The organism is Kribbella sandramycini (genome assembly GCF_013131805.1).
Classification (GTDB): Bacteria; Actinomycetota; Actinomycetes; order Propionibacteriales; family Kribbellaceae; genus Kribbella; species Kribbella sandramycini.
The window spans coordinates 57,672-113,911 of the sequence record NZ_JABJRC010000010.1; the positions used below are offsets into that span (position 1 = coordinate 57,672).

53 protein-coding genes, 1 tRNA gene and 1 other RNA gene (2 of these 55 cut by a window edge) are annotated in these 56,240 nt (G+C 68.8%); 36 read left to right on the forward strand and 19 right to left on the reverse strand.

Annotated features, from left to right (window positions below; translation table 11 throughout):
* The 3 genes from HPO96_RS32310 to HPO96_RS32320 form a co-directional block, all read left to right on the forward strand.
* Positions 1 to 103 carry the final stretch of a glycosyltransferase family 2 protein gene (locus HPO96_RS32310; protein WP_420371480.1) on the forward strand. It extends 635 nt beyond the left edge of the window, so the window shows 103 of its 738 coding nt (coding positions 636-738); its start codon lies beyond the left edge, outside the window; it ends in the stop codon at positions 101 to 103.
* A 3-nt stretch (positions 104 to 106) separates the two neighbouring features.
* Positions 107 to 589: a GNAT family N-acetyltransferase gene (locus tag HPO96_RS32315; RefSeq protein ID WP_171678206.1), complete on the forward strand. Its 483-nt coding sequence runs from the start codon at positions 107 to 109 to the stop codon at positions 587 to 589.
* 70 nt (positions 590 to 659) lie between these two features.
* Positions 660 to 1,394, forward strand: coding sequence for an SDR family oxidoreductase (locus HPO96_RS32320; RefSeq protein ID WP_171678207.1), 735 nt, complete (start codon positions 660 to 662; stop codon positions 1,392 to 1,394).
* Positions 1,395 to 2,523: 1,129 nt separating this feature from the next.
* Here the strand turns inward: HPO96_RS32320 and HPO96_RS32325 are convergent.
* Positions 2,524 to 2,709 (reverse strand): hypothetical protein, encoded by a 186-nt coding sequence (locus tag HPO96_RS32325; protein ID WP_171678208.1) that lies wholly within the window; start codon positions 2,707 to 2,709, stop codon positions 2,524 to 2,526.
* 89 nt (positions 2,710 to 2,798) lie between these two features.
* On the opposite strand from HPO96_RS32325, the gene HPO96_RS32330 reads away from it, so the two are divergent.
* Together HPO96_RS32330 and HPO96_RS32335 are read left to right on the forward strand one after the other, a co-directional pair.
* Positions 2,799 to 4,010 carry an AAA family ATPase gene (locus HPO96_RS32330; protein ID WP_202886689.1) on the forward strand — a complete coding sequence of 404 codons (1,212 nt, stop codon included), beginning with the start codon at positions 2,799 to 2,801 and terminating at the stop codon, positions 4,008 to 4,010.
* Positions 4,007 to 5,266 carry a vWA domain-containing protein gene (locus tag HPO96_RS32335; RefSeq protein ID WP_238355746.1) on the forward strand — a complete coding sequence of 420 codons (1,260 nt, stop codon included), beginning with the start codon at positions 4,007 to 4,009 and terminating at the stop codon, positions 5,264 to 5,266. Before HPO96_RS32330 ends, HPO96_RS32335 begins: the two co-directional genes overlap by 4 nt.
* Positions 5,267 to 5,318: 52 nt before the next feature.
* Here the strand turns inward: HPO96_RS32335 and HPO96_RS32340 are convergent, their stop codons facing one another.
* Genes HPO96_RS32340 through HPO96_RS32350 form a run of 3 tightly spaced genes read right to left on the reverse strand, consistent with a single transcriptional unit; the run spans position 5,319 to position 7,932 of the window.
* Positions 5,319 to 6,734 carry a hypothetical protein gene (locus tag HPO96_RS32340; protein WP_171678210.1) on the reverse strand — a complete coding sequence of 472 codons (1,416 nt, stop codon included), beginning with the start codon at positions 6,732 to 6,734 and terminating at the stop codon, positions 5,319 to 5,321.
* Positions 6,731 to 7,411 (reverse strand): DNA alkylation repair protein, encoded by a 681-nt coding sequence (locus HPO96_RS32345; protein WP_202886690.1) that lies wholly within the window; start codon positions 7,409 to 7,411, stop codon positions 6,731 to 6,733. The genes HPO96_RS32340 and HPO96_RS32345 overlap by 4 nt, the downstream gene beginning before the upstream one ends.
* Before the next feature lie 32 nt (positions 7,412 to 7,443).
* Positions 7,444 to 7,932: a DUF1579 family protein gene (locus HPO96_RS32350; protein WP_171678212.1), complete on the reverse strand. Its 489-nt coding sequence runs from the start codon at positions 7,930 to 7,932 to the stop codon at positions 7,444 to 7,446.
* Between HPO96_RS32350 and HPO96_RS38660 the strand changes: the two genes are divergently transcribed.
* The gene (locus HPO96_RS38660) at positions 7,931 to 10,702 is read left to right on the forward strand and encodes a helix-turn-helix transcriptional regulator (protein ID WP_171678213.1); all 2,772 of its coding nucleotides are present in this window, start codon (positions 7,931 to 7,933) and stop codon (positions 10,700 to 10,702) included. The two genes, HPO96_RS32350 and HPO96_RS38660, sit on opposite strands and share 2 nt — an antisense overlap.
* A 485-nt stretch (positions 10,703 to 11,187) precedes the next feature.
* On the opposite strand, the gene HPO96_RS32360 is transcribed toward HPO96_RS38660, so the two are convergent.
* Positions 11,188 to 11,275: transfer RNA gene (locus HPO96_RS32360), tRNA-Ser, on the reverse strand.
* Between the two features lie 96 nt (positions 11,276 to 11,371).
* Between HPO96_RS32360 and ffs the strand changes: the two genes are divergently transcribed.
* Positions 11,372 to 11,468: signal recognition particle sRNA small type (gene ffs, locus HPO96_RS32365), an RNA gene on the forward strand.
* 48 nt (positions 11,469 to 11,516) lie between these two features.
* Complete coding sequence (gene nadE / locus HPO96_RS32370) at positions 11,517 to 12,335, forward strand: ammonia-dependent NAD(+) synthetase (RefSeq protein ID WP_171678214.1); 819 nt, start codon at positions 11,517 to 11,519, stop codon at positions 12,333 to 12,335.
* On the opposite strand, the gene HPO96_RS32375 is transcribed toward nadE, so the two are convergent.
* Together HPO96_RS32375 and HPO96_RS32380 are read right to left on the reverse strand one after the other, a co-directional pair.
* Positions 12,332 to 12,730: an SRPBCC family protein gene (locus HPO96_RS32375; protein ID WP_171678215.1), complete on the reverse strand. Its 399-nt coding sequence runs from the start codon at positions 12,728 to 12,730 to the stop codon at positions 12,332 to 12,334. The two genes, nadE and HPO96_RS32375, sit on opposite strands and share 4 nt — an antisense overlap.
* Before the next feature lie 2 nt (positions 12,731 to 12,732).
* Positions 12,733 to 13,212, reverse strand: coding sequence for a MarR family winged helix-turn-helix transcriptional regulator (locus tag HPO96_RS32380; protein WP_171678216.1), 480 nt, complete (start codon positions 13,210 to 13,212; stop codon positions 12,733 to 12,735).
* 140 nt (positions 13,213 to 13,352) lie between these two features.
* Here HPO96_RS32380 and HPO96_RS32385 point away from each other — a divergent pair, with 140 nt between their 5' ends.
* The gene (locus HPO96_RS32385; RefSeq protein WP_171678217.1) at positions 13,353 to 14,978 is read left to right on the forward strand and encodes a long-chain fatty acid--CoA ligase; all 1,626 of its coding nucleotides are present in this window, start codon (positions 13,353 to 13,355) and stop codon (positions 14,976 to 14,978) included.
* Positions 14,979 to 15,271: 293 nt separating this feature from the next.
* Here the strand turns inward: HPO96_RS32385 and HPO96_RS32390 are convergent, their stop codons facing one another.
* Positions 15,272 to 16,498 carry a hypothetical protein gene (locus HPO96_RS32390; RefSeq protein ID WP_171678218.1) on the reverse strand — a complete coding sequence of 409 codons (1,227 nt, stop codon included), beginning with the start codon at positions 16,496 to 16,498 and terminating at the stop codon, positions 15,272 to 15,274.
* A gap of 92 nt (positions 16,499 to 16,590) precedes the next feature.
* The gene (locus HPO96_RS32395) at positions 16,591 to 17,406 is read right to left on the reverse strand and encodes an aminoglycoside 6-adenylyltransferase (protein ID WP_171678219.1); all 816 of its coding nucleotides are present in this window, start codon (positions 17,404 to 17,406) and stop codon (positions 16,591 to 16,593) included.
* A gap of 41 nt (positions 17,407 to 17,447) precedes the next feature.
* Here HPO96_RS32395 and HPO96_RS38665 point away from each other — a divergent pair, with 41 nt between their 5' ends.
* From HPO96_RS38665 to HPO96_RS32425, 6 genes are all read left to right on the forward strand, one after another.
* Positions 17,448 to 20,306, forward strand: a complete 2,859-nt coding sequence (locus HPO96_RS38665; protein WP_238355747.1) for a DNA polymerase III subunit gamma and tau — start codon at positions 17,448 to 17,450, stop codon at positions 20,304 to 20,306.
* Positions 20,307 to 20,421: 115 nt separating this feature from the next.
* Complete coding sequence (locus HPO96_RS32405; protein ID WP_171678220.1) at positions 20,422 to 21,048, forward strand: LysE family translocator; 627 nt, start codon at positions 20,422 to 20,424, stop codon at positions 21,046 to 21,048.
* A gap of 167 nt (positions 21,049 to 21,215) precedes the next feature.
* A complete protein-coding gene (locus HPO96_RS32410; RefSeq protein ID WP_337796902.1) occupies positions 21,216 to 21,674 on the forward strand; it encodes a YbaB/EbfC family nucleoid-associated protein in 459 nt (152 codons plus the stop codon).
* A gap of 2 nt (positions 21,675 to 21,676) precedes the next feature.
* On the forward strand, positions 21,677 to 22,276 hold the full coding sequence (gene recR / locus HPO96_RS32415) for a recombination mediator RecR (protein ID WP_171678221.1): 600 nt from the start codon (positions 21,677 to 21,679) through the stop codon (positions 22,274 to 22,276).
* Positions 22,269 to 22,901, forward strand: coding sequence for a DUF5063 domain-containing protein (locus HPO96_RS32420; RefSeq protein ID WP_171678222.1), 633 nt, complete (start codon positions 22,269 to 22,271; stop codon positions 22,899 to 22,901). Before recR ends, HPO96_RS32420 begins: the two co-directional genes overlap by 8 nt.
* A 1-nt stretch (position 22,902) precedes the next feature.
* Positions 22,903 to 23,559, forward strand: coding sequence for a hypothetical protein (locus HPO96_RS32425; protein WP_171678223.1), 657 nt, complete (start codon positions 22,903 to 22,905; stop codon positions 23,557 to 23,559).
* Here HPO96_RS32425 and dinB read toward each other — a convergent pair.
* Complete coding sequence (gene dinB / locus HPO96_RS32430) at positions 23,556 to 24,740, reverse strand: DNA polymerase IV (protein ID WP_420371479.1); 1,185 nt, start codon at positions 24,738 to 24,740, stop codon at positions 23,556 to 23,558. The two genes, HPO96_RS32425 and dinB, sit on opposite strands and share 4 nt — an antisense overlap.
* Before the next feature lie 86 nt (positions 24,741 to 24,826).
* Here dinB and HPO96_RS32435 point away from each other — a divergent pair, with 86 nt between their 5' ends.
* Positions 24,827 to 26,038 carry an MFS transporter gene (locus tag HPO96_RS32435; protein WP_202886691.1) on the forward strand — a complete coding sequence of 404 codons (1,212 nt, stop codon included), beginning with the start codon at positions 24,827 to 24,829 and terminating at the stop codon, positions 26,036 to 26,038.
* On the opposite strand, the gene HPO96_RS32440 is transcribed toward HPO96_RS32435, so the two are convergent.
* The gene (locus tag HPO96_RS32440; protein ID WP_171678225.1) at positions 25,924 to 26,544 is read right to left on the reverse strand and encodes a dihydrofolate reductase family protein; all 621 of its coding nucleotides are present in this window, start codon (positions 26,542 to 26,544) and stop codon (positions 25,924 to 25,926) included. The two genes, HPO96_RS32435 and HPO96_RS32440, sit on opposite strands and share 115 nt — an antisense overlap.
* 31 nt (positions 26,545 to 26,575) lie before the next feature.
* Entirely contained in the window at positions 26,576 to 26,911 is a 336-nt protein-coding gene (locus HPO96_RS32445; protein ID WP_202886692.1) for an ArsR/SmtB family transcription factor, read from the reverse strand.
* 136 nt (positions 26,912 to 27,047) lie between these two features.
* On the opposite strand from HPO96_RS32445, the gene HPO96_RS32450 reads away from it, so the two are divergent.
* The 3 genes from HPO96_RS32450 (at position 27,048) to HPO96_RS32460 (ending at position 29,983) form a co-directional block, all read left to right on the forward strand.
* Entirely contained in the window at positions 27,048 to 28,316 is a 1,269-nt protein-coding gene (locus HPO96_RS32450; protein WP_171678226.1) for an aspartate kinase, read from the forward strand.
* Entirely contained in the window at positions 28,313 to 29,395 is a 1,083-nt protein-coding gene (locus HPO96_RS32455; RefSeq protein ID WP_171678227.1) for an aspartate-semialdehyde dehydrogenase, read from the forward strand. The genes HPO96_RS32450 and HPO96_RS32455 overlap by 4 nt, the downstream gene beginning before the upstream one ends.
* A gap of 162 nt (positions 29,396 to 29,557) precedes the next feature.
* Complete coding sequence (locus HPO96_RS32460) at positions 29,558 to 29,983, forward strand: hypothetical protein (RefSeq protein WP_171678228.1); 426 nt, start codon at positions 29,558 to 29,560, stop codon at positions 29,981 to 29,983.
* A 55-nt stretch (positions 29,984 to 30,038) separates the two neighbouring features.
* On the opposite strand, the gene HPO96_RS32465 is transcribed toward HPO96_RS32460, so the two are convergent.
* Positions 30,039 to 31,031 (reverse strand): helix-turn-helix domain-containing protein, encoded by a 993-nt coding sequence (locus HPO96_RS32465; protein ID WP_171678229.1) that lies wholly within the window; start codon positions 31,029 to 31,031, stop codon positions 30,039 to 30,041.
* A gap of 1,165 nt (positions 31,032 to 32,196) precedes the next feature.
* Between HPO96_RS32465 and HPO96_RS32470 the strand changes: the two genes are divergently transcribed.
* Genes HPO96_RS32470 through HPO96_RS32535 form a run of 14 tightly spaced genes read left to right on the forward strand, consistent with a single transcriptional unit; the run spans position 32,197 to position 47,519 of the window.
* On the forward strand, positions 32,197 to 33,063 hold the full coding sequence (locus HPO96_RS32470; protein ID WP_171678230.1) for an ABC transporter permease: 867 nt from the start codon (positions 32,197 to 32,199) through the stop codon (positions 33,061 to 33,063).
* Between the two features lie 16 nt (positions 33,064 to 33,079).
* Complete coding sequence (locus tag HPO96_RS32475) at positions 33,080 to 33,868, forward strand: ABC transporter ATP-binding protein (RefSeq protein WP_171678231.1); 789 nt, start codon at positions 33,080 to 33,082, stop codon at positions 33,866 to 33,868.
* Between the two features lie 2 nt (positions 33,869 to 33,870).
* Positions 33,871 to 34,968, forward strand: a complete 1,098-nt coding sequence (locus HPO96_RS32480; protein WP_171678232.1) for a glycosyltransferase — start codon at positions 33,871 to 33,873, stop codon at positions 34,966 to 34,968.
* A complete protein-coding gene (locus tag HPO96_RS32485) occupies positions 34,968 to 36,299 on the forward strand; it encodes a glycosyltransferase (RefSeq protein ID WP_238355748.1) in 1,332 nt (443 codons plus the stop codon). The genes HPO96_RS32480 and HPO96_RS32485 overlap by 1 nt, the downstream gene beginning before the upstream one ends.
* Positions 36,296 to 37,063, forward strand: a complete 768-nt coding sequence (locus tag HPO96_RS32490) for a hypothetical protein (protein ID WP_171678233.1) — start codon at positions 36,296 to 36,298, stop codon at positions 37,061 to 37,063. Before HPO96_RS32485 ends, HPO96_RS32490 begins: the two co-directional genes overlap by 4 nt.
* A 10-nt stretch (positions 37,064 to 37,073) precedes the next feature.
* Positions 37,074 to 38,243 carry a hypothetical protein gene (locus HPO96_RS32495; protein WP_171678234.1) on the forward strand — a complete coding sequence of 390 codons (1,170 nt, stop codon included), beginning with the start codon at positions 37,074 to 37,076 and terminating at the stop codon, positions 38,241 to 38,243.
* Positions 38,240 to 38,851: an N-acetyltransferase gene (locus HPO96_RS32500; RefSeq protein ID WP_171678235.1), complete on the forward strand. Its 612-nt coding sequence runs from the start codon at positions 38,240 to 38,242 to the stop codon at positions 38,849 to 38,851. Before HPO96_RS32495 ends, HPO96_RS32500 begins: the two co-directional genes overlap by 4 nt.
* A complete protein-coding gene (locus HPO96_RS32505) occupies positions 38,848 to 39,939 on the forward strand; it encodes a DegT/DnrJ/EryC1/StrS family aminotransferase (protein ID WP_171678402.1) in 1,092 nt (363 codons plus the stop codon). Before HPO96_RS32500 ends, HPO96_RS32505 begins: the two co-directional genes overlap by 4 nt.
* A 1-nt stretch (position 39,940) precedes the next feature.
* Positions 39,941 to 40,936: a Gfo/Idh/MocA family protein gene (locus tag HPO96_RS32510; RefSeq protein WP_171678236.1), complete on the forward strand. Its 996-nt coding sequence runs from the start codon at positions 39,941 to 39,943 to the stop codon at positions 40,934 to 40,936.
* The gene (gene wecB, locus HPO96_RS32515; protein WP_171678237.1) at positions 40,933 to 41,985 is read left to right on the forward strand and encodes a non-hydrolyzing UDP-N-acetylglucosamine 2-epimerase; all 1,053 of its coding nucleotides are present in this window, start codon (positions 40,933 to 40,935) and stop codon (positions 41,983 to 41,985) included. Before HPO96_RS32510 ends, wecB begins: the two co-directional genes overlap by 4 nt.
* A 10-nt stretch (positions 41,986 to 41,995) precedes the next feature.
* Positions 41,996 to 43,150 carry an acyltransferase family protein gene (locus HPO96_RS32520; protein ID WP_171678238.1) on the forward strand — a complete coding sequence of 385 codons (1,155 nt, stop codon included), beginning with the start codon at positions 41,996 to 41,998 and terminating at the stop codon, positions 43,148 to 43,150.
* A gap of 10 nt (positions 43,151 to 43,160) precedes the next feature.
* Positions 43,161 to 44,462: a nucleotide sugar dehydrogenase gene (locus tag HPO96_RS32525; RefSeq protein ID WP_171678239.1), complete on the forward strand. Its 1,302-nt coding sequence runs from the start codon at positions 43,161 to 43,163 to the stop codon at positions 44,460 to 44,462.
* Positions 44,459 to 46,345, forward strand: a complete 1,887-nt coding sequence (locus HPO96_RS32530) for a glycosyltransferase family protein (protein WP_171678240.1) — start codon at positions 44,459 to 44,461, stop codon at positions 46,343 to 46,345. The genes HPO96_RS32525 and HPO96_RS32530 overlap by 4 nt, the downstream gene beginning before the upstream one ends.
* The gene (locus tag HPO96_RS32535) at positions 46,335 to 47,519 is read left to right on the forward strand and encodes a glycosyltransferase (RefSeq protein WP_171678241.1); all 1,185 of its coding nucleotides are present in this window, start codon (positions 46,335 to 46,337) and stop codon (positions 47,517 to 47,519) included. Before HPO96_RS32530 ends, HPO96_RS32535 begins: the two co-directional genes overlap by 11 nt.
* A gap of 96 nt (positions 47,520 to 47,615) precedes the next feature.
* Here the strand turns inward: HPO96_RS32535 and HPO96_RS32540 are convergent, their stop codons facing one another.
* From HPO96_RS32540 to HPO96_RS32550, 3 genes are all read right to left on the reverse strand, one after another.
* Positions 47,616 to 49,568: a CocE/NonD family hydrolase gene (locus HPO96_RS32540; RefSeq protein ID WP_171678242.1), complete on the reverse strand. Its 1,953-nt coding sequence runs from the start codon at positions 49,566 to 49,568 to the stop codon at positions 47,616 to 47,618.
* Positions 49,569 to 49,694: 126 nt separating this feature from the next.
* Positions 49,695 to 50,348 (reverse strand): NAD(+)/NADH kinase, encoded by a 654-nt coding sequence (locus HPO96_RS32545; protein WP_238355749.1) that lies wholly within the window; start codon positions 50,346 to 50,348, stop codon positions 49,695 to 49,697.
* A gap of 445 nt (positions 50,349 to 50,793) precedes the next feature.
* A complete protein-coding gene (locus HPO96_RS32550; RefSeq protein WP_171678244.1) occupies positions 50,794 to 51,789 on the reverse strand; it encodes an SPFH domain-containing protein in 996 nt (331 codons plus the stop codon).
* 76 nt (positions 51,790 to 51,865) lie between these two features.
* Between HPO96_RS32550 and HPO96_RS32555 the strand changes: the two genes are divergently transcribed.
* Both HPO96_RS32555 and HPO96_RS32560 read left to right on the forward strand, forming a co-directional pair.
* Positions 51,866 to 52,549: an NUDIX hydrolase gene (locus HPO96_RS32555; protein WP_171678245.1), complete on the forward strand. Its 684-nt coding sequence runs from the start codon at positions 51,866 to 51,868 to the stop codon at positions 52,547 to 52,549.
* Between the two features lie 42 nt (positions 52,550 to 52,591).
* On the forward strand, positions 52,592 to 53,272 hold the full coding sequence (locus HPO96_RS32560; protein ID WP_171678246.1) for an SDR family NAD(P)-dependent oxidoreductase: 681 nt from the start codon (positions 52,592 to 52,594) through the stop codon (positions 53,270 to 53,272).
* Here HPO96_RS32560 and HPO96_RS32565 read toward each other — a convergent pair.
* Positions 53,229 to 54,065, reverse strand: a complete 837-nt coding sequence (locus tag HPO96_RS32565; RefSeq protein ID WP_337796903.1) for a carbohydrate kinase family protein — start codon at positions 54,063 to 54,065, stop codon at positions 53,229 to 53,231. The genes HPO96_RS32560 and HPO96_RS32565 overlap by 44 nt on opposite strands.
* Before the next feature lie 135 nt (positions 54,066 to 54,200).
* On the opposite strand from HPO96_RS32565, the gene HPO96_RS32570 reads away from it, so the two are divergent.
* Positions 54,201 to 55,415, forward strand: coding sequence for an alpha/beta hydrolase family protein (locus HPO96_RS32570; protein ID WP_171678247.1), 1,215 nt, complete (start codon positions 54,201 to 54,203; stop codon positions 55,413 to 55,415).
* On the opposite strand, the gene HPO96_RS32575 is transcribed toward HPO96_RS32570, so the two are convergent.
* The gene (locus tag HPO96_RS32575; protein WP_171678248.1) at positions 55,405 to 56,034 is read right to left on the reverse strand and encodes a CoA transferase subunit B; all 630 of its coding nucleotides are present in this window, start codon (positions 56,032 to 56,034) and stop codon (positions 55,405 to 55,407) included. The two genes, HPO96_RS32570 and HPO96_RS32575, sit on opposite strands and share 11 nt — an antisense overlap.
* Before the next feature lie 2 nt (positions 56,035 to 56,036).
* A protein-coding gene (locus HPO96_RS32580) for a CoA transferase subunit A (RefSeq protein WP_171678249.1) crosses the window boundary here: on the reverse strand, positions 56,037 to 56,240 show its 3' end. Its footprint extends 558 nt past the window's final position; the window shows 204 of its 762 coding nt (coding positions 559-762); its start codon lies beyond the right edge, outside the window — the gene reads right to left on this strand; it ends in the stop codon at positions 56,037 to 56,039.

The following is a 56,240-nucleotide window of genomic DNA, read 5'->3' on the forward strand; positions in this document are numbered from 1 at the left end:
CGCCTCCCTTCCCCACCTAACCCGCACCCAAGGCCCCGCCCTAGCCCTAACCGCCCTCCTCTCCACCACCGCCCACCACCTCGGCCGAGCCTCTAAGCTCTGAGCCATGGAGTTGCGTCCGTACAGACCGGATGACCTCGACGAGCTCATCGCACTGACCATCGAGACCTTCGGGCCGTTCTACGAGCAGTCGTACCGCCCTGTGGTCGGTGAGCTCATCTTCACCAACACGCATGGTGAGTGGCGCGACGACTACCACCGACACGTCGCCACGTTGCACAACCCCGACGAGAACCGTTACGCCGCGGTGGCCGAGGACGGCGGCGCGCTGGTCGGCTATGTCGCCTGGGACTTCGATCCGGCCAAGCGGCACGGTGGGATCGACATCCTGGCCACAGCGTCCACACACCGGCGGCAAGGGCTCGCCAAGTCGCTCTGTGAGCACGCCTTCGCGCATCTGAAGGCGCAGGGCATCGAAACTGTCGAGATCGGCACTGGTGGCGATCCGTTCCACGAGCCCGCCAGAGCGCTCTACGAGTCGCTCGGCTGCACTCCGTTCCCGACAACCAGGTACTACCGGGAGCTCTGAGCCCCGCTGGTGTCACGTCCGGCGTACGACGCGTGTCTGCTGACTGAGGACCTGAACCAGAGGAGCAGTCATGAAGATCGCAGTTGCCGGCGGGACCGGCGTAGCCGGCCGACACGTAGTAGACGTACTTCGGGAGCGTGGGCACCTGCCCGTAGTCCTGTCCAGAAGCCGCGGGGTCGACCTGATGACAGGGGCCGGGCTAGAAGCCGCGCTGGCTGGCGCAGAGGTGGTCATCGACGTCAGCAACGTCACCACCAACCGCAAGTCGGTAGCGATCAACTTCTTCGAGAAGGCCGCCGGCAACCTCCTCCGAGCTGCCCAGTACGCCGGTGTCCGCCACCTCGTCGCCCCCTCCATCGTCGGCGTGGACAAAGTGCGTCACCCCTACTACGCCGGCAAACTCCGCCACGAAGAGCTCATCCGCGCCGGCTCCACCCCCTGGACCATCATGCGCGCCACCCAGTTCTACGAGTTCGTCGGCCAAGCCGTGAACAGCGTCCCCGGCCCCATCGCCCTCGTCCCCGCCATCCCCGTCCAGCCCATCGCCGTCCGCGAAGTAGCCGAGGCCCTGGCAACCCTCGCCCTACAACCCCCCTCCGGCATGGCCCCCGAACTAGCCGGCCCCGAAGTCCAGCCCCTAGTAACCCTCGCCCGAGCCCTCATGGCCGCCGGCGGCACCCGCCGCCGCCCCATCCTCCCCCTCCCGCTCCCCGGCCCCATGCGCCAAGGCGCCCTCCTCCCCACCACCCCAGGCCCCCGAGGCACCCGAACCTTCACCACCTGGCTCAAAACCCAGTACACCTGATTGCCGCGGCGTTTATGATTAAGGCGATGAAGAACAACTTCGAGCACGGATCGGGGGAATCGTTCGCGCAAGGTGAGTGCTGATGGCACCCCACCTCGCCCCCACGATTTCGCCCCGCCTGTTGATGTGGCAGCGCGTCCGCGAGTACGCCGTCCCACAGTCCATGATCGAGACCGCGACCGCGCGGCGTACTGCCGGTGACTGGGCAGGCGCATGCGCCGCCGCCCGTGTCGACACCGATCTCGATCTGCGTGCCGTGCGTGACCGCTACGGCTCAGAGCTCGTCACTCGCCTACGTGCGGATCTGCGCCGGTTGGCGCCAGACCTGCTCCGGTGGCACATGCCTCGGATCGCACCCGACGGCCGGCTCAGACCGGGGCTGTCTGTTGCGCTGAGCCGTTACCAGACTGGTGGCGCCACACCACTGCAATTGGTGGTGCGGACGCCGCCTGCCTGGGCGGACGGCGGGCAGCGGATGTCGTTGTCGCTTTGGGATAGCGCGCCAGCCCGTCCGCATCCGGACCGGCGCTTCCGGCTTGACCTGCACCGACACCTCTGGGACGCGACGCGCTGCGGCGAGCTGGCCCGGCGATGCGGGGCGTTCCTGGAACCAACGGAAGACCACGCTGCGGCACTGGGTCTGCCGACTACTAGCTCCTGGGCGCTGGCTCGCTGGCCAGCCGAGGCCGAACTGCTGCTGGGGACGGAGAGCCGTCGGCGCTTCGTCGTACGGCTCAGTCCACGGAGACGTGCGGTATTTGAGCTAGTGGCACCTGATGAGAGCCATCTCCCGATGCTGCGGCAACTGCAGGGTGTTCTGCCTTCGCAAGAGCTGCCTGTGCTGCCAGAAGCGGCCGCACGGCTCCTGCCAGATCTGGAGCTACTCCGAGCCGGGTTGCTGACCTCTGATCGACTCCACCCGCTTGTCGGTCCCGCGCTAGCAGCAGTCGTGCCCGCAACCGCTTCGGTGCAGAGCACCAGAGCCAGCGATCCACACGTGGTGGAGTGCCGCGGCGACGTCCACCGAATAGCGCTCCGGGACGGCGTACTAGCCGCAGTCGATCACGACGCGGAACAACTGCGCCGCGAGGGACTGTTGGTCGCGTTGGGTGGGCCCGCACTGCCCTGTCTACGAGCAATCGACGCCGTACAACGCGATCCGGACGAACTGCCCGCAGTTCAGGACCGCATCAGGCACGGCGACCTCAACGGCGCATTGGACGTGGTCGAAGCGCTTCTCGGGCCTAGAGCGATCTTGGACGCCGGTCCGCTCCGACAGGAGCTCCAGTTGGCGGCGGCCCGCCGCGTCGACCACGGGCTCTTCCGCACCGGCCTAGCCCTACGTTTCGCACATCTTCGGAACGAGCACCGCCTCGTTCCCTGAACACACCTCACGTGATGCATATGACTCTTAGCACCTGCACGCCCTCGCAGCTGTCGGTTGCCGATGACCTCTTGGCGCTGTTGCGGACAACCACGACCGAACCACGCTCTGACGAGCAACTCGAGGCTCTCACGCTGGCGGTGGCTGCCGACCTGCCAGTGCTGCTGTGGGGCGAGCCGGGCATCGGTAAAACCGCAGTTCTGGCCCAGCTCGCAGCATCCCTCGATCTGCCACTGACAACAGTGATCGCCAGCGTCCACGAGCCGACCGACTTTTCCGGCCTCCCGATCATCGGCGACGACCCTGCGGTGCAGGGCGTGCCGATGGCGCCACCGCAGTGGGCTGTGGATCTCGTGCGGGCAGGGCGCGGCCTCCTTTTTCTCGATGAGCTCTCTACTGCCGCACCGGCCGTTCAAGCCGCGCTGCTCCGGGTTGTCCTGGAGCGACGGGTCGGAGCTCTGCAACTGCCTCCCGGCATCCGAATCGTCGCCGCGGCCAACCCACGCGCGTCTGCGGCCGACGGCTGGGAGCTGAGCCCGCCGTTGGCGAACCGATTCGTCCATCTGTACTGGGTGCACGATCGCGAGGTAGTAGTCCGCGGGCTGGGAGGTACCTGGCCCCACGCTGTACTCCCAGCGCTGGCACCCGAGCGTCTGCCGGAGGCTGTCGCCTACGCCCGCCGGGCGGTCTGTGGATTTCTGGAGGCCCGACCCACCCTCATCCACCGACTGCCGAACACCGAAACGCGGCGCGGCGGCGCATGGCCTTCGCCGCGGAGCTGGGAGACCGCTCTGACTCTGCTGGCCTTCGGCACCGTCGCAGCTGCTTCCCGCGAGGTACTCGCTCTGTTGGTGCGAGGTGCGGTCGGCGACGGCCCTGGCCTCGAACTGCTCGCCCACCTCGACCGTATGGAGCTGCCGGATCCAGAATCGCTGCTGGCCAATCCGACCGCCGCTGAACTGCCCGCCCGGGGAGACCTGCGCCAGGCGGCACTTGAGGCCGTCGTAGCTGCAGTCGGCGCACAGCCGGAGCGCGAGCGTTGGGAGGCGGCCTGGGCGGTCCTGATCCGGGCGCTGGAGACCGGCGTACCGGATCTGCTGGTCACTCCGGCGATGGCACTGGCCGAACTGCGACGTGACGACTGGGAGGTGCCGGATGCTCTGGAGAGGTTCGCCGGCGTCGTCGACCTTGCCCGGCTGTCCGACCAGTCCGTCGCGGGAGTACGCCGATGACGCGGCGCGCGCTGGACGTCGAGAAGCTGTTGACCGCCCGGCTGCACGCAGCGAAGGTCCGCCCGTACCTGGCGGGCGCGTTGTTCGCGCTGCACGTGGTCGAAGACCGGTCGGTGCCAACAATGGCCGTCGACGCGTACTGGCGTTGCTACGTATCACCCGGCTTCGTGCTGCAAACCCCTGTTGACGAGTTGGCGGGTGTCTGGGTGCACGAGGTCTCGCACCTGCTCCGGGATCACCACGGGCGTGGCGAGCGGTTCGCGCGCGAGCAAGCGGCGTACGGGCCGGGGGACCGGCTTCGTTTCAACATCGCCGCCGATTTCGAGATCAACGACGACATCTATGGCGAGGGCCTCCCTTGGCCAGCAGGAGCGGCTATGCCCTCGATGTTGGGGCTACCTAATGACCTGCTGATGGAGGAGTACCTGCGGAGTGCTTCGCTGACCGGTCTGGCCGTGGAGTTGACGTGGTTGGACTGCGGCAGCGGCGCGGACGGCCGGGACAGGCCCTGGGAGCTAGGACCCGAGGGCGCAGACGGGCTTAGCAAGCAGCAGCGCGACGCAGTCCGGTTCCGGGTAGCTGAGGGGATCAAGCGTCGGCCTGGCAACGCGTCACGGTCTTGGCGGCGGTGGGCGGAAGAGGCGTTCCATCCACCGCAGCCATGGCGGCAGCTGCTGGGAGCTGCGGTCCGCTCGGCAGCCGGTGCACCGGGAGCGGGCGACGACCACAGCTACCGGCGCCCGTCCCGCCGGTCGGCCGCGGTGCCCGGCGTCCTACTGCCGAGCCTGCGCCGGAAGCCGCCCCGGGTCTGCGTAGTGATCGACACGTCCGGCTCGGTGAGCGATGCCGAACTCGGAAGCGCCCTGCTGGAGGTAGCCGCCATCTCGCGCGCCGTAGGCGGCCGACGAGACCTCGTCTCAGTCATCTCCTGCGACGCGGCGGCCGGCGTCGCCGTCCCGCTCTGCCGAGCTGAAGACCTCGAACTACTCGGCGGCGGCGGAACAGACCTACGCGCCGGGTTCACCCGAGCTCTCCAAACTCGCCCCGACGTAGTCGTCGCCCTCACCGACGGCCAAACCCCATGGCCCACCACCCAGCCCGCCTGCCGCACCGTCGTAGGCCTCTTCCCCCGCCCAACCCCCCCACAACGAAACCGACCCCGACTACACCCCAGACCCCCCACCTCCCTGGGCCCGAGTAGTAACCATCGCCTGACGGCGGGCGCCTGGCGACGAACGACCACACACTGTCCTTGACCAGCGGAAACACCGGTCGGGTAGTCACTCGGAGAGTGGCGGAGCGCGGGGTTCAGTGAGAGTTCGCGCCGGCCCGCGACGTCAGAAGGAGTACTGCTGGGGTGGCGTCGAATGGCGCTGCGAAGTCAATTGCGGCGGTTGCCGGCACCGTCAGTTCGTCCGCATGGACGGTTTCACGGGGGGTGACGCTGAACCATTCGACGTCGTAGGTTCCGGCCTCGAGAGCGAGGGTGAACGGCCCCTCGTCGGGCTGCAACGCGAGGTACTCCGTGCCGGGATTCGCTAACGCATAGCCGGTCGAGGACAGGTCGCCGCGGGGCGTCGACCGCAATAGGTCGATCCGTTCGGAGAAGCGCAATGTGTCGCCCATCGCGTACCGGCCGGCCTCGAACGTGTGGTAGCCGTCGCCGACAGGCTCGACTCCGTCGATGATCCCGAAATCCATCAGGATCGGGTGCTGCCCACGCACGAACGACTTCCATGCCCACAATGCGTCGCCCATCCCAGGCGCGAAGTGGTCGGTGTCGGCGATCACGACCTTGCGGACGTCGTCGGCGGGCGGATCGGTATACCACCGGCCGGTGAACTGCTGGTCGTCGAAACCGGGCGAGATCCAGTCGGCGGGGCTGTCGAACAGCACGTCGTTCACCTTGGTCTGGTCCGGGACGGGATATTGCATCGTCATCCCGATCGGGTGCGCGTCGTATCCCATCTCCTGCTCGTAGCGCTTCACCACGTCGATCACCCAGTACTGCCATTGGGTCGAGTCACCGATCGGGGTCTCGATGGTCGAACCGTCGGGAAACACCACCCGGTCGCCGTCGGCTCCGGAGGATTCGTTGGCGACCTCGTACAGCACGTTCGGCAGGTCGTGGACCGTATCGACAACTTGCCGAATATAGGCCTCTTGCAGTTCGCGCACGTGCGGGTCGAGCGGCAACACCTGGTAGTCGACGATGGACGAGATCCCGACCCCGTTGACGTTGCTGTCCGGATGGAACGGATGGCCCTCGACGTTGTCCGGCGAGGGGGTCAGGTGCAGCCCGAATCCCTCGAAAAGCATGACCGCGACGTAGATTCCTACGTCGCGGGCAGCGAGCACCCGGTCGCGCAGCCGGTCGAAGAAGACCGGATCGAACTGTTCCAGGTCGAACTTCGGCTTTCCGTCCTTCGCCAGCTCGGGTCCGGTCCGTGGCCACGGCTGTGGCGCCATGTTCAGGTGGTAATCACCACCTGCGGCCTGGGACTTGAACTGCTCCCAGCGCCAGAGCCGGATGAAGTTGTGGCCGTGCTCGGTCAGGAAGCCGAGGTAGCCGTCGTAGTCGAAGCGCTCCGGCTCGTCTGGTGCCGAACCCGGCCCCATGCCGTCGTGCAGGTTGTTCCAGATGTGCGAACCGGTCAAATAGACCGCGCGATCGCCGGCCGTGAAGTAACGCGGATTGATGTCTGAGACGACGAGCGGTTTCATGTACTTTCCTTTGTACGGTTGAGGTAGGTGCGGCGCAGGTCTGGGTCGAAATGCTCGATCGCGTGACGCAGCGCGACCCGCGGCATGTGTTCGGCATGGCGGTCGAGAAATCGCCGCAGCCGCGGCCGGTCGTGCTTGCCCGCCTCGCGCAGCAGGCCGCCGACCACCTTGTGAATCAGATCGTGCTCGTCGGCGACCAGGATCTCGGCGATCGCGAACGTGTCGTCGAGGTCGCCTGCTCGCACGAGTTGCAGTGTCGCGAACATGGCGATCCGCCGTTCCGGCCAGTTCGGCGAACCTGCCAGCCGGTAGAGGACATCGCGCGGCGAGTCGATCAGGTAGCCGCCAATCACCTGGTGGGCACTGATGTCGACCAGATCCCAGGTATCGACTCGGTCGATGCGGCGCAGGTAGAGCTCGTAGAGCGCGCGCCTGTGATCGTCAGAAGTCGTTTTGCGGACGGCTTGCTTGCCCATGATGCTCAACGCGCCGACCCGGACCTCATGCACAGTGCTGTCCAGCAGCCTGTCGAGTTCATCGAGGTTCATCTCGATGAACTCTTTGGCCAGGGCGAACACCTGTCCCATTCGCGCGCCGAGGAACTCGTCGTCGGTCCGGAAGAATCGGCGGGCCCATTCGACGTCGACGGGTGCGCGAAGCTCGGTGAGCCGTTCCACGAAACAGTCCGCTGATGCGGATGCGGCAACCGTCACGCCGCACCGACCCGCTCGCCGCCGATCTCGTAGGCAATGTTGACTGCCTCGTCGGCGCCGGGGTTCGGCCGCCATGCGCCGTGGAACCGATTGCCGTCGGCGCTGAACGACCCCTTGAAGGTCGCATCCATCGGGCCGTAGGTGACCGTGATCGTCACCTCGTCGCCATCGACCTGCCAGACATACGGCAGCGGCTGCGGGGACATGTTCGCATAGACGAGGGACGGGAACGTCCGGGTGGCCGGGTCGTATCCGATGATCTCGGTGCTGTCGATCTCCACCCAACCGGCGAAGTCGAACTGCACACGCTGCTCGAGGAAGAATCCGCCGGGCAGCCACCGGTAGGAGGTGGTGCCCAAGATGTTCTTCTCCGTCGAGCCGATCAGGTTGCCTTCCATCGTCCAGGAGCCGACGAAACGGTCCAGCAGTTTCAGGGCGGGGTCCGGGCTGATGGCGGGTACGGGGGTTTCGGGTGAGTTGCTCATGGCAGCGATCCTGCCGCCGCAACTGGGCAGGAAAATCGGCCAGCTGGCCGATATCCGGCGGCCGACCTGGTTGACTGTTCCGTTGATGCCTCCCATCCAGTTCCCACCGATCCCGATGACAAGCTTCGTCGGCCGTGACGACGAACTGATGTCGTTGTCGGCGGCGGTCACCGACGGGGCAAGCGCCGGCATGGGGAAGGAGGCAGCTGCGCGCCTGGTCACGATCGCCGGTCCGGGGGGCTGTGGAAAGACCCGGCTGGCTGCCCGGGTACTCGAGCTCACGGCGGATCGGTGGCCCGATGGACGCGGATGGGTGGATCTGACCGCGACCGACGACCCTGGCGCGGTCGGCGAGTTGGTCGCCAACTCGCTCGGCGTCCTGCTCGCCGCCGACGATGCGATCCATTCGCTCGCACGGCAACTGGCAACACGCCAGATGGTTATCTGCCTCGACAACTGCGAGCACGTCGTCGCCGTCGCAGCCGAGATCGCGGCCGAGATCCTGCGCTCGTGCCCAGATGTCACGATCGTGGCGACAAGCCGTGAACCGCTGAACCTCCCCGGGGAACTGGTCTGGCGGGTGCCGCCGATGAGTGACGACGACGCGATCTCCTTGTTTCGGGCGCGCGCCGGCGCGCAGGCCGCCACTGACGACGCTGCGGTACGGATCGCGTGTCATCGGCTGGAGGGAATGCCACTCGCGGTCGAACTGGCCGCCGCGTGGTCTGCCACGCTGTCCCCCCAGGAAATCGCCCGAGGTCTCGAAGATCGGCTCCGGCTACTGGTCAGGGGACCACGCGGCGTTGCGGCAAGACACCAGACGTTGGCGGCCTCGATCGCGTGGAGTCACGACCTGCTCGACGACGCCGACCGAACGCTGTTCCGCAGGCTCGGCGTATTCCGAAACTCATTCACCGCCGCTGCAGCCCAGTATGTCTGCGCCGGGGACGATGCCGCCGGGGCGGTGATCGACGGGTTGCGCAGGCTCATCGAGAAGTCGCTGCTCGTCGCCGACACAGGTCGCGAGGTAACCCGCTACCGAATGCAGGAGACAGTTCGGGAATATGCGGTGACCCGGCTGGTCGAATCGGGGGAGAACGACCGGATTCGTGATCGGCACCTCGACGCGTACCTCGAGTTGGCGCAGACGGCACGGCCGCTGCTCGACACCGACAAGGACGCGTGGCGCGAAGTAATCGGCGCCGACTACGAGAACCTTCGCGCCGCGATCGAAGGGGGCCTGGTCCACGCGCCGGATCGTGGCCGCCGCCTCGCCGCAGAGCTGCCCTGGTTCTGGCAACTCAGCCAGCGCGGCAACGAGGGGCTGGACCTGTTGCGAGCGGCCATCGACACGTGCTCGGGCCAGCGGTCGCAACTGCAAGCCCGGCTCCTCACCGGATTGGCGCTTGTCGCCGACACGACCGCACCGCTCGGCCTCGAGTACGACGTCGCCCAGGCCGCGACAGTCATCGCACGAGAGGTCGGCGACCGGCGTACCGAGGGCATGGCACTGGTGCTGAGCGGGGTAGGCAAGCTGTACGACGATTTCCAGGCAGCGTGGGACCTCGCTGCCGACGCGGACGCGATCGCCGTCGAGGTGAGCGACGGCTTCGTTCGCGACGGAGCGACCGCGCTGTGGGGCATCGTGTGTCACCTCCGCGACGAGCACGATCGAGCCGTGCCGCTACTGGAGTCGGCCGTCGACGGCCTGATTCCGCGTGGCGACCGCGGAGTGGCTGCGACGGCGGTCGGTTTCCAGTCGGTCAGCGCTGCCCTTACCGGTGATCTCGTTCGCGCGATCTCGTTCGCGCAGAAGGGTGTTCGTCTCGCCAGTCCGCTCGGCGACTACCACCGAGTCGGTTCCGCGCAGGGCGTGCTGGCCAATGTTCTCGGTCTCGCCGGGCAGTTCGACGAAGCATGGGCGGCCATCGAACCGTTCGTACGGGTCGTCGACGGTGTCGAGTCGCCGCCGTTCGTCCCGCAGTTCGCGCAACGTGTCGGCTATCTGCACCTGTGGAGTGGGGAATCCGAACACGCGGTGGGCTGGTTCCAGCGCGGCCTGTCGGTGCTGGGCGGCGACCACAACTACCTGGCGCCGGGTTGCCGGGTAGGCCTTGCCGCCGCTCTGCACCGGACAGGCGGCTCCGGCGCCGTCGAGCACGCGCAGGTCGCTCTTCGGGTCGCGAAACAACTCGGTATGCCTTCAACAACCGCCGATGCCCTGGAGGTCCTAGCTCTGCTCGCCGCCGATCGAGATCCCGAGCGGGCCGAGAATCTTCATCACGAAGCGCTGGCAATCCGAATGGACCATGGACTGCGGCTCGGTTGCGTCGACAGTCTCCAAGCGATCGCGGATCTCGCCACCCACGCGGGGTCACAGGTCGAGGCGGACCGGATCATCGGCGCGTGCCGCCGCGCCCGCCACGAACTCGGCTACCCCTCGCGCCATCCGTTCCCCACACCCGAACCGACGTCGGAGGCAACGGCATCGGAAGGCATCGCGATGACCCTCGACGAAGCCGTCCGATACGCCCGCCGGTCCCGCGGGAGCCGGACGCGCCCGGACACCGGCTGGGACAGCCTGACGCCGACCGAACATGCCGTTGTCCAACTCGCCGTCGAAGGACTCAGCAACCCCGCCATTGCCGAGCGGATGTTCATCAGCCGAGCCACCGTCAAGACGCACCTGTCGCACGTGTACGCGAAGCTCGGCGTAACCAACAGAACCGAACTCGCGACAGCCGCAAGGCGACCAACCGAGACATCATGAACGCGGGGGTATCCGTCGCCGGTGGGTGGCTTTGAACCACGCGGTTCGAACTTGCTCGGCGCGCAGCAAGGCGCCGTACGAGAAGACCTCCGTGGCGATGTCGCCTTTGATGTCCGTGGAGCCACGTCGCCTAGGCAGCCTAGCTGTCGGGCCTGCCCGAAGTGGGTGCCCAGCAGTTCGCGTCCCGGGTACATCCGCTGTCGTCAGTACGGATCCACAGCGTCGGGTCGAGGACAATCGCTGGCCATGGCGTGCGATCTGGTGTGGGCCACCGCTTGGATGGCTGGACGGAGTCGAGGCGGCCGGATGAGGGTGCCGGCCGGGTTCAGCGGACTGCCTGAGTGGCCTAATGAGACTGCAAATGAGACCAAGAACGCGAACGGCCCGGTCGCTGACGCGGCCGGGCCGTTGCTACTTCGGTCCCTCTCGGCGACCGGATGTTGCTCTGACCTGCGGAAACACAGGTCAATCGGTCACTCGGAGAGTGGCGGAGGATACGAGATTCGAACTCGTGAGGGGTTGCCCCCAACACGCTTTCCAAGCGTGCGCCCTAGGCCTCTAGGCGAATCCTCCAGGATGGTGAGGATACGTGAGGGGGGCTGGGTTGTGGAAATCGGGGGTGGTTGTGGGGTGGTTGCTGGTTGGGGGTGGGGGGCGGGTACACTCGTGGCTGGTTCCCCGCGTGGCGGTATCTCGCCCAACTCCCCCAGGGCCGGAAGGCAGCAAGGGTAAGTGAGCTCTTCCGGGTGCGCGGGGAATCCTTGTGTCCAGGACCATTTCGGGGTCCAGCCTTGGGCCCTTTCGGGGAGGCTCGATGAGCGCCGAGCGCCGCTATCTGCAGGAACTGATCATCGCTGAGCTGGGGGTGCCGGCGGGGTTCGATGCGGCGGTTGAGGCCGAGCGGCGGGTGGAGTTCCTCGCTGACAAGCTGCGGACGTCGGGGGCGACGTCGTACGTGCTCGGGATCAGTGGCGGGGTCGACTCTGCGACGGCTGGGCGGTTGTGTCAGCTCGCGGTGGAGCGGGTGCGTGGTGAGGGTGGCCAGGCGACGTTCGTGGCGATGCGGCTGCCGTACGGCGTCCAGGCGGATGAGGCGGATGCGCAGCGGTCGCTGGAGTTCATCAAGCCGGACGAGACGCTTGTGGTGGATGTGAAGCCGGCGACGGACGCGATGGTCGAGTCGGTGCGGCACGCTGGTCTGGGGGAGCGCGAGGACTTCCACGTCGGCAACATCAAGGCCCGCCAGCGGATGGTGGCTCAGTACGTCGTTGCGGGCGCACGTGGCGGTCTGGTGGTCGGGACGGACCATGCTGCCGAGGCTGTGATGGGCTTTTACACCAAGTACGGCGACGGGGCGTGCGATCTGACGCCGCTGTCGGGGCTGAGCAAGCGTCGGGTCCGTGAGGTCGGCGCACACCTCGGTGCGGCGCCGGAGATCACCGGAAAGGTGCCTACGGCCGATCTGGAGACCAACAACCCCGGTGTGCCCGATGAGGCCGTTCTGGGCGTTACGTACGACGAGATCGACGACTTCCTCGAGGGCCGCGAGGTGAGCGACGAGGCGGCGTCGAAGATCATCGCGACGCACCGGCGTACCGCTCACAAGCGCGTCATGCCGTACGCCGTCGACTAGGAGCTGTGGCTGAGCTGCCGGACGCGGTTCGCGAGGCGGGCCAGCCGGATGGTGGCGATGTTGCGGTAGGCGGGGCGGAGGACTGTCGCCAGCGGACCGGTCTGCTCGAAGGTGTGGGTGACCTGGCTCTCGGGCCCGATGCTCCAGACGCCGACCTCGCGGAAGCCGGGCACCTGCCAGGTGATCTCGATCCGGTCGGTTTCGACGGCGGTGTACTGCAGTTCGCCGGTCAGCCCCGGGCGGACGCGCAGCGCGTACCGACTGCCCTGCTCAGCGGCGGCCGGGCCGTCGATGGTGAGGAACGCCTCGTTCCACTCCGGCAGCGTGAGGGCGTCGAGCAGGATGTGCCTGATCGCGGATGGGCCGGTGGGGATGGTGTCGGTGGCTTGCTCCATGGCTATCTCTCCTGGGCGAGTTCGTGGGCGTGGCCGCGGCGGCGGGCCAGAGCCGCTCCGGCCGGGAAGCCGTCGGCGACGGCGCGGAGTGTCGCGATGGTTTCGCCGAGCGGGCGGTCGGCGACCAGGCCGTCGATCGCCCGGTGCAGCCGGTTCTCCGCGGTGACGACGCGCCGGTGCAGCGCGCGGCCGCGCGCGGTCAGGCTGAGCGCGAGGTAGCGCCGGTCGACCTTGTCGACGCTGCGCTGCACCAGACCCTGCGCGACGAGCCGGTCGACCAGGCGGCTCGGGCTGTTACCTGTCTCACAGACCAGCAGGCCGCCCAACGCGTTCAGCGTGAGCGGGCCGTGGTCTCGCAGTACGCGCAGAACTTCGGCCTGGGAGGGCGTGATGCCCAACGGGCGCAGCTCTGCGGCGAGCAGCCGGTTGCCTTCGCGCTGGATCGCCAGCACGAGATAACGCAGCTCCTCCAGCATCTGCATGGGTAATAGATTACACGACACGTATGTCATGTCATCTGTTTCGGAGCGTGCCGCGCGGTGCTGAAAGGTCCGAAAAAGTGCCGGAGAAAGTCCGGCTGAGGTCATGGTCAAGGCGACACCGCGACTGGCACAGTGTCTGCATGAAGGGTCTGATGCAGGACTACCAGCTGTCCCTGGACAACATCTTCCGCCGGGCCGAGCAGTTCTACCCGGACCGGACGGTCCACACCGGCGGGCCGGCGCCGATCACCATGACGTACGGCGAGTGGGCCGCGCGGACCAGACGTCTGGGCGGCGTCCTGGATACGCTCGGGATCACCTCCGACGGCCGCGTCGGCACCTTCGCGTGGAACTCGGGGCGCCACCTCGAGCTCTACTTCGCGGCGCCGTGCACCGGCCGCGTGCTGCACACGCTGAACATCAGACTTTTCCCCGACCAGATCGTCTACATCGCCAATCACGCCGAGGACGAGGTCGTCTTCGTCGACCGATCGTTGCTCGGGCTCTTCCTGCCGTTGCTCGATCGGCTCCCGGTGCTGAAACACGTCGTCGTGATGGACGACCTGCCGCCGGGCGCGCCGGGCGTCGAGGTGCCGAACGACCCGCGGTTCCACGACTACGAGGAGCTGCTGGCCGCCGCGGAGCCGGTCGAGTTCCACGTCGCGGACGAGAACCAGGCTGCCGCCATGTGTTACACGAGCGGTACGACGGGGAATCCGAAGGGCGTCGTGTATTCGCACCGCTCGACCTGGCTGCACTCGATCGGCGTCCTGACGAACTCCGCGATCGGGCTGGCCGAGACCGACACCGTGATGCCGGTGGTGCCGATGTTCCACGCGAATGCGTGGGGTCTGGCGCATGCCTCGCCGATGGCCGGCGCGAGCCTGGTCTTCCCGGGGCCTGACATGAGCCCGCAGGGGATCCTGAAACTGCTGCAGGAGCAGGAGGTCACGCTCACCGCGGGGGTGCCGACGATCTGGCAGGGGCTGCTCCCGCTGCTGGACGGGGTGGAGCTGCCCAAGCTACGGCGGATCCCCTGTGGTGGTTCGGCCGTGCCGGCGGCCCTCTCGGAGGCCTTCCGGGAGAAGCTCGGCAAGCCGATCCTGCAGGCGTGGGGGATGACCGAGACCAGCCCGGTCGCCACCGCCGCCCACGTCCCGCCGCGGCACGCGGATCTCCCTGAGGAGGAGAAGGCGAAGCTCCGCGCTCGGCAGGGTGTGCCGCTGCCCGGCGTCGAGGTTCGGATCGTCGAGCCGGGCTCGATCACCGAGCTCCCGTGGGACGACGAAGCCACCGGCGAGCTGCAGGTTCGCGGGCCGTGGATCGCCGCTGAGTACTACCGCCCGGACGAGGGTGTGCAGCTCAGCACCGAAGACGGCTGGATGAAGACCGGCGACGTCGCCGCGATCGATCAGTTCGGCTCGGTCCGCCTCGTCGACCGCACCAAGGATCTGGTCAAATCCGGCGGCGAATGGATCAGCTCGGTCGAGCTCGAGAACCTCCTGATGGCCCACCCTGACGTCAAGGAGGCCGCCGTCATCGGCGTCCCCCATCCCAAGTGGGACGAGCGGCCGCTCGCCTGCATCGTCGTCCAGGAAGGCTCCAGCGTCACCCCCGAGCAGATCCTCGCCTACCTCGAACCGCAGGTCGCCAAATGGTGGCTCCCTGACGCCGTCGAGTTCATCGACGAAGTCCCCAAAACCTCCGTCGGCAAGTTCTCCAAGAAAGACCTCCGAACCCGCTTCGCCAACTACCACCTGGAGTGAGCGCGCTCTCGGCCTCCGGGCCGAGGCCTGGCGCGCTGAACCGCTGCGCCAGGTCGTCGGCCCGGGGTAGCCGCAGTGTTGGCGGTCCGTGACGTCGGCTGTTGGTGGGTGATCGACGGTCGGCGTAGGTAGTTGCTGTAAGCAACCTGACGCATCAGCAAGCTGCTGACCTGAGGTTTGGTGCTGCTGGCAACTGTCCGGGTGCAAGGACTGCGCACTTTCGCCTCTGCTCACGTCTCGCGGCCGTCTCGCGCGGGGCTACGGCAACCCTTCTCCGCTGCCTGCTGGATCTGTCAGGCGGGAAGGAGTTGGGGTTGGTCGGTGGCGTCTCGGACGGAGTTGATGATGCGGGTTACCTGGTGTTCGTCTTCGCGGGTTCGGAGGCCCCAGAGGGTTCGGTAGGGGTGGGCTTGGGCGTAGGCGTGGAGTTGGGTGTGGATGGCGCGTTCGAGGTCGTCCAGGGCGGCGTCTCGCCACCGGAAGGGGAGGAGCGCGGTGGGGTGGATCGCGATGAGGGTGGTGAGGAGGGGTTCTTGGATGGCCAGGTTGGCGGCGAGTTCGGCGCGGGTGGTGCGGGCTTCGGATTGGGCCAGTTTGTCGGCGGCGGTGTGGGGTGTGGTTTGGCGGCCTTCGAGTTCGGCGAGGTAGACGGATTCGGCGGCGACGATGTTGCGGGCGCGGCCGAGGGTGTCAGTGGCGAGGGCGGCGCGGCGGTCTTCGTCGGCGATGTCGAGTCCGATCAGGGTGGCTCCGCCGACGAGGGAGACGACCAGGGCGGCCTGGGCTCCGGCGACGGCGATGGCTTCGGCCTTCAGGGTGGCGGCGTAGCGCTTCGCAAGGTATGTCACCGCGGTGCGCGGGTCGATGGAGATTTCTCCGGAGAACTCGGCGGTTCCCTTCATCGCGAAGTGGTCAGTGGCGAGTTCGAACTTGCGGGAGAGCACCCCGGTGATTGCCGGTGAGGAGACGGAGGGGCTGTTGGTTTTCATGTCGTAGCTGAACTTCCAGGGGGCGAACTCGAGTCGTAGCGAGTAGTCCTCCCAGAAGGAGTACGAGATCTCGGCTGTCGGGGTGACGCCGGCCGGGTTGGCGTCGAGGCTGCCCTTGACCTTCAGGTCTTCGCTGAGCTTGTGTTCGAGTTCGCCTTTGGCGAGGCTCAGGTTGAGCTTGTCCTTCTCGAACTTGAAACCGGTGCCTGTCCCGGTGGCGGTCGTGTCGCCGGAGCCGGATTTCGCGCTCACGTCGCCCTTGTAGGTGAGCTTCGGCTTGAACTTCACACCCGGCACGATCTCGATGTCCTTCGCCGGCGGCAGATTCCACTGCACCGTCACCGGCTTGTACTGCTCGGCGACGCCCTGGAAATGCGAGGCGAGTGCCTCGTTCCCAGCCGCCTCGCCGACCCGCGCGACCTGCTGGTGAGCCGAAGACATCGCGGCGTCCGGGGAAGGACCGCCCGCGCTGCGGGTGATCGGTTCGCTGCGGTTCGGGAGTGCCTTCGATTGCAGGCCCGGTTCGTCCACGCCGCCAGTCTGTGTCCGCGCGCGCCGTCGTCGCCATGGCAGAAGGGCCGTTGGGGACGACGAGCGCGCTTCCTGATCGGGCAGCCGGTCGTTCAGTCGAAGGGGACGCCGAAGTGGCGGTGCAGGTGGGCGAGGGTGGCATTGACGAAGTCGGTGGGCCAGGTGACACCGGTCTGTTTGGCGAGAGCCTGGCCGCGGCGGAGGACTTCGCGGGAGATGTATTGGTTTGCGGCAATCAGATCGGCGGGGTCCGTGCCGGCGGTCGGGATGTGCTCGAGGGCTGTTCGTTGTTCGGTACTCAGGAGCGCGTTGAGGTGTTTGGCGCCCGTCGTACGGCGGACTCCGCGCTCGGCGAGCATCAGCCGGATCAGCAGGTCACGGACGGCGCTGAGGCCCTGGTTGGCGACGATCCGCTCGTCGCGGCCTAGGGCTGTGACGAGGTTGCCGAGAAAGTAGAGGAAGAGGGGGACCACGCCGTCGGGCCAGTAGGGCGGTCCGGGTTGGCCGTGTTGGCGGGGCTGGTCGCCGTCGGGGAACAGAGCGCCGTCCCGGTCGTAGAGGACGCGGACGCCGTCGTACTGGAAGCGGTCGAAGGAGCTCAGTGCGTGGGCGATCAGGTCGATGTGCAACCAGTCGGCGGTGATGCCGAGGCCGCCCACGAGCCCGGGGAGGCGGTCGCTGAAGACGGTGGGGCCGGCGAGTTGCCGGAGTACGTCGCCCCAATGGGCCTCGAACCAGCCGATGCTCTCGTCGGTGACGACCAGATGCAGGTCGAGATCGCTGAAGCGATCGGCCTCGCCGGAGCCGTAGCTGCCGATCAGGTAGGCGGCGAGAATCCGGGGGTCGGCCGGGAGTTGATCGCGGGCGCGCTGGATCATCAAGTCGTACCGCGGGTCGCCGTTCCCCATTCGGTCAGCCTAAGGCGCGCGGCGGGGTGGGTCGGGCGGAGATGGTTTTGTCGGTTGGCGGCGCTAGGGTTGCGGGCGTGGAAGCACCCCTTGCGTTGTATCGCCGGTATCGCCCGGAGACGTTCGCCGAAGTTATCGGGCAGGATCACGTCACGGCGCCGCTGCGGAATGCGCTGAGCAACAATCGGGTGAACCACGCCTATTTGTTCTCTGGGCCGCGTGGCTGCGGTAAGACGACCAGCGCGCGGATCCTGGCGCGGGCGATCAACTGTGAGAAGGGTCCGATCGCCGAGCCGTGCGGGGTCTGCAAGTCATGTACTGATCTGGCTCGTGGCGGGCCGGGGAGTATCGACGTGATCGAGATCGACGCCGCGTCACACGGTGGTGTCGACGACGCGCGTGATCTGCGCGAGCGGGCGTTCTTCGCGCCGGTCGAGAGTCGCTACAAGATCTACATCATCGACGAGGCGCACATGGTGACCACGCAGGGCTTCAACGCCCTGCTGAAACTGGTCGAGGAGCCGCCGCCGCATCTGAAGTTCATCTTCGCGACGACCGAGCCCGACAAGGTGATCGGGACGATCCGCTCCCGGACGCATCACTATCCGTTCCGGTTGGTTCCGCCGAAGGCGCTCGGGGACTACATGGCGACGCTGTGTCAGGCGGAGGGCGTTGCGATCGAGTCGGCCGCGCTGCCGCTGGTCGTGCGCGCCGGCGCGGGGTCGGTGCGGGATTCGTTGAGCGTGCTGGATCAGCTGATCGGCGGTGCGGGGCCGGAGGGCGTCACGTACGAGTTGGCCGTCGCGCTGCTCGGGTTCACGCCGGATTCGCTGCTCGACGCGTGTGTCGACGGGTTCGCGGCGCATGACAGCCGGGCGGTGTTCGAGACGGTCGAGAAGGTCATCGAGACCGGGCAGGATCCGAAGCGGTTCGCTGAGGATCTGCTGCGGCGGTTGCGTGATCTGGTGATTCTGTCGGCGGTGCCGAATGCTGTTGCGTCCGGGTTGATCGAGGCCGCTGAGGACCAGGGGCAGCGGTTGCAGACGCAGGCGGCGGGGATCGGGGCCGCTGAGCTGACTCGGGCGGCGGACATTGTCGCTGCCGGGCTGTTGGAGATGCGGGGCGCGACTGCGCCTCGGCTGCAGCTGGAGCTGATCTGCGCGAAGGTGCTGCTGCCGGGGGCGGATGATTCGACGAACGGGATTCAGGCTCGCCTGGACCGGATGGAGCGTCGGCTCGCGATCGCCGGTGCGCCGGAGTCGGGGGCGGCGTACGCGCCGGTGCCGGGGGCTCCGGCGCCCGATGCGGCGTCGAGTCGCGCGGCCGCGCGGGCTGCCGCTGGGGCTGGGACGGCGGCAGGAGCTGGTACGGCGGCGCCCGATGGCGCGGCTGCCGCGGTGGCTGACGGTGGGGCTGCGGTGAGCGGTGGTGCGGTTGGCGATGGTTCTGGGGTGAATGCGGCCGGTGGGGCTGCGGACGTTGCTGGGCAGGGTCACGGCGGCGGTGCGGGTGCTGCCGAGGTGGCTGGTGGTCTGGCGGTTGCAGGTGAGTCTGACGGCGTGAGCGGTGCTGCAGCTGGCGGTACGGCGGGCGGTGGCGGGGCAGCTGGTGGTACGGCGAGCGGCGGCAGTGCGACCGGTGGCGGGGCGGCGAGCGGCGGTGTGGCGGCTGGCAGTGCGACGGCCGGTGGTACGGCGGGTGGCGGTGCGACCGGTGGTGGGGCGGCGACTGGTGGTGCGGCGGCTGGGGGGAGTCGGCAGGGGGCTTGGGGGGATGAGCCTGCGGGGGGTGGGGCTCCGGAACCTGCGGGTGGTGGGGTCGTTGCGGGTGGCGGCGGTTCGGGTGCGGGTGGGGTTAGTGCGCCGGTGGGGTCGCCTTCGGCGGGGGCGGTTGGGTTGGGGGATGTGCGGCGGTTGTGGCCGCAGGTTCTGGAGGCTGTGAAGACCAAGCGGCGGTTCGCTTGGATCATGTTGAGCCAGAACGCGCAGGTCATTGCTGTTGATGATCAGACGTTGACGTTGGGATTGGTGAACGCGGGGGCTCGGGAGAGCTTCGCGCGGTCCGGTAGTGATGAGATCTTGCGGCAGGCGATGATCGACACGATCGGGCTGAATCGGCGGATCGAGGCTGTGGTGGATCCGTCTGCGGATCCCGGGGCCGGCGGTGGCTCGGGTGGTGGGCCGGCGCGTGGCGGTGGCCCGCAGAGCGGTCCCGCAAGTGGCCCCCAGGGCGGTGGTCTGCACGGTGGTGGTTCCCAGGGCGGGCCGGTTGGTGGTGCTGAGAGTGGTGGGCCGCAGGGTGCAACGGTCGGTGGTGCCGAGAGTGGTGGTTCACCGGGTGGGGCGATTGGTGGTCCCGAGGGTGGGCTGCAGGGTGGCGGTATGCCGGGCGGTTCCCCGGGAGTGGGTGAGTCGACGGCGGCGAGTGGCGCGGTCGGCGGTGGGGGTGTGGCTGCGGCGGCCGTGAGTGCTGGGCCGAGCGGCGGTGGCCGGGGTGTGGCTGTTGGTGGGGGCGACGGCGCGCGGACGGGGTCTTGGGGGGATGAGGCGGGCGCGGTTGCGTTGCAGGAGCCGCCGGAGTCGGAGTACGACGTACCGCCGGAGCAGGATCCGTGGGAGGCAGGTGGGGCTGCGCGGGCTGCGGCTGTGCAGGAGGCGCCGGTGAAGGAGCCTGCTCAGCCGGCGGGGAGTAAGCGGCGGGCTGCTGAGGCGGCTGTTGCGGCCGAGCAGGCGGCGCGGACGGCGGCTGCCCCGGTGACGCCGGAGGTGCCGTTGACTCCGGAGCAGGAGGCGGACGCGATCGGCGAGGACGACATCGTGCTCGAAGAGGACTCGCGGTCGCATACCGATCTGCTGCGCGAGACGCTCGGGGCGCAGATCATCAACGAAGAACCCAACTGACCCACACCACCGAAACCTGCGGGCTGACAGCTCCGCAGGTGAGTTGTCGTGCGCGCGTGCAGTGCGAGTGGGTACAGGGCCTGCGGGTCTCGCTGGGTTCGGTGAGGAGTTGGGTATGCCTGTGGATGAGCAACTGTTCGTGGCGTTCTTGGTGACGACGTTGGTGGCGATGGTGGTGCCGGGGCCGGACATGTTGTTCGTGTTGGGGTGTGGGGTTCGGGGTGGGGCTCGGGCTGGGCTGTTGGCTACGGCGGGGGTGGCTACCAGCGAGGTTGTGCATGTGGTGTTGGCGGCGGCTGGGTTGGTGGCTTTGTTTGCGGCGGTGCCGGCGGCGTTTGCGGTGACACGGGTGGTGGGTGGTGCCTACCTGGTGTTTCTGGGGGTACAGATGATTCGGAAGCGCGGGCAGGGAATGGAGGTCGACGGCTCGGGTGGGGTCTCGGGGCGGCGGGCCTATTCGATGGGGCTGCTGACGAATCTGGTGAATCCGAAGATGGTGACGTTCACGTTGGCGTTCTTGCCGCAGTTCGTGGATCCGGCGCGGGGGCAGCTGTGGTTGCAGTTCGCGGTGCTGGGGGCTGCGCTGGTGGTGATCGAGTTCGTGGTGGACGGCTCGGTGGGGGTGGCGGCGGGGCGGATCGGGGGCTGGTTGCGGACTCGGGAGCGAGTGCGTCGGCGGCTCGATGTGACGACCGGCGGGCTGTTCATCGGGTTGGGTTCGCGGCTCGCGCTGGAGCGCTGATCCCCAGCGATCGAGTCGGGCTGTGGGTGAGTGGGGCGGGTTTCCACAGTTTCCACAGGCCTGTGGATGAAGTTCTGGACAGGGCTGTGGATAACTTGGGGAGACCGGGTGGTTTCTGGGTGTTACCGGGGCTGTCGGAGTGACCGGCTAGGGTTGGTGGCGTCCAGGTGTGGCGGCTCGATGAGGAGATCGCGGTGTTCGACGGTGGCGGGGCCGGCGGGTTCGATATGTCCAACCTGCTCGCGCAGGCGCAGGCGATGCAGGACCAGTTGATGCGCGCGCAGGCGGATCTGGAGAGCCAGGAGGTCTCCGGGTCGGCTGGTGGCGGGCTGGTGACGGCTGTGGTGTCGGGGACAGGTGAGCTGCTGCGGTTGGAGATCGGCAAGGATGTCGTCGATCCGGAGGACACCGAGACGCTGGCCGATCTGATCGTGGCTGCCGTTCGCGACGCCTCGGAGAACGCGAAGGCGGAGGCCGCCAAGGCGATGGGGCCGCTGGCCGGGGGGATTCCCGGGCTGGGGTCCGAGGGGCCGGGCGGGCTGCCGGGGCTGGGGAGTGGCGGGCCGGGGATCGGGTTCGCGAACCCGGGTAGCGCGACCGGCCAGCCCGGTCAGAACCCGGGTTAGACGTGTACGAAGGGGCCGTTCAGGACCTGATCGACGAGCTCGGCCGGTTGCCGGGCGTGGGCCCCAAATCCGCGCAACGGATCGCGTTCCACCTGCTCGCCGCCGACGAGACCGACGTCCGGCGGCTGGCGCATGTGCTGGTGCAGGTCAAGGAGAAGGTCAAGTTCTGCGAGATCTGCGGCAACGTCTCGGAGGAGACGCAGTGCCGGATCTGCCGCGACCCGCGCCGGGACCTGAGTTTGATCTGCGTGGTCGAAGAGGCCAAGGACGTGGTCGCCATCGAGCGCACCCGCGAGTTCCGCGGCCGGTACCACGTACTCGGCGGGGCGATCTCGCCGATCGAGGGCATCGGGCCGGACGAGCTGCGGATCAAGGAGCTGATGCAGCGGCTGGCCAGCGGTGAGGTGATGGAGATCATCCTCGCCACCGATCCGAATCTCGAGGGTGAGGCGACCGCGACGTACCTGAGCCGCCTGCTGCGGCCCATGGGCTTGCGCGTCACCCGTTTGGCTAGTGGACTTCCAGTAGGCGGTGATCTCGAGTACGCCGACGAGGTCACACTCGGACGGGCGTTTGAAGGGCGACGATCGATCGATGACTGAAATTGATATGACCGAGCGGGCGGACGCCGAGGACCTGGCGGAGTTCGCGGAACAGATCGCCGACCAGGTGCAGAGCTTCCTGATCTCGGTGCGCGATATCGCCGCGCAGCCGGATGAGGACGGCGTCGACGAGGGGCTCGCCTCGCTGCCGTACCTGCTGCTGGAGGTCAGCCAGCTGCTGCTGGCCGGCGGCCGGCTCGGCGCGTTCGAGGACTTCGTCCCGGAGGAGCGGTTCGAGTCCGACGCCGGCCCGGATCCGGATCTGGACGCCATGCGCGACCGCCTGGCCGTGCTGTTCGAGGGTCTCGACGAGTACGCCGAGGTCTTCGACCCGTACGCGCTGCCGCCGGAGATCACCGTCAACCGGCTCTCCGACGACCTGACCGCGATCGCGACCGACCTCGTGCACGGGCTGGCCCACTACGAAGAGGGCCGGGTCGTCGAGGCGCTGTGGTGGTGGCAGTTCTCCTACGTCTCCACCTGGGGCGCCGCGGCGAGCGCCGTCCTGCGGGCCATCCAGTCGCTGATCGCGCACGACCGGCTGGAGCCGGCGCACGACCCGGAGACCGAGGCGACCGACCGCGAGCTGGTCGAGGTCGCCGAGGAAGCCGTCCAGCGCCGCTGAGGTGTCGGTTCACGAACTGATCCGGCGGCTCCCCGACCTTCGGGCGGTCCGCCGGGTCAGTCGCGCGCTCGCGGTCCTCGAGCTGGTGCTGAACGGGGACGACGACGCGCTGCCGTACTTCGCCTTCGACGCGCGCTGGTCGGCGACCGAGGAGGCCGCGCTGATGCGCGACGGCTCGGGGAACGAGTACTCGATCGTGTTCTCCGCCGCGGGCGCTTTCGCCTACGGGTTCGACCACGAGTCGCCGATGTCGCCGTACGTCAACGAGTTGCAGCTCTGGCCGGGGTTGCGGGACGGCGTCCCGGAGGTCTTCGAATCCGCGCGCGACGAGCCGGCTTTCGCCGACGAGGAGGGCGTTCCGCGAGCGACGGTCTGCTTCTGGCGGACGGCGGACGACGACGCCTGGCGGGCCGGCCCGGTGCGTGACGCCGAGCAGGACGGCGCGGAGCGGTTGTTCGAGCTGCTGGCCGACGGCAGCCCCGAGGCCTATCTGACGTACGCCGAGGACTACTTCGAGCTGGCCCTCGACCTGGAGCCGATCCGGCACATCTACGCGTTGATGCCGCTGACCGAGTACGTCGTCACGTCGCTCAACCGCGAGCGCCGGCTGAGCGACCTGGCCGAGGGCATCGCCGAGATCGGCTACCCCCGCTCCTAGTCGGGGAGCATCGGCATACTCAGGCCCTGGTCGCGGCCGAGCAGGACGCCGCGGGTGATCGCGTTGGCGCCGAACTTGTCCTTCACCTTGTCCAGAGCCGAATCCAGCTCGTCGTTGGCCGCTTTGTCGAACGGTAAGGCGAGCTGCAGATCGGCCTCGCTCTCGAGGTTGCCGACCGAGATCCCGATCATCGTCAACCCCTGCGCCGTGACGAGCGGCTCGGCCGCGGCCAGCAGCGCGCGGGCGGTGACCAGCACCGCGCGCGTCTGATCAGTTGCCTGCGGCAACGTATGGGAGCGGGTCGCGCGGGTGAAGTCGTCGAACCGCAGCCGCAGCGTCACCGTCCGCCCGCAGCGACCGGCCGAACGCATCCGCCGGGTGACGCGATCGACCAGCCCGGCCAGGATCGCGTCGAGTGTCGCCGGTGACTTGGGGGAGCGGCCCAGCGCCCGCTGGGAGCCGATCGAACGACGGCGCCGCCCGACCTCGATCGGCCGCGGATCGCGGTTGTGGGCCAGCGCATGCAGATGCCGCCCGGAGGCGCGGCCGAGCATCGCCACCAACGCCGCCTCCGGAAGCTGGGCGACGTCGCCGACCGTGGTCAGCCCGCGCGTCCGCAGCTTCTCCGCGGTCACCGACCCCACACCCCACAAGCGCGAGACATCCAGCGGGTGCAAGAACTCCAACTCGTGCGCAGGCGCCACCTCGAGCAGCCCGTTCGGTTTGGCGACGCCGCTGGCCACCTTGGCCAGGAACTTCGTCCGCGCGACCCCGACGGTGATCGGCAGCCCGACCCGGGAGAGCACCTCGGCCCGCAGCCGGCGCGCGATCTCGATCGGCCGCCCGGAGATCTTCGCGAGGCCGCCGACATCCAGAAACGCCTCGTCGATCGACAGCCCCTCGACCAGCGGCGTGGTGTCCTCGAAGACCTTGAACACGGCCTTGCTGGCCTCGGAGTACGCCGACATCCGCGGTTCGACCACGATCGCGCCGGGGCAGCGCTCGCGCGCCTGCCGCCCGTTCATCGCCGTCCGCACCCCGAAGGCCTTGGCCTCGTAGCTGCACGCCAGGACGACGCCGGCGCCCACGATCACCGGGCGCCCGCGCAACCGGGCGTCGTCCCGCTGCTCGACCGACGCGTAGAACGCGTCCAGGTCGGCATGCAGAATCGTCGCGAGCACGAACATATGTTCGCATATCATCGCACTCACAAGATAGGGAGAAATCCCGAGGCGGCAGCCGACTTTGTCAGGACAGAATCGACCTCATGGACCTGACCGGCTACCGCGAGCTGTGGCGCACCCCTGGAGTCATCGCGATGCTCGTCGCGGCGCTGACCGCGCGGCTACCGGTCACCACCACGATCGTGCCGCTGGCGTTCCTGGCCAAGGACGCGTCGGGAAACTTCGGGTGGGCCGGCGTCGTCGCGGGCGCCTACGCGATCGGTACGGCGGTGGCCAGCCCACTCTGGTCCCGGATGGTCGACCGGCGCGACGGCCGCTGGGTCGTCATCGCGACCGGTACGGCGTGGTCCGGGCTGATGGCCGGGGTCGCACTGCTGCCGGACGCCTGGTTCCGGCTGTTGCCGGTGGCGGCCGCCCTGACCGGGTTGTTCGTCGCGCCGGTCACCTCGGCCGCGCGGTCGACCTGGCCGCGGCTCGTGCAAGGGGCGCGGCTCCGGACGCTCTACGCGCTCGACGCGACCGCGACCGAGCTCCTGTTCGTCATCGGCCCGATGCTCGGCGCGATCGTGGTCAGCGTGGTGAGCCCGCGGGCGGGTCTGCTGGGGTGCGCGGTCGGCGCGGCCGTGACGATCTGGTGGTTCGGTCTCAAACAGCAGCCGCGGGCCGCGAATCCACAGGCCACGGTCGAGCCGCGCCCGACGGTTCGGGCGCTGTTGTGGCACCGGCATCGGCTGCCGATGTTGATCGCCTTCGCCTGCATGCTGATGGGGTTCGCATCGATGTCGATCGGCATCGTCGCGTTCGCCGATCATCACGGCAATCGGCTGATCGCCGGCGTCCTCGAGATGCTGTGCGCGCTGGGCAGCCTGATCGGCGGCCTGGTCAGCGGCGCGCTACCCGGTGGCAAGGACTCGTACCTCTGGCGGCGGATGCTCGTCTACACCGTGCTCATCACCGGGTGCGTCTTCGCGACTTCGTCGGTCGTCGCGCTGGCCGCGATGATGTTCGCGGCCGGTCTGCTGATCGCGCCGACCACCGGAGCCTTGTACGAACGGCTGGGCGTCCTGACTCCGGAGTCGGCGCGGACCGAGATCTTCGGCTGGATGTTCAGCGGCGGCATGATCGGGAACGCCATCGGATCGGCCGTCGCCGGAGCCGTCGTGGAGATCTTCGGCGTCCGTTACGCGTGGGCTCTGATGGCTGCTCTCGCGCTGGTCGGCACGCTCGCGGTCCTGCGGGTGCCGCCCCACCGCGCGGTCGAGTCGACAGTGGCGAGTGCGCCGGTCGCGGCGTAGTGGACCTTGTAGCCGGCCTCCAGGGTTCCGGCTTGCCCGGCGCACAGCGAGACCAGCTTGAACGAGCGCCGGTCGAGCACGGTGCCCTGGCCGGCGCGGACGGGGTGGATCTGGATCGACACGTCGTCCAGCAGGCGCCATCGCAGGAGTGAGCGGATCAGGCCGAGGCTGCCGAGGACGTGCAGGTCCGGGCCTGGGATCTGCTTGAGCGCCGTCAGCACGCGCCGCGGATCGCCCTTCAGCATCTCGCTGCCCGGGTGATAGGCCACCGGGGTCGAGGCGATCACGAGTTTGCGGACCGACTCCAGCCCGGCGACCGAGCCGGCGTACTGCTCGTAGGTCCGGCGGCCGAGCAGGACGGTGTTCGTCCCGGCGGCGAGCTCCTCGATCACACCGCCCAGTGCCGGCGCCGGGAGCCAGCGCTCCGGCCGGTCCACGATGCCGTCCTCCGACATGCACAACTTGGCGATGATCGCGCGCATCCGCCCCTCCTCCATGGTCGTCATCAATCACGATGCAGACAGCAGGCGGAAGGTTTTACTTGTTCTCGCGACGTCCTCGGTGGATCTCGGTCTCGAGGGCGTCGAGGCGGTTGATCCAGAACTTACGGTACCGGTCCAGCCAGGCGTCGACCTCGCGCAACGGGCCGGGCGCGACGGCGTAAAGCCGCCGGGTGCCGGCAACGGTGACGGTGGCGAACCCGTTGTCGCGGAGCACCTTCAGGTGCTGGGAGACGGCCGGCTGGCTGATCCCGAACTCGGCGCCGATGGTCGCGGCGATACTGCCGGCCGGGAGCTCGCCGTCGGCCAGCAACTCCAGAATCCGCCGCCGGACCGGGTCGCCGAGGATGTCGAACGCATGCACATCGAGCATTGTTTCAGTCCGGACTTATATCAACAAGTGGTTCGCCGGTAGGCAACGACGAGGTCACGGCTAGAATGAGGCGAACGACTACGCCTGGTGCAGCGCCGCACGGCGTACCGCAACCAGTGGTTTGAGGAGACACCCTGTGGGACGCGTCGTGCACAAGTACGGCGGTTCTTCGGTCGCCGATGCCGATTGCATCAAGCGTGTGGCCCAACGGATCGTCGCGACGAAGAAGGCCGGCAACGACGTGGTCGTCGTCATCTCCGCGATGGGCGACACCACCGACGAACTGATGGACCTGGCTCAACAGGTCTCCCCCCTGCCGCCCCCGCGCGAGCTGGACATGCTGCTCACCTCCGGTGAACGCATCTCGGCCGCGCTGCTGGCGATGGCGATCGCGAACCTCGGCTACGAGGCGCGCAGTTTCACCGGCTCGCAGGCCGGCGTGATCACCACGTCCGCACACGGCAACGCCCGGATCATCGACATCACCCCCGGCCGCCTCGAGGAGGCGCTGGCCGAGGGACATGTCGCGATCGTGGCCGGTTTCCAGGGTGTCGCCCAGGACACGAAGGACATCACCACGATGGGCCGCGGCGCGTCGGACACCACCGCGGTCGCGCTGGCCGCGGCGCTGGAGGCCGACTACTGCGAGATCTACACCGACGTGGACGGCATCTTCACCGCGGACCCGCGGATCGTGCCGGCCGCCAAGCAGATCCCGAAGATCTCCTACGAGGAGATGCTCGAGATGGCCGCCTGCGGCGCCAAGGTGCTGCACCTGCGCTGCGTGGAGTACGCGCGGCGCTACAACGTCCCCGTCCACGTGCGTTCCTCCTTCTCGCAGAAGGAAGGCACCTGGGTCGTCGATGCGAAGGAACTGGATCAGATGGAACAGGCGATCATCACCGGCGTGGCCCAGGACACCAAGGAGGCCAAGATCACCGTGGTCGGGGTTCCGGACAAGCCCGGTGAGGCCGCCCGGATCTTCGAGACCGTCGCCGGCGCCGAGACCAACATCGACATGATCGTGCAGAACGTGTCGGCGGTCGCCACCAACCGCACCGACATCTCGTTCACGCTGCCGCGTGCGGACGGCGCCCGCGCGATGTCCGCCCTGGCCCGGATGAAGGACGAGGTCGGCTACGAGCAGCTGCTGTACGACGACCAGATCGGCAAGGTGTCCGTGGTCGGCGTCGGCATGCGCTCGCACCCGGGTGTCTCGGCGAAGTTCTTCTCCGCGCTGGCCGACGCCGGCGTCAACATCGAGATGATCTCCACCTCCGAGATCCGGATCTCGGTCGTCGTCGACGAGAACCTGGTGGACGCCGCCGTCACCGCGGCGCACACCGCCTTCGATCTGGACGACCAGCACACCGGCGCGGTCGTGTACGGCGGAACCGGCCGGTGAGCGCTGACGAGCGGGCCGGTCTGCCGTCCCTCGCGGTCGTCGGCGCGACCGGCGCCGTCGGCTCGGTGATGCTGGCGCTGCTGTCGACCCGGGAGAACGTCTGGGGCGAGATCCGGCTGATCGCCTCCGAGCGGTCCGCGGGGAAGAAGCTCGTCGTCCGCGGCGAGGAGGTCGAGGTGGTCGCGATCAGCGAGACCGCCTTCGACGGGATCGACGTCGCGATGTTCGACGTCCCGGACGACGTCTCCGCGCAGTGGGCGCCGATCGCGGCGGCCCGGGGCGCGGTCGTGGTCGACAACTCCGGCGCCTTCCGGATGGATCCGGACGTCCCGCTGGTGGTCCCCGAGGTGAACGCCGAGGCCGCGCGGAACCGGCCGAAGGGCATCATCTCGAACCCGAACTGCACGACGCTGTCGATGATCGTGGCGATGGGCGCGCTGCACCACCGCTACGAGCTGGAGCAGCTCGTCGTCGCGTCGTACCAGGCCGCCTCCGGCGCCGGGCAGGACGGGATCGACGCGCTCTACGACCAGCTCACCAAGGTGGCCGGTAACCGCGAGCTCGGGACGACGCCGGGCGACGTCCGCCGCGTCGTCGGGAATGCGCTCGGCCCGTTCCCGGCCCCGCTGGCGCTGAACGTCGTCCCGTGGGCCGGCTCGCTGAAGGACGCCGGCTGGAGCTCCGAGGAGCTCAAGGTCCGCAACGAGTCGCGGAAGATCCTCGGGCTGCCGGAGCTGAAGGTCTCCGCGACCTGCGTCCGGGTGCCGGTCGTGACCACGCACTCGTTGTCGGTGCACGCGCGGTTCGCCCAGGAGGTGGACGCCGACGAGGCCCGCGAGGTACTCCGGGACGCACCGGGCGTGCTGCTGTTCGACAACCCGGCCGAGGGCGAGTTCCCGACGCCGGCCGATGTCGTCGGCACCGACCCGACCTGGGTCGGCCGGGTCCGCAAGTCGCTCGACGACCCGAACGCGCTCGAGCTGTTCGTCTGCGGTGACAACCTGCGCAAGGGCGCGGCCCTGAACACCGCGCAGATCGCGGAGGTCGTCGCGAAGGAGTTCATCGCGGCGAAGAGCTGAGCACTTCTCAGCTTCTTACGGAATGTAGCGTGACGCACACCACGCGTCATCGGCAGATTTACGGACTCCTGGGTCTGGTTGGGCTGATTTACCAGGCGGTAACGTCGTTGGCGGTAGCTGCCGCGCGAATGTCAACCGCCCCCTCCCTCCCAGGAGTTCGCCATGCGCTTCCGTACGCCTGCCCTGTCCGCTCTCGCCGCCGCGGCTGTCGTCGCCGCCGGGATCACCCCGGCCTACGCCGCCACCGGAACGGGTTCGATCACGTTCCAGAGCACGACCTGCGCCTTCACCCTCAACTACGCGGGCGGCCCGCCGCCGGCCGCGGTCGACCTGCAGTCCTTCGTCCTCGACAGCAGCTGCTCCGCCGCGGGCACCGGCTCCGGTCAGCTCACGTTCGGTCCTGGTGACCAGGCGACGCTGACCGGGACGGTCTCCGTCACCCGGCCGATCAGCTGCACGTACTCCGCCGCCCTCAAGGGCACCTACTCGGGTAACGCGGTGACGTTCCCGACCCAGGCCGTCCCGAAGAAGAGCGGCAGCTTCCTCTGCCCGAACCCGGCCAACATCGCCATCTCGCTGAACCTCTGAGCACCTGACCGGAACGGTCGACCCGCAAACCAACTGGGGATTTGCGGGTCGACTGTCAGAGCCAGCTCTCCCGTGCCGCGTGCAGGGCGAGCTGGAAGCGGGTGCTGGCGCCGGTGCGGTTCATCAGCCGCTCCAGGTAGCGGAAGAACGTCCGGCGGCTGATGCCGAGCGTTCGGGCGATGGTGTCGTCGGCGGCGCCGGTTGCCAGGAGTGCGAGCAGGCGGCGTTCGATCGGCTCAAGCCGGTCGTCCTCCGTGCCGACCGAGGCGTGCAGCGGCAACGCGTTGCGCCAGCAGAGTTCGAACATCCCGATCAGCGCGGTCAGCAGGCTGCTCGGCCGGATGATCAGCAGGGAGCGGTTCACATCGGTGTCGCGCACCGACATCGACACGAACGCCATCGACCCGTCGATGATGGTCAGCTTGGCCGGCACGTCGGGCAGCACGCGGGCCTGCTCGCCGGCCTCGACACAGGGCAGAATGTTCTCGGTCAGGTAGCCGGGCACCTCGACCGACTCCGGTGAGTACACGACCCGGTAGGCGACGCCGCGGCGGAGCTGGTCGATCTCCTCCTGGTTCGGGCCGCCGATGTAGTAGGGCGGCGAGTCGATGGCGAGGATCTCCCGCTGCGCGCTGCCCTTGATCTGGTGGATCCGCTCGACGATCGCGTTCCCGGTGACCACCTCGATCAGGTGTGTGGTCGACTCGTTGTGGACGGTCCGGCGGAACTCGTCGTACGCGTTCAGGACCTCGATCCGGGCCTGTTTGAGCTCGGACTCCCGACGGAGCGTCATCGCCTCCAGGCCGGCGTCCGGAGGGACCGGTAGGAAGCGCGAGTGGTCCGAGCCCGAGCGCCGGGCCAGACCGGCCTGGACGAGCCCCGCGAGCGTGCTGTCGATCCCCGCCTGGCGGTCCGCGATCGCCTCGTCCAGCTCGGTGATCGTCGACGGGCCGATCCGCAGCAGATGCTGGTAGACCCTGATCTCGTCGTCGGTGAGCCCGAGTACTCGCAGATGCCCGACACGCTCCGTGTCCGACGTACTCGCCACGCCTTCCTGCCTTCCCAAAGCCGTCACCGTCCGCTACCGCCTCTCCAGCCTAGGGTGGACGCTCCAGTGCGATCCGCACTGTCCGTGTCCTGATGAATGCGGGCAGCGATAATTGTTGTCCTGTCAGCATTCTTGTGCCGTGTCACCATCTGGCCACCATTTCCGCGCAGTTGTGAGCGAGAATTGAGGTCCAGCAGCCCGGCGACGGACCACCTGAGCGCCGCCGGGCTGCTGTTCCAATTCTGGCGCTTGATCGCTGTTCCGTCAGCGGAGCCCGTTTCGGTTGCATCTCGATCCCGGCGGATCGGTGCCCTCGCACTCCCGTGCCATCACCGGCTGTGCTGGAGGGTGTACAAACTGTTGCATCTCCATCGTGAGGCCGATGAGGAGGACAGTCCGATGCGAACGACGCCGCGCCGCCACTACCGCGACACCGTACGCCTCGGCTCGACCGTCCCCGGTGCTGTTGCAGCGGCGCCGCCTTCAAGTACGGCCTCTGGTGCGATGACCGCCGCCCTGGTCATCGTGCCCGCTGATCCGATGCCCGCCCGGTCCCACTCCGCCCACCAGGGCCGGGCCGGCATCGGATCCCGCGTGGGGGCCCAGGAGGTGCCGAGCGGAGCTCCGTGGATGGTGAGGCTGTCCACGGGACGCGGGGATGCGACGTCCGCCGCCCGGCTCGCCCCCGGCCAGGACGCACCCCTGGGGCCCCGCCGATAGTCGGCCGTCCGGTCCGCATTCCGGTTTTCGGATGTGAGTCCGGGCACGGGTTTCGGCAGCCGGCTGAACTTCTGGAACGCGCCGGGCGTCGAATCCGTTGAATTGACGTGGATTTGACCTTGTTCACTGGTGCTCCCCGGAGCCGCTGACGAGCATCGAGCACGCGGGATTTCCGTGCGCTGGAAGGCGTTTTGGCCGTCCGGATCGGTCAAATGTATATTCCGGATAACGATCGGAGTCGGGTGGCGCGGCGAACGGCGGTTGCGGTGCGTACGTCGGTGCTCACTGTCGAGGACCGCTGAGTCGTCGGTGCCGGAGTCGATCCGCTACTCTGCTTCCCGGTCTGCGTGGCCCGCCGTCGTACCAGGGAACGGCGGAGTTCGGTCAAAGAACACCAGCGGCTGAACGTGGACAGGACTTCATGGCAGAGAGAGGCGTCGCCTGAATGAACGCGACTAGCGTCGACGAGGAATTCAACCCGTCGGTGCACGTGTACGAGCCGCACAAGGCCGGTCTGCCGCCCTTGCGCCCCTACTTCCGGGCGCTCTGGGAGCGCCGGGTGTTCGCGGCCGAGATGTCGCGGACCGGTATCCGCGCGGCCAACACCAACACCTTCTTCGGGCAGATCTGGTTGGTCATCAACCCGTTGCTGCTCGCTGCGGTCTACTACTTGCTCACCCAGATCATCGCCGGCGGCTCCACCCGGCAGGGCGCCGCGGCGACGTTCGCGCACCTGTGCGGCGGTCTGTTCGTCTTCTACTACTTCCAGGGCGCGGTCTCGACCGGCGCGGGCAGTGTGGTCGGCGGCGGCAAGCTGCTGATGAACATGGCCTTCCCGCGGATGCTGCTGCCGCTGTCGGCGCTGCGGACGGCGTTCTTCCGCTTCCTGCCGACCATGTTCGTGTACGCCGTCATTCACGTGGTCGTCGGCGGGCCGTTCGGCTTCGTGATGCTGCTGGCACCGGTGTTCCTGTTCCTGCTGACGATGTTCGCGGCCGGGATGAGCATGATCTTCGCGGCGCTGCAGGTGTACTTCCGCGACACCGCCAGCTTCCTGCCGTACTTCATGCGGATCTGGCTCTACCTGTCGCCGGTGCTGTGGTTCGCGGAGGTCGCTCCGGAGAAGTTCAAGCCGTTCCTGCCGTTCAACCCGCTGACCTCGCTGATCGGCGGCTGGACCGACCTGCTGGTCCGGGCCAAGATGCCGCCGCTGGAGATGTGGATCGGCGGCGTGATCTGGGCCGTGGCGGCGCTGGCGATCGGTTCGTTGTTCTTCATGTCGAGGGAGCGTGAGTTCGCTGTCCGTCTCTGAGGCCGAGAAGAAGACCATGTCAAATACTTCGTCCACCCCCGCGGTGCGGGTCCAGGACGTCTCGATCACCTACCGGACGACGTTCGAGCGGGTGCCGACCTTCAAGACCGCGATCGTCCGGTTCGGCCGCGGCGAGCGCGCGATCCGCGAGGTCAAGGCGGTCCAGAACGTCTCCTTCGACGTCGACCACGGCTCCACGATCGGCATCATCGGCGCCAACGGCGCCGGTAAGTCGACGCTGATGCGGGCGATCGCCGGCATTCTGCCGCCGACCTCCGGCCGGATCGAGGTGCACGGCCGGGTCAGCACGCTGCTGTCGCTGGGCGTCGGCTTCAACGCCGCCCTGTCCGGTAAGGAGAACATCGTTCTCGGTGGGCTCGCGGCCGGCCTGACCCGTAAGCAGGTGCAGGAGCGGTTCGAGGAGATCGAGGCCTTCGCCGAGCTCGGCGAAGGGTTCATGGAGATGCCGATGCGGACGTACTCGTCCGGCATGTTCCAGCGCGTCGCCTTCGCGGTCGCCGTGCACATGGACCCGGACATCCTGATGATCGACGAGGCCCTCTCGGCCGGTGACGCGCAGTTCAAGACCAAGGCTGCCGCGAAGATGAAGGAGCTCGTCGAGAACAGCCGGACGATGTTCCTGGTCAGCCACGCGATGAGCAGCGTTCGCGAACTCTGCAACGACTGCATCTGGATCGACAAGGGGAAGGTGATGATGCGCGGCGAGCCCAAGGAGGTCATCGACGCGTACACCCACTTCCTCAAGGTCGGCGCCACCGAAGCTGTATCTCTCGAGGACCTCTGACCGTGTCGAACACCCGCCGTACGGCGCCGGACGTGGGCATCATCACGACCGGGCACGACGTCGCCGACGCGCGCCTGCACAAGATCACCGCGGCCCTGCAGCACCGTGACCTCACGGTCGAGCTGTGGGGCCTCGGCGAGCCGGACGGCGGGCCCGCGGGCGCCGTCGTCCACGCGGGTCCGCGCGGCAACCTGCTGCAGCGACTGGCCCGGACGGCGGTGCTGCCCTGGCGGACGAAGGCCAAGGTGGTGATGACCGTCGATCCGGACATGATCCCGGTGACCCGGCTCGTCACGACGCTGCGCCGTCGCAAGATGGTCGCCGACATCCACGAGGACTACACCCGCCTGCTCGCCGACCGCGCGTGGGCGAAGGGTCCGGCCGGGCTGCCGGCCCGGCTGATCGTCAGGGCCAGCTCGAAACTGGCCGCCGGCGCCGACCTGACAGTCGTCGCCGATTCCCACCTTGCCCCGCACGAGGCCAAACAACGCCTCGTCGTGCAGAACTTTCCCTACGTCCCGTTCCTGGCCCTGACGCCGCCGACCGGTGCGCCGCGTGCGGTGTACGTCGGCGACCTGCGGGCCAGCCGCGGGCTGTTCGACATGGTGGAGACGGTCGCCGCCGCGCCCGACTGGTCGCTGGACCTGATCGGCCCGGTCGCCCCCAGCGATCGGGACGCGCTGGAGGCCCGGATCGAGCAGTCCGATCTGGCCGGGCGGGTCCGCCTGCACGGGCGCCAGCCACCGGCCGACGCGTGGCAGCTGACCCAGGGCGCCTGGGCCAGCCTGGCCATGCTGCAGCCGACGCCTGCCTTCGTGGAGGCGATGCCGTCCAAGATCTACGAGTACCTCGCCAGCGGTCTTCCCGTGCTGTCGACCCGGTTGCCACGGCAGACTCGGGTCATCGAGGAGTCCGGCGGCGGAGTCCTGGTGGACTCGGTGGCCGAGGCGTCGGAGACTCTGCGGCGCTGGTCCGCGGATCCCGGCGAACTCGAGAAGTTGCGCGATCACGCGCTCCAGTGGGCAGCCGCCAATCTGCCCGCGAACACGCCGTACGACGAATTGGCCGACGCGATTCTCAATTTGCTAAGAGGAAGTTGATGACGGACCGCCCTCATATGTTGTATGTCGCCTGGGGCTTTCCGCCCTGCCGGGGCGGCGGTGTGTACCGGGCGCTGGCCACAGCGAACCGGTTCGCCGCGCTCGGCTGGAAGGTGACGGTGCTGACGGCCGAACGAGAGACCTTCTACCGGTTCACCGGAGCCGACAAGACCCTCGAGGACCGGGTCGACCCGTCCGTCGAGGTGGTCCGGGTGCCCTTCGACTGGCCGGTCATGGAGACCGACCTGCGTCGCTGGCCCAAGGCGCGGGCGCGCAATCCGCGGCTCTGGAGCAAGTGGCGCAACAAGCAGGACCTGATCCCGTTCCCGGAGCACGGCTACGGCCCCTGGCGATCGGTGATCGAGGCGGCCGCCGAGCGGATCCACGCCGAGCACCCGGTCGACCTGACGGTCGCCACCGCGAACCCGCATGTCGCGTTCACCGCGGCGTACCACCTGCACGAGAAGGCGAACGTGCCTTACGTGATGGACTACCGGGACGCGTGGCTGCTCGACGTCTTCAGCGGTAACCGGCTGCACGAGCCGAACAGCCGCGCCGCGAAGTGGGAGAAGAAGCTCGTCGACGCCGCGCAGGAGATCTGGTTCGTCAACGACCCGATCAAGGAGTGGCACGTCGAGCTCTACCCGGAGCAGGCGGCCAAGATGCACGTCGTGGCCAACGGCTTCGACCCCGAGCTGGTCCCGGACACCAACGACCGCGGTCCGGTCGGCGACCGTCCGCTCGTCTTCGGGTACGTCGGCACCGTGTCGCCGAAGGTCCCGCTGCAGGAGTTCGTCGACGGCTGGAAGGTTGCCGTCGAGGAGTCCGGTGAGCTGGCCGGCGCGAAGGCCAAGATCCACGGCTACCTCGGGTACTACGCCGTCCCGCGGCCGGACATGCTGGCCGCGATCAACTCCGGCGCCGACGAGGGCGTCTCCTACGAGGGCCCGGTCGGCAAGGCCGAGATCGCCAAGGCGTACGACGAGTTCGACGTCCAGCTGCTGATGCTGGGCAAGGGCAAGTACGTCACCAGCGGCAAGGTCTTCGAGTACCTGGCGACCGGGCTGCCGGTGGTCTCGGTACACGACCCGGAGAACGCCGCGTCCGACGTCCTGCGCGGGCACCCGCTCTGGTTCCCGGTGACCGACGTGACGCCGGAGGCGATCGCCGCCGCGCTGATCGAGGCCGCGCACGCGGCCCGGACGGCCGATGAGGGCATCCGGCAGAAGGCGCGCGAGTTCGGCGCCGGCTACCGCCGGGACCTGGTGATGGACCCGCGGATCACGGCCCTGGCCGAGGTCGTCAAGGCGAAGAGCGGAGTATCGGCATGAGCCAGAAGGTGGTGCTGCTGAGCACCAAGCGGCTGCAGCCGGACTACTTCGACACGATCCGCGCGGATCTCGGCGGTGACGCCGAGCTGGTCCTCGACGTGGTCGGCTGGTTGCCGCCGATCGACGTCGTCGACGAGAAGGTGAACACGTTCACGCTGATCGGCCCGGGCAGGATGCCGACCGGCGACGCGGAGGCGGCGTACGACGAGTTCGCGGACGACGAGGAGGACGCGGACGACGACGAGTTCGACGAGTCCCCGGACGCCGTGATCGCGCCGGAGTCGGTCTCGGATCCGTCGTCGGTCACCGGGCAGACGCTGACGCCCGCTTCGGCCGAGCAGCACGCCGGCCAAGGCGCCGGCGAGGCCGCTGACGAGAACAGCGACCCGGCCCCGGCGGTCGTGCCGCGGAAGCGGCCGGAGCCGATGCCGTGGGGTACGGCCCGGGTCCAGCAGGCGGTGCGCTGGCGGTACCGGCGCGCCCGCCGGACGATGGGCCGAGCCGTGATGAAGGTCGGCCCGGTGAAGTTCGTCCGCACGTCGCGGGTCAGCAAGAACCTCAGTAAGGCGTACTGGAAGCGCGTGCAGAGCCGTCCCGACGTCCGCGAGGTGCTCTCGCACGCCGATGTCGTGATCGCCCTGGATGCCAACGCGATCTGGGCCGGGTGGCACCTCGGGCAGGAGCGGCCGGACCGGCCGGTCGTGCTCGGTCTGCCGGCGGCTCGCCGCGAGCTCGACCAGCTCAAGGTCCCGGCAGGTCACTGAGGTCATGTCCATGACGGCCCACCTGCCGGCGCCAGTCGCCCGGACCGCGAAGGCGGTCCGGGCGCGGCTGCGTGGTCTCCGTTACACCTACGCGGCCCTGCCGGCCTTCCCGTCGGCGGCCACCGCCCCCGTGCGGATGCTGGTCGGCCCGACCAACTCCGCCGGGCAGGGCTACGAGTGGGCCCGGGCGGCCCGCACACTCCCCGGGGTCGCGGCCGACGCGTTCGCGATCCATCGGACGGCGGCCTTCCGGTTCGCCGACGACTACGGCGTACCGCAGGCACGGTGGAGTCAGTCGCGCTGGGCTCGTGCCCAGCGCGAGCACGTTCTGGGCAGCTACACGCACGTCCTGGTCGAGTCGCTGCGGCCGATCCTCGGGTACGACGGTCATTCGGACGCGGCGGCGGATATCGCCGTACTGCAGGAGGCCGGCGTCGATGTCGCCCTGCTGTTCCATGGCTCCGACATCCGGCTGCCGAGCAGGCATGCGGCCCGGGAGCGGTTCTCACCGTTCGCCCACCAGGATGAGTTCACTCACAAACTTGAAGTCCAGGCCCGGCGGCATGCAGAGCTGATCGAGAGCCTCGGCCTGCCGGTCTTCGTCTCCACCCCGGACCTGTTGATCGACGTGCCGCAGGCGACCTGGCTGCCGGTCGTGATCGACCCTGCGCCGTGGGCCACGGCCGCGCGTCCGCTCTTCAGCGCCGAGCGTCCGATCGTCGTGCACGCGCCTTCCAGCTCACGGCTCAAGGGTTCGGCCCGCATCGACGAGGTGCTGACCGGCCTGCAGGAGCGCGGCCTGATCGAGTACCGGCGGATCACCGGTATCGCGCATGCGGAGATGCCGAGCGTGATCGGCAGCGCCGATATCGTTGTAGACCAGCTGGGAATTGGCCTGTACGGCGTCGCCGCGGCCGAGGCCCTGGCGGCCGGCCGGATCGTCGTCTCGTACGTCGGTTCGGAGCTACGCGCTCGGGTGCGTAGTCTGACTGGGCGCGAGGTACCGATCGTGGAGGCGGACGACGACACGCTGAGTGACGTCGTCGGCGATCTCGTCGCGAACCCGCAGGCCGCTGCCGATCAGGCGGCGGCCGGGCCCGGTTTCGCGGCGGAGCTGCACGACGGCCGCCGCGCAGCCGAAGTCCTCAGCCACTGGCTGACCGAGAAGGAGACCCTGTGACCACCCGTATCGCCCCGTCGGCCGATGTCGACGAGCGCGCTCAGATCGGCGACGGTTCGTCGGTCTGGCACCTGGCCCAGGTCCGCGAGAACGCGGTGCTGGGGGAGAACTGCATCGTCGGCCGTGGCGCCTACATCGGGACCGGGGTCCGGATGGGCGACAACTGCAAGATCCAGAACTACGCCCTGGTGTACGAGCCGGCCTCCCTCGAGGACGGCGTGTTCATCGGCCCGGCCGTGGTGCTGACCAACGACTACTTCCCGCGCGCGGTGAACCCGGACGGGACGCCGAAGAGCGGCCACGACTGGGAGCCGGTCGGCGTGACGCTGAAGGAGGGCTGCTCGCTGGGCGCCCGCAGCACCTGCGTCGCCCCGGTCACCGTCGGTCGCTGGGCGACCGTCGCGGCCGGCGCCGTCGTGGTCAAGGACGTGCCGGACTTCTCGCTGGTCGCCGGCGTCCCGGCGCGGCACCTGAAGTGGGTCGGCAAGGCCGGCGTACCGCTGCTCGCTGTCGGGGACGGCGAGTGGAAATGCCCGAACACGGGCGAGCTCTACATCGAAACCGACGGGCGGCTGCGGCCGGCCGATGAAGCACAGGAGGAGAACTGATGGTGCAGCCGATTCCGGCCGCGAAGCCGATCATCGGGAAGGAGGAGCGCGAGGCTGTCGACCGTGTCATGCAGTCCGGCATGCTCGCCCAGGGTCCTGAGGTGGCGGCGTTCGAGCAGGAGTTCGGCGCAGCGCTGGTCTCCGGCCGGGCGTGCGTCGCGACCAACTCCGGGACGTCGGGCCTGCACCTGGGCCTGCTGGCCGCGGGTGTCGGTCCGGGTGACGAGGTCATCGTCCCGTCCTTCACCTTCGCCGCGACCGCGAACAGCGTCGCGCTGACCGGCGCCACCCCGGTCTTCGTCGACATCGAGCCGACGTACTTCTGCCTGGACCCGGCCGCCGTCGAGGCCGCGATCACCGAGAAGACCAAGGCCGTCATGCCGGTGCACCTGTTCGGTCACCCGGCGAACATGACCGCGCTGCAGGCGATCGCCGACAAGCACGGCATCGCGATCTACGAGGACGCCGCGCAGGCCCACGGCGCGACCTGGAACGGCGCGCCCGTCGGCACCTTCGGCGACTTCGCGATGTTCAGCCTCTACCCGACCAAGAACATGACGTCCGGTGAGGGCGGCATGAACTCGGTCGCCAACGAGGAGCTCGAGCGCCGGATGCGGCTGTTCCGCAACCAGGGCATGCTCAAGCAGTACGAGAACGAGGTCGTCGGCCTGAACAACCGGATGACCGACCTGCACGCCGCCATCGGCCGCGTGCAGCTGACCAAGGTCGGCGGCTGGACCAAGCAGCGGCAGGAGAACGCGGCCTTCCTGGACGCGAACCTCGCCGGTGTCGGCGTCCCCGCCGTCGCCGAAGAGGCCAGCCACGTGTACCACCAGTACACGATCCGCGTCACCGAGGACCGCGACGGTTTCGCGAACGCGCTGCGCACCGAGTACGGCGTCGGCTGCGGCGTCTACTACCCGATCCCGAACCACCGCCTCCCGTCGTTCCAGCGTGCGGTCGAGCTGCCGGAGACCGAGAAGGCCGCGGCCGAGGTGCTCTCGCTGCCGGTCCACCCGTCCCTGTCCGAGGACGACCTGAACCGGATCGTGGCCGCGGTGAACACCGTGGCGAAGGCTGGTGCGTGAGATGGCGAACCTGAAGGCGGGCCTGATCGGCCTCGGCATGATGGGCCGTCACCACGCCCGCGTGCTGGCTTCCCTGGAGGGCGTCGACCTGGTCGCCGTCGCGGACCCGGGCGGTGACAAGTTCGGCGTCGCCGGTGGTCGTCCGGTGCACGAGAACATCGAGCAGTTGATTGCCGAAGGCATCGACTACTGCATGGTCGCGGTCCCGACCCAGTACCACGCCGAGATCGCCAAGGCGCTGGCCGAGGCCGGCGTACACGCGATGATCGAGAAGCCGCTGGCCGGCTCCTCGGCCGAGGCCACCGAGATCGCCAAGGCGTTCGAGGCCGCCGGCCTGGTCGGCGCGGTCGGTCACATCGAGCGGTACAACCCGGCGCTGCAGGCGCTCCGGGTCCGCCTCGAGGCCGGCGAGCTGGGCGACATCTACCAGATCACCACCCGTCGGCAGGGCCCGTTCCCGGCCCGGATCGCCGATGTCGGCGTCGTCCTCGACCTCGCCACCCACGACATCGACCTGACCGCGTGGGTGACGCAGTCCCCGTTCGTCACGGTCTCCGCGCAGAGCGCGCACAAGTCCGGCCGCCAGTACGAGGACCTGATCGCCATCACCGGCAAGCTCGCCGACGGCACGGTCACCAGCCACCTGATCAACTGGCTGTCCCCGATGAAGGAGCGGCTCACCGTCGTCACCGGTGAGAAGGGCGCGTTCATCGCCGACACCCTGACCGCCGACCTCACCTTCCACGCCAACGGCACGGTCGCCACCGCGTGGGACGACGTCGCGCACTTCCGCGGCGTCAGCGAGGGCGACATGGTCCGGTACGCGATCAGCAAGCCCGAGCCGCTGCGCACCGAGCACGAGCAGTTCCGGGACGCCGTCCTCGGCAAGGACGCCGATATCGTCACCCTGGCCCAGGGTCTGGCGACCGTCGCCGTCGCCGAGGCCGTCATCCAGTCGGCCGCCGAGGACCGCATGATCAAGGTCGCCGGCGCATGAAGGTCCTGAGCATTGTCGGGGCCCGGCCTCAGTTCGTGAAACTCGCGCCGATCGCCGAGGCGTTCGCCGCGACCGACCACGAGCACGTGATCGTGCACACCGGTCAGCACTACGACAAGAACATGTCCGACGTGTTCTTCGCCGACCTGAAGATCCCGGCGCCGGATGTCCACCTGGGCGTCGGCTCCGGGAGCCACGGCGTGCAGACCGGCGCGATGCTGTCCGCGATGGACGCCGTCCTCGACGAGCACCGCCCGGACTGGGTGCTCGTCTACGGCGACACCAACTCGACGGTCGCCGGCGCGCTGTCCGCGGTGAAGATGCACCTCCCGGTCGCGCACCTGGAGGCCGGTCTGCGGTCGTTCAACCGGCGGATGCCGGAGGAGCACAACCGCGTGCTGACCGACCACGCGGCGGACATCCTGCTGGCCCCGACCCAGGTCGCGATGGACCACCTGGCCAACGAGGGCCTGAAGGAGCGCTCGCGGCTGGTCGGCGACGTCATGACGGATGTCTGCTTCCGGGTTCGGGACGCCGTCCAGGACAAGCCGTTCGACCTGCCGTTCAAGCAGGGTGAGTACCTGGTCGCCACGATCCACCGCCCGGACAACACCGACGACCCGGAGCACCTGGCCGGCATCATCGAGGGTCTGGCCAACGCCGGGCGCCCGGTGGTCCTGCTGGCGCACCCGCGCCTGGTCGCCAAGTGCGCCGAGCACGGCATCAAGCTGGAGCGTCCGGATGGCTCGCTGCACGTCCGCGAGCCGCTGGCCTACCCGGAGATGGTTCAGGCCGTCCTCGGCTCGGCCGGTGTCGTCACCGACTCCGGTGGTCTGCAGAAGGAGGCCTTCCTGCTGGGCCGCGTCTGCACCACGCTGCGTCCCGAGACCGAGTGGGTCGAGACCGTCGACTCCGGCTGGAACGTCCTGACCATGGATGTCAGCAAGCTCCCCGAGCTGGCGGCCCGGCCGGCGCCATCGGGCGAGCGTCCGACGCCGTACGGCGACGGTCACGCGGCCGACCGCGTGGTCGCCGCGCTCGCCGAGTAGTTCGATGTCGATGGCTGCCGAGGACCGGGTGCGGCCTGTTCAGGAGACTCCTGAGCAGGCGGCCTCGGCCACGGCAGCCAACGTCGTTTCACCGCGGGTCGAGTCGCTCACCGGCCTGCGCTGGTGGGCGGCGTTCTTCGTGTTCACCCACCACATGGGCAACCTGGCCCCGCTGCCGATCCGCGAGTTCCTGAAGCTCGGCACCTCCGGGGTGACGTTCTTCTTCGTGCTCTCCGGTTTCGTGCTCACCTGGTCGGCCCGGCCGGGGACGTCGGCGGGCACCTTCTACCGCCGCCGGTTCGCCCGGATCGTCCCGGCGCACGTGGTCGCGCTGATCCCGGCGTTGTTCGTGTTCTACCGGTTCGATCCGCCGGAGAACCTGTTCTGGATCAAGCCGGTCGCGATGACCGCGATCGTGTTGTCGCTGTTCCTGCTGAACGGCTGGTCCAACGATCCGGACATCCTGTACGGCGGTAACCCGGCGTCCTGGACGTTGTCGATCGAGGCGTTCTTCTACGCGTTCTTCCCGTTCCTGTACCGGGTGACCGCGCGGATGAAGCTGATCGGCGCGCTCGTGCTCGCGGCGGCCGCGCTCGCGATCGCAGCCGCCTACCGGCTCACGCAGTACCACTGGGCCGAGCTGCCGACGCTGCCGCCGCCGTTACTGCACACGGTCGCGTTCCTGGTCGGCGTCGCGCTGGCGATCGCCTTGCGCTCCGGCTGGACGACGCGGCTGCCCGCCTGGCTGGGGTACGTCGCGATCGGCGCCGGTCTGCTCGTCCTCACCTACACCTTCCGGCACCCCGGCAAGGTGCCGTTCGGGACCGAGATCAGCCTGCTGCAGAAGGAGATCCTGACGCTCCTCTACGGCTTCCTGATCCTGGTCGTCGCCGCCCGGGACCTGCGCGGGGGCCGGTCCCTCCTCCGGAGCAAACCGCTGGTCGCGCTCGGCCAGTGGTCGTACTCCTTCTATCTGGTGCACGCCACCATCCTGTACGGGATCAGGGAGCTGCACGGGTCCGCGGAAGCGGTCTCGTGGGCGAACCTGACCTGGTACGCCGGTGTCGGCGCCGTATCGATCCTCGCCTCGTGGCTGCTCTACCGGTTCGTCGAGCATCCGCTGGAACTGAAGCTCCGAGGCTCCCGTTCAAGAATCACTACCTAGTGGAGTTGTCGTGCGAGTCAGTGTTGTTGCCTTAGGCAAGATCGGCCTGCCGTTGGCGGTCCAGTTCGCGTCCAAGGGTCACCAGGTCGTCGGTGTCGACATCAACGAGAAGTTCGTCGAGCTGGTGAACGCCGGCCAGGAGCCGTTCCCGGGTGAGGACCACCTGCAGGAGCTGCTCGCCGAGACCGTGGCCGACGGCCGCCTGCGGGCGACCACCGACTACGCGGACGCGATCCCGAACAGCGACGCCGTGGTCATCGTCGTCCCGCTGTTCGTGGACGAGAAGACCGGTGAGCCGGAGTTCGGCTGGATGGAGAACGCGACCCGTTCGCTGGCCGAGCACCTGACCCCGGGCACCCTGGTCTCCTACGAGACCACGCTGCCGGTCGGCACCACGCGGAACCGCTGGAAGCCGATGCTGGAGGAGATCTCCGGCCTGACCGAGGGCACCGACTTCCACCTGGTGTTCTCGCCGGAGCGCGTCCTCACCGGCCGCGTCTTCGCGGACCTGCGCAAGTACCCGAAGCTGGTCGGCGGCCTGTCCGACGAGGGCGCCAAGCGCGCCACCGAGTTCTACGAGGCCGTCCTCGACTTCGACGACCGTCCGGACCTCGAGCGCGGTAACGGCGTCTGGGACCTGGGTTCCGCCGAGGCCGCCGAGCTGGCGAAGCTGGCCGAGACGACGTACCGCGACGTGAACATCGGCCTGGCGAACCAGTTCGCCCGCTTCGCCGGTCAGAACGGTATCGACGTCACCCAGGTGATCGACGCCTCGAACTCGCAGCCCTACAGCCACATCCACCGCCCGGGGATCGCCGTCGGCGGCCACTGCATCCCGGTCTACCCGCGGCTCTACCTGTGGACAGACCCGGAGGCGACCGTCGTCCGCGCGGCCCGCGAGGCCAACGCCGGCATGCCGGACTACACCATCGGCCTGCTCGAGGGCGCGTACGGCGACCTCAAGGGCGCCAAGGTCGTCGTCCTCGGCGCGTCGTACCGCGGCGGCGTCAAGGAGACCGCGTTCTCCGGCGTCTTCCCGGCCGTCGAGGCGCTCAAGGGCCGGGGCGCCGAGGTCTTCGTGCACGACCCGATGTACACCGACGAGGAGCTCACCGGCCTCGGCTTCACGCCGTACGCGCTGGGCGCCCCGGTGGACGCGGCCGTCCTGCAGGCCGACCACGCCGAGTACGCCGAGCTGACGCCGGCCGAGCTGCCGGGTGTGCAGGTGCTCGTGGACGGCCGTGACCGCACGGACGCGGCGAAGTGGGCGGGCGTCCGTCGGATCGTGATCGGAAGGTCCGTCCGGCAGTGAGCCACCCCGACCTGCGGGTCGTGATGCTGGTGGCGGACGACGTCACCGGTGACAGCAGAGTCCGCAGGGAGGCTGCGGCGTTGGCCGGGTCCGGAGTACAGGTCACTGTGCTCGGGGTCTCGGCCACCGGGGAGCCGTCGAAGGAAGTTCTCGACGGCGCCCTGGTCGTCCGGGTGTCGGTTCCGTACCGGCTCCGGGACGAGCGGTTGCGCCGCCGTGCCGCCCGCCGGGACTGGCGTCCCCCGCTGGTCGGGTACAAGCACCAAACCACGTACGTGGCGCGCGGTCTGCGCGCCAAACTCGGCGTCGGCGAGCTCCAGGCCGACGCCGGGCACGGAAAGCTCAGCCAGGTCTCGCAGCAGGTCCGGAGCGCCGGCTGGTTCGTTTTCCGTGCTGCGAAAGGCCTACGCAATGCGGTCGGCCGGCAGGCTGACGTGCCGTTCCGCGGCGGCTGGCGGGCCTACGACGGTCTCGTCGATCGGCTCACCTGGCCGGCGCCCTGGCAGCGCATCCACCCGGAGGCGCTCGACCTCGAGCTCGCCTTCGGCGGGCTGATCGACCGGCTCGAACCCGATGTCGTCCATGCCCAGGGCGTCCAGGTGCTCGGCGTCGCCACCCGCGCGGCCGGCCGCGCGAAGCTGAGCAAACGATCGCTGCAGGCCGTGTACGACGGTCGTGAGGCGCCGGCGGGCACGCCTAGGGCCGTGCAGGCCTGGGTCAAGCACGAGCGGCAGTACCGCGACCGGGTCGACCGGGTGGTCGGGCCGGGGGAGGAGCTGCGCACGGTGTACGCCGAGCTGACCGGCCGCCCGATCGCGGTGGTCGAGCGGCCCGAGCCGTCGGCGCAGTCCCGGCGGTTGCTGATCGGTCCGGCCAATATCGCCGGGCAGGCCTGGATGTGGTCCCAGGCCGTCGAGCGGTCGCTCCCCGGGATCGCTGTCGAGACGCTGGCCACGAGCGACACGAAGTACGCGTTCCCGTCGCATCGGCGCGGTACGTACGAGCAGTACCGGTCCGATCTGCGCTGGCAGTTCGAGCTGACGGCGTACGCGCTGTCCGAGGTGACCCATGTGCTCTTCGAACGCGGCCGGCCGATGTTCGGGCAGCTGCCCGGGCAGAGCTGGCTGGCCGACGTCCCGACACTCGACCGGTCCGGGATCGCGCACGGGCTGATCTTCCACGGCTCCGAGATCCGCGACCCGGCCCGGCACCGGGAGCTGTTCGAGCATTCGCCGTTCAAGGATCCGGCCGATCCACTGACGGCCCAGCTGCAGGCGGAGACGGACCGGACGCGCGCCCAGTTGGCGACGTACGACGGCCCGGTCTTCGTCACCACCCCCGACCTGCTCGACTTCGTCCCCAACAGCACGTGGCTGCCCCTGACGGTCGATGTGGCGGCCTTCGCGTCCAGCCGACCGGTCTTGGAGCGCGCGGTGCCCGTCGTCCTGCACGCGCCCTCCAGCAGCGCGCTGAAGGGATCGGCGTACGTCGACCCGGTGCTGACCGCGTTGCAGGAGCGCGGCCTGATCGAGTATCAGCGTGTCGAAGGCGTGCCGCATACCGAGCTGGCCGAGCTCGTTCGGGAGGCCGACATCGTGGTCGATCAGCTGACGCTCGGCTCGTACGGCGTTTTCGCGTGTGAGTCGATGGCGGCGGGGCGGGTCACGGTCGGCCACGTCGCAGATCGCGTCCGCGCACAGCTGCCGACCGAACTGCCGATCGCGGAGGCGACTCCTGACGATCTGGGCGCGGTGATCGAGCGGCTGATCGCGGAGCGGGAGACCGCGCGCAAACTGGCTGACAGCGGCCCGGCGTACATCCGGGAAGTACACGATGGGCGCGGCGCGGTCGAGGCGCTGCTACCTTTCCTCGGTGGCAGGTGACATGCGGGTATTGATGATCGCTCAGTCCCCCATCGCGGGGGACTCGCGAATCCTTCGGGAGGCGACCGCGCTGGCGGACGCCGGACACACGATTCACATCATCGGGCGTGACGTCCCCGAGGGGTTCGCGATCGGCTCCGGGATCACGGTCGAGTCGGTGTCCCGCTCGTCGGGTCTGCGGGCCGGCGGCGGCGGGCTCTCGGTCGGGCACGGGCGGCGCGGTCCGAAGGTGCTCGCGAAGCGCTTCGGCCGGTGGCTGCTGCTCCCCGAGCACCGGAACCGGACCGAGAAGCAGTGGCGGATGGACGCGACCGCGGCCGTCGCGGCCTCCGGCCCGTTCGACGTCGTCCACGCTCATGACTTCAACACGCTCGAGCTCGCGGCCGAGTTCGCGGAGCGCTGGCAGGCGGTGCTGGTCTACGACAGCCACGAGCTGTGGTTCGACCGCGCGCTGCCGGGACGCCCGACGCCGTTGTGGCGCGCCCGCGGCCGGCGCTTCGAGGCCGAGCTGGCCGCGAAGGCGCGGGTCGTCTTCACCGTCTCCGACGGGATCGCCGCCCGGCTGCGCGACCGCGGCCTGGCCGACGTCCGCGTCATCCGCAACACCTTCCCCCGGCCGGACTTCATCCCCACGCCGCTGGACCACCCCGAAGGCCTGCTGTACGCCGGCCGGGTCGGCGCCGGCCGGGATCTGCCGACCGTGGTCGGGGCCGCGCGGCAGCTGGCGCCGTTCAAGACCGTGCTGATGGGATCGGTGGATCCCAACTACCGCTTGGATCTGGGCACCGTCGAGGTCGTCCCGGAGCGCTCGATCGACGAGGTCGACGAGACCCTGCGCTCGTACGGCATCTCGCTGGTGACGCTGACCAACACCTGTGAGAACCACCGGCTGGCGCTGCCGAACAAGCTCTTCCACGCCGTCCGGGCCGGTGTCCCGGTTGTCGCGGCCGACCTGCCCGAGCTGCGCTCGGTGGTCACCGCGCACGATCTGGGCACGCTGTACCAGCCGGGCAACCCGACCTCGCTGGCGAACGCCGTCCGGGCCCTGATCGACTCCTACTCGACGTACACGGCCGGGATTCGCGCGGCCGCCGACGAGCTCAACTGGGAACACGACGCCGAAACCCTCGTCACCGCCTACGCCGAGCTCACCAACACCCGCGCCACCGCCTGATCCGATTTGGCTGGTAGACCAGCCAATTCGGGGGTCCTGCACCGTGGTTGACGGTGCAGAACCCCCGAGATCAGTGGTCTACCAGCGAAATGGTGATCAGCGGGACGTCTCGACCATCTGTTCCATCAGCTTGCGGGGGTTGGTTTCGGGCTCGGGCTGGGCCAGGGAGTCGGCGGCTACCCGGGCTTGCGGGGAACCCGCGGTGTCCAGGGCGGCGGTGTAGCCGGTGAGCGGAAGGGTCAGGGACGAGTGGGTCGGGTCCAGCGTCAGCGTCGCGCCGGTGAACGGCGTCGACGGGTTGTCGGACTCGACCGTCAGCACCAGGCCGAGCCGGTGGCCGGCCTTGAAGACGATGTCGTCCGCGTTGAGCTCGAAGCTCAGGTCGTACCACTTGTTCGACTGCAGGTACTCCTTGCGGTTGAGCGTCTTGTAGTGGCCGACGTCCGCGAGGGTGCGGATCACGACCGCGGCGTCCGAGACGCGGGTGTTGACCTGCGTCTGGGCGTAGCAGCCCTTGTCGAGCTCGTTGCCGTCACCCCAGCAGACGCTGGTGTTCGGGACGTTGGTCACGTTGGAGAACCGGGTCTCGGTGCCGTAGTCGACGATCCGGGCCTTGATCCCCGAGGCAACCTTGTTCGACTTCAGGCGGACCGACACCTTGCCGGTGCCGCTGATCCGGACCGCCCGCTCCAGCTCGTCGCTGAGGAAGACGGCGCGGTCGGGGCGGGTCGCGGTCGGGTCGAGGACGACGGAGTCCTGCGACGGCGCCGACGTACCGGTGAAGCTGACCGGGTCGCTCGACGCGGCCGCGATCGACAGGCCGCCGGCCTTGGCGTTGGCGGACTTGCTCAGCTTCAGCTTGGTCTGCTTGACGCCGGCGGCCGGCCAGCGGGCCTCGGTCGTGTAGCTGCCGTCCTCACGCATGATCGTGGCCTGCGGCTGCTTCATGACGTTGTTCTTCAGGCCCTGCAGCCAGTAGTCGAACCACGGGTGCAGCTGGTCGACGTACGCGTCCCGGAAGCTGAAGCCGTCCAGGTGCACGCCCTGGTGCAGGAAGATCTTCCGCGGCACGTTGCGCTTGGCGATCTCCTCCCACCACTCGCCGAAGTGCCGGGTCTTCACGTTCTCGTCGTCCAGACCGTGGATCGCGAAGACGCTGGCGCGCACCTTGCTCGCGTCCAGGTTGTAGTTCCGCGGGTCCCAGAACTTGCTGTAGCTACCGGTCGGGGTGTCGGAGTCCGCCTCGACCTCGGCGTTGTGCTCGACGCACCGCGGTTCCTTGTCGTTGCTGACGTAGTCGTACAGGAACTCCATGTACGCGTCGTAGAACGGGACGCCGAAGCTGCGCGTGTAGTCGTACCAGCTGGAGATCGCGGCGATCGGGACGATCGTCTCCAGGCCGCGGACGCCGGTCGAGGCGACCGAGTTGGCGATCGTGCCGTTCCACGATGTGCCGATCATGCCGGCCTTACCGGTGGACCAGTCGGCCTTCGCCTTGCTGCCGTCGGGGTTGTACCCCGGCACCCGGTTGTTCAGCCAGTCGATGACGGCCTTGGTGCCGAGCACCTCGTAGTCGCCGCCGACGTCGGTGCAGCCGGTCGAGCGGTGCGTGCCGGGCATGTCGACGAACGCGACGGCGTACCCGCGCGGGACGAAGTAGTTGTCCAGCCAGCTGCCGTAGATCTGCCGGATGCCCTTGTCGTCGAAGTAGTTCCGCGGGTCGCCCGCGTAGTACGGCGACGCCTGGATGATCACCGGGACGTCGATCCCGGCCGCCGCGGCCTCACCGGGCCGGATGATGTCCACGGTGATCTGGTCGGTGACGCCGTTCGCGTCGTTGTCCGTCTTCGGGACGTCGACCGCGATCCGCTCCCGGATCGCGTTGTCGTAGTCGTACGCCGCCACCGTCTTCGTCCCCTCGACGAACGGCTTCGCCGGCGGCTTGGCCGCGCTCTCGGCCGGGCGTGCGGTCGCGGTCAGCGCGGCAGCCGGAACGAGCGCGGCCGCGGCGAGCAGGATGGTTCCGGTCCGGAACCGACTTCTGCGCATGCGTGTACTCCCCCTCTGGGCGGTTGGGTTCCTCGCACCCTAAGCGGCAGTTACCAACGTTGTCAGCACGCTTCTCAGTCGAATGATCACTTCACGTACACAGCACGGGAAAAACTTCGCCGGTGGTCAGACCACCAGTCGGAGCTTGACCGGGGCGATGCCGATCTCCAGGCGCTGCCCCCAGGTGATCGTCAGGGTGTCGGACTCCATCCCGTCGCCGAACACCACCAGGTCGGACTCTGCCGTGATCGTCAACGTGTCCGGGGCTTTCAGGAGTCCTTCGGTGTGGTCGGTGCCGGTCGCCGGTGAGGGCCAGGCTTCTCGGACGAACCAGCACAACACCGGGTCGGTCGCTGTGGGTAGCACCAACGGACTCCGCCGCTCCTGCCAGACCGACCGACACCAGCCGGTCGCCCCGGTCCCGGTGCCGACCAGGACGCCTGACGACGACTGTCGCTCGGGTCGCCCGTCCGGCGAATGCAGGCGGTATCGCGCTGACTGGTGCGTCCGATCCCCGACGTACACCTCGTTCAGCGCCACCAACTGCTGACCGTCGTCCGTCGTCGCTGCCACCATCGTCCGCTCGGTCACCTCCCGCTCGGCCAGCAGCCGCCCGATCTCACTCGGCGCATGTGCCACCAGCACCCCCGGATTGCGCTCCGGCTCCGGATTGATCCCCACCACCGGCTGCCCGTCCAGGTACTTGGCCACATTCGCGACCAACCCGTCCTGCCCGACCGCCACCACCACGTCCTCCGGCCCGAACCCGAACCGATCCAAGTCCCCGCGCTCCACCACAGCCCGCCGCCAATCCAACGGCACCGCCGCCGAAACCGCCGCCAAAGCCTCCTGCTGAGCCGAATGCCGCTCATCCAGCTCCCCCAAATCCCGCCCCCGCCCCTTCAAGAAGAACCCAGCCTGCTGCCTCGTCCCATGCCTCCCCACCAACTCACTCAACTCCGTAACCCGATGCACAACCACCACCCGCGGCGGCAAACTCACCACACACCTCCCAACCCAACACGCGCCCTCAACCGCCCCCACCGACCGGCCGCGCGGCCTCCACCAGCCGCCTTCGCGGCGCAGCTGCCCCGCACACCCCGGGCCGGAGCTACCCCGTGACAACCCCGCTCCTGCGCGCAGCGCGCGCTGCCTGCTCGGGTGCCGAGGCTGCTCGCCTCGGCGCTCCGGCGTTCGCTCAGTTCGCCGCAGGCGTTTGTCTTGGTCATGAGGGCTGGCCTGCGAGTTTGGTGAGGAGGGGGGTGAGGAGGTCGGGGGTCAGGTTGAGGGTGCCGATTTCGGGGAGGGCGCCTTCTTTGATGGCGAGGGCGAGGATGGTGGACTGGGGGAGGTCGGCGTAGGCGTCGAGCATCGCCTGCTGAGCTGCGGCTTCGGCGGCGCCGAGGACGCGTTTGGCGTCGGCTTCGGATTCGGCGAGGGCGCGTTGGCGGGCCGCGGCGGCTTGGGTTTCGATCTGGCCGGCGGCTGCGGCTTCGGTGGCTCGGGTGCGTTCGTTCTGGCCGCGCTGGTTGACCAGTTGTTCTTCGCGGCGGGCCAGCTCGATCTGGTTCTGCAGCTCGTTCTCGGCGATCGAGCGCTCGCGCTCGACGGCCATCGCACGGCGTTCGTACGTCGCCTTGTCAGCGGCCTGCTGGACCATCTCCCGGGTGGGAGTCTGCAGCGCCTTCTCCACGTCCCGCTCGGCCCGGACTGCGACCACCCGGACATCCTCGACGCCGATCCCGAGCCCGGTCAGCCGCTGGTCCTCGCGCAGGCCGGCGCCGACCGCGCGGCGCAGCTCGGTCATCCCCTCGGAGAGCGCCTCGGTCAGGCTCATCCGGGCCAGCAGGTCGAGCGCGGTCTGCTGGGCGAGCTCGGTCAGCAGACCGCCGAGCTGCTCCAGCGGGGTCGCCCGCCACAATCCGGTGTCCGGGTCGATCCCGAAGTCCAGCCGGGTCGCGGCCAGCGCGGGGTCGACCACGCGGTAGGTGACGGTCGCCTGGACCGCGACGTCCTGGAAGTCCTGCGTCCGCCCGTGGAACAGCAGCGGCTGCTCGCGATCGTCGATCGGGATCTCGCTCAGCGAGGAGTTCAGCGCCCGGAACCAGAACGCCTGCCCGGCCCCGTCGTGCGCGACCCGCCCGTTACGCAGGTGCCGGACGTGCGTGGTCGGGTTGGCCCGCAGGTGGCTGATGAAGCGGAAGCGGGTGATGTCTGCCATCGTCGTCTCCTTGTCGTCACTTTGACGATAAGGGGTGAAGTGACTTTTCGTCAAGATGACGATTAGAGTCGTTGCCATGGACTTCCAGCCCCTCGGACTGGCCACCGACCTGGTCATCCTGACCGTGCGCGACGGCGCCCTGCAGGTGTTGCTGATCCGCCGCGGGATCGCGCCGTACAAGGGCCGTTGGGCGCTGCCGGGCGGCTTCGTCCGCCCCGCCGAGGACCTCGAGACGACCGCCCGCCGGGAGTTGACCGAGGAGACCGGCCTGGCCGCCGCCGGCCTGCACCTCGAGCAGGTCGCGACGTACGGCGCCCCCGACCGCGACCCGCGCGGCCGCGTCGTCAGCGTCGCCTACCTCGCGCTCGTCCCCGACCTCCCGGCTCCCGTCGCCGGCACGGACGCCGAATCGGCCCGCTGGGTCGCCGCCCCCGACCTACTGGCCGACCCGGCCCGCCTGGCCTTCGACCACCACCGCATCCTCACCGACGCCGTCGAACGCGCCCGCGCCAAACTCGAGTACTCCCCGCTCGCCGCCGCCTTCTGCCCGCCCGAGTTCACCATCTCCGAACTCCGCACCATCTACGAAGCCGTCTGGGGCGCCCCACTCGACCCCCGCAACTTCCACCGCAAAGTCACCAAAACCCCCGGCTTCGTCGACCCCATCGGCGCCACCACCACCCGCGACGGCGGCCGCCCCGCCCAACTCTTCCGCCGCGGCACCGCCCCCACCCTCCACCCACCCATGACCCGCGGCTGAACACTTGACTTCGAGTGCGGGTGAGCTGGTTGGGTCGCCCACATGAGTTTGGACGGACTGCGAGTGCTGGTGACCGGAGCCGGACGAGACACCGGGCGGCTGTTGGCGCTCGCGTTCGGAGCGCGGGGTGCGCAGGTGTTGGCTACCGCACGGACGCCGGCGGCGGCAGAGCAGACGGCGGAGCTGGTTCGGGCGGCCGGCGGGTCCGCCACAGCCGCCGTACTGGATCTGTCGGAGCCGGAATCCGTTGCTGGGTTGGCCGTTGAGCACCTCGACGTGCTGGTGAACAGCGGTGCGCAGTACCTGGGTGAGACCGCAGAGCCGACGGAGATTGCGGACGCGATCGCCGGCGCGGCGACGGGGACGGTGCTGCTGACAGAGCGATTGCTGCCGCTGCTCCGGGCATCGGGTCGGGGCGACATCGTCAACCTGATCTCGGCGGCGGGGGAGGTCGGTCAGCATCGGTCGAGTGCGCATGCGGCGTTCTATGCGGCCAAACACGCTCAGGCTGGGTACGCCGAGATCCTGTCCGAGCGCCTCCGACCGGACGGCGTCCGGGTCATTTCGCTCTTCCCGCCGGACTTCGTCCAGCACGGCCCACGGGAGACCGGAGCGGAGCTGACTGCGCAGTCCGTCGTCGACTGCGTGCTGTTTGCGGTCGGTCAGCCGCGGGACTGCTTCATCCGAGCTTTTCACTTCGAGCAGCGAGTTCCTCGGCGGTGATGAGGTTGGTGTGGGCGCCGGGGGAGCCGCAGGCCCAGGCGCCGGCTATGGCGCCGGCGTGGGCGGCGTCGTACCAGGTGACGCCGTCGAGCCAGCGGGCGAGAAAGGCGGCGACGTAGGCGTCGCCGGCGCCGTTGGTGTCGACGACGGGGCGGTCGGGGAGGTGGACGGCGGGGACGTGTTGCGGCGGCTCACCGGGGAGGTGCAGGTAGCTGCCGTCAGCGCCGGCCAGCACGACGACCAGCTGCGCGCGGCCGTGTCCGAAGATCCAGCTGACCGCGTCGTCCGGTAGGGCGCTCGCGGAGACGAACACGATGTCGGCCGCGGTCGCGAAGTCGCGGTGGTAGTCGTTGCGGCCGTCCCAGTCGTGCAGGTCGGTGGAGATCGAGCAGCCGGTCGCCAGTACGTCGGGGAGCGCGTGCCGGGCGAAGTCCATGATCGAGACATGGACGTGCCGGGCGTGCGCGAGGCTCGGCCGCCACAGGTCGGGGTGCACGCGCAGACCGCTCGGGTGCCGGCCGTCGTAGTACGACATCCGCTGGCCGTCCGGGGTGACGAGGTTCACCGAGCGGCGCGTCCCACTCGGGTGCAGTACGACGTTCAGCGGCAGCTGCAGCTCGTCGTACAGCCGCCGCACCCGGCGTCCCTCGTCGTCGTCGCCGAGCACATCAACCAACCCGGCCCGCAACCCGAGCAGGTCACACCCCAACGTCACCCCGTGCCCGGTATGCCCCACATAGACCTCGATCGGCTCGACCGGAACGGTCTCCCGCTCCCACCCCGCCTCCGGCACCCGCACCACCGTGTCAACCCCAGCACCACCCACCACCAACACATCCACCCCACCCGTAATACCCGACTTTCGTCACCCACAACAGGCAACTGCCGACAGATGTGCACGCAGTACGCCGTCCGCCACAGTCAGTTCATGTTCACTCGACGAACTCTCCTGGCAACCGCCCTCGCCGTACCGTTCGCGCCCACACTGACTGCCGCCGCCGTAGGAACGCCGCCGGTTCAGCTGCGGTTTCCGCGGCCCACCGGGCCTTATGCGGTTGGAACGACCGAGATGCACCTGGTTGACCACGGGCGGCGGGATCCGTGGGTGGGTGGGGTTCGGGAGCTGATGGTGAGTGTTTGGTATCCGGCGTGGGCTGGTGGAGAGCGGGCGGCCTACCTGCCGCGGCTGACCGCGGAGTCCTATGGGCGGGATGCATCGGGTGCTCTGCAGCAGCCGGTCGGGACGGTCGACTGGGTGGGGGCCCGGAGCCACGGGCGGGTGGCGGCGTCGGTGCGGGGTGGGCGGTATCCGGTGGTGGTGTTCTCGCCGGGATTCGGCGTACCGCGGGGGCTGGGGACGGTAGGGGTCGCCGAGCTCGCCAGCCAGGGGTACGTCGTGGTCACGGTGGATCACACCTACGAGGCAGCCGCGGTGGAGTTCCCGGGCGGACGGCTTGCGGTGCAGACGCTGCCCGAAGACGGCTATGCGAAGACCGCGATGGCTACCCGGGTGGCCGACGTCCGTTTCGTCCTCGATGCGCTCAAACGACTCCAGCGCGGGCAGAACCCGGATGCGGCGAGCAGACGCCTCCCGCGCGGCCTAGGCGCCATCCTCGACCTCAACCGCATCGGCGCGTTCGGACACTCCGCCGGCGGCATCACCGCGGCCGAGGTGATGCACGTCGACCGCCGCGTCCGCGCCGGTGTCAACCTCGACGGCACCCTCGGCTACGGCTACACCGACCCCGCGGACTCACCCACCGTCGCCGCCGGAACCGACCGCCCGTTCCTCCTCTGGGGAACCGGCAAGACCGGCCCGAACGGCGGCCCGCAGTCGCACCGCACCGACCCGTCCTGGCGGATGTTCTGGGAGCGCTCGACCGGCTGGCAGCGCGACCTCAACGTCCCCAACGGCGCCCACTACAGCTTCATCGACCACCAGGTGCTGATCCCCTGGTTCCAGCGGTTCTTCACCGTCCCGCCGGCCCTCGTCGCCAACACGATCAGCACCGCCAATCCCAGCCACGTCCTCCGTGCCCTGAACACCTATCTCCCGGCGTTCTTCGACCAGCACCTCTCCGGACGCCGCCCCCACCCCGACCTCTGGCGGCGCCCACTCCCGGAGACCCGCTTCATCGACTGATCGGGGCGCCTGTCTTTTCCTGGAGTTCCTCAAAGGTGACGCCGTCGGCCAGTTCGACGAGCCGCAGGCCGTCGTTCGTCACATCCAGGACGGCGAGGTCGGTGATGATCCGGTTGACGACGCCGCGGCCGGTGTAGGGGAGGTCGCATTCGGTGAGGATCTTGTGCGAACCGTCCTTGGCGACGTGTTCCATCAGCACGATCACCTGTTTGGCGCCGTGCACCAGGTCCATCGCGCCGCCCATCCCCTTCACCATCTTGCCGGGGATCATCCAGTTCGCCAGGTCGCCGGACGCCGAGACCTGCATCGCGCCCAGGATCGCGGCGTCGATCGCGCCGCCGCGGATCATCCCGAAGGACAGTGACGAGTCGAAGAAGCTTGCCCCCGGCAACGTTGTGACCGTTTCCTTGCCGGCGTTGATCAGATCCGGGTCCTCGGCGCCGTCCTCGGGGTACGGGCCGACGCCGAGGATACCGTTCTCGGACTGCAGGACGACGGTGACGCCGTCCGGGATGTAGTTCGGCACCAGGGTCGGCAGGCCGATCCCGAGGTTCACGTACGAGCCGTCCTCGAGCTCGGCCGCGGCCCGGGCCGCCATCTGCTCACGGGTCAACGGCATGATCAGGCCTCCTTGCTCGGCTGGACGGTGCGCTTCTCGATCCGCTTCTCGATCTCCTTGCCGACGGCAACTACGCGCTGGACGTAGACGCCGGGCAGGTGGATCGAGTCCGGATCCAGCTCACCAGGCTGGACCAGCTCCTCGACCTGCGCGATCGTGATCCGGCCGGCCATCGCGGCCAGCGGGTTGAAGTTCCGCGCGCTGCG

Coding starts and splice junctions, on each gene's coding strand:
- HPO96_RS32315 (WP_171678206.1), top strand. CDS start 107: ATGGAGTTGCGTCCGTACAGACCGGATGACCTCGACGAGCTCATCGCA.
- HPO96_RS32320 (WP_171678207.1), top strand. CDS start 660: ATGAAGATCGCAGTTGCCGGCGGGACCGGCGTAGCCGGCCGACACGTA.
- HPO96_RS32330 (WP_202886689.1), top strand. CDS start 2,799: ATGACTCTTAGCACCTGCACGCCCTCGCAGCTGTCGGTTGCCGATGAC.
- HPO96_RS32335 (WP_238355746.1), top strand. CDS start 4,007: ATGACGCGGCGCGCGCTGGACGTCGAGAAGCTGTTGACCGCCCGGCTG.
- HPO96_RS32340 (WP_171678210.1), bottom strand. CDS start 6,734: ATGAAACCGCTCGTCGTCTCAGACATCAATCCGCGTTACTTCACGGCC.
- HPO96_RS38660 (WP_171678213.1), top strand. CDS start 7,931: ATGGCAGCGATCCTGCCGCCGCAACTGGGCAGGAAAATCGGCCAGCTG.
- HPO96_RS32350 (WP_171678212.1), bottom strand. CDS start 7,932: ATGAGCAACTCACCCGAAACCCCCGTACCCGCCATCAGCCCGGACCCC.
- nadE (WP_171678214.1), top strand. CDS start 11,517: ATGAGCGCCGAGCGCCGCTATCTGCAGGAACTGATCATCGCTGAGCTG.
- HPO96_RS32375 (WP_171678215.1), bottom strand. CDS start 12,730: ATGGAGCAAGCCACCGACACCATCCCCACCGGCCCATCCGCGATCAGG.
- HPO96_RS32380 (WP_171678216.1), bottom strand. CDS start 13,212: ATGCAGATGCTGGAGGAGCTGCGTTATCTCGTGCTGGCGATCCAGCGC.
- HPO96_RS32385 (WP_171678217.1), top strand. CDS start 13,353: ATGAAGGGTCTGATGCAGGACTACCAGCTGTCCCTGGACAACATCTTC.
- HPO96_RS32395 (WP_171678219.1), bottom strand. CDS start 17,406: ATGGGGAACGGCGACCCGCGGTACGACTTGATGATCCAGCGCGCCCGC.
- HPO96_RS38665 (WP_238355747.1), top strand. CDS start 17,448: ATGGTTTTGTCGGTTGGCGGCGCTAGGGTTGCGGGCGTGGAAGCACCC.
- HPO96_RS32405 (WP_171678220.1), top strand. CDS start 20,422: ATGCCTGTGGATGAGCAACTGTTCGTGGCGTTCTTGGTGACGACGTTG.
- HPO96_RS32420 (WP_171678222.1), top strand. CDS start 22,269: ATGACTGAAATTGATATGACCGAGCGGGCGGACGCCGAGGACCTGGCG.
- HPO96_RS32435 (WP_202886691.1), top strand. CDS start 24,827: ATGGACCTGACCGGCTACCGCGAGCTGTGGCGCACCCCTGGAGTCATC.
- HPO96_RS32440 (WP_171678225.1), bottom strand. CDS start 26,544: ATGACGACCATGGAGGAGGGGCGGATGCGCGCGATCATCGCCAAGTTG.
- HPO96_RS32445 (WP_202886692.1), bottom strand. CDS start 26,911: ATGCTCGATGTGCATGCGTTCGACATCCTCGGCGACCCGGTCCGGCGG.
- HPO96_RS32460 (WP_171678228.1), top strand. CDS start 29,558: ATGCGCTTCCGTACGCCTGCCCTGTCCGCTCTCGCCGCCGCGGCTGTC.
- HPO96_RS32470 (WP_171678230.1), top strand. CDS start 32,197: ATGAACGCGACTAGCGTCGACGAGGAATTCAACCCGTCGGTGCACGTG.
- HPO96_RS32475 (WP_171678231.1), top strand. CDS start 33,080: ATGTCAAATACTTCGTCCACCCCCGCGGTGCGGGTCCAGGACGTCTCG.
- HPO96_RS32485 (WP_238355748.1), top strand. CDS start 34,968: ATGACGGACCGCCCTCATATGTTGTATGTCGCCTGGGGCTTTCCGCCC.
- HPO96_RS32490 (WP_171678233.1), top strand. CDS start 36,296: ATGAGCCAGAAGGTGGTGCTGCTGAGCACCAAGCGGCTGCAGCCGGAC.
- HPO96_RS32495 (WP_171678234.1), top strand. CDS start 37,074: ATGACGGCCCACCTGCCGGCGCCAGTCGCCCGGACCGCGAAGGCGGTC.
- HPO96_RS32510 (WP_171678236.1), top strand. CDS start 39,941: ATGGCGAACCTGAAGGCGGGCCTGATCGGCCTCGGCATGATGGGCCGT.
- wecB (WP_171678237.1), top strand. CDS start 40,933: ATGAAGGTCCTGAGCATTGTCGGGGCCCGGCCTCAGTTCGTGAAACTC.
- HPO96_RS32520 (WP_171678238.1), top strand. CDS start 41,996: ATGGCTGCCGAGGACCGGGTGCGGCCTGTTCAGGAGACTCCTGAGCAG.
- HPO96_RS32540 (WP_171678242.1), bottom strand. CDS start 49,568: ATGCGCAGAAGTCGGTTCCGGACCGGAACCATCCTGCTCGCCGCGGCC.
- HPO96_RS32550 (WP_171678244.1), bottom strand. CDS start 51,789: ATGGCAGACATCACCCGCTTCCGCTTCATCAGCCACCTGCGGGCCAAC.
- HPO96_RS32555 (WP_171678245.1), top strand. CDS start 51,866: ATGGACTTCCAGCCCCTCGGACTGGCCACCGACCTGGTCATCCTGACC.
- HPO96_RS32560 (WP_171678246.1), top strand. CDS start 52,592: ATGAGTTTGGACGGACTGCGAGTGCTGGTGACCGGAGCCGGACGAGAC.
- HPO96_RS32570 (WP_171678247.1), top strand. CDS start 54,201: ATGTTCACTCGACGAACTCTCCTGGCAACCGCCCTCGCCGTACCGTTC.
- HPO96_RS32575 (WP_171678248.1), bottom strand. CDS start 56,034: ATGCCGTTGACCCGTGAGCAGATGGCGGCCCGGGCCGCGGCCGAGCTC.